The sequence below is a fragment of the Citrobacter sp. UYEF32 genome, assembly GCF_040546205.1.
Classification (GTDB): Bacteria; Pseudomonadota; Gammaproteobacteria; order Enterobacterales; family Enterobacteriaceae; genus Phytobacter; species Phytobacter diazotrophicus.
Genome location: NZ_JBEPNI010000009.1, coordinates 57,672 through 115,342, shown reverse-complemented (window position 1 = coordinate 115,342; position 57,671 = coordinate 57,672). Strand labels below are relative to the sequence as shown.

Genomic DNA, 57,671 nt, shown 5'->3' with positions numbered 1-57,671 from the left:
ACATGTTACGCGCAGGCAAAGAAAAGATTCGCTTACTCGGCCGCGTAGCCCTGTTCTGGCAGGCAAACGCCATCAAGCCAGGCTTTGTTTTCTTGCATAGCCAAACGGCCATCAACAAACCAACTCACGACCAGCGGGTAAATCGCATGCTCCTGAGTCTGGACGCGGGCGGTCACGTCTTCTTCGGTATCGCCCTCAAACACCGGCACCTGTGCCTGTAAAATGACCGGGCCGCCGTCCAGTTCGTCGGTAACAAAATGCACGGTGGTGCCGTGAACGTCATCACCGTTCTCCAGTACCTGGCGGTGGGTGTGTAAACCGGGATATTTAGGCAGCAGGGAAGGGTGAATATTGATAAGGCGACCGGCGTAATGTGCCACGAAGTCCGGGCTGAGGATACGCATGTAGCCAGCCAGCACAACGATATCCGGGGCGTAAGCGTCAATCTCCTGCATCAGTTCGCGGTCAAACGCTTCGCGACTGGCAAACTGAGAGGCAAGAAGCGCATGGGCGGGAATGTTGGCTTCCCGCGCACGCTCAAGGCCGAATGCATCGGCCTTGTTACTGAATACTGCCCGGATGGTGCCATTGATTTTCTTCTGCTTGCAGGCATCAATTATTGCCTGCAAGTTGCTTCCGTTGCCGGAAATGAGCACCACAATGTTTTTCATTCGATGACCACGCGTTCACTGGAATCGGATGCTTTGATAATACCGATTTTCCACGCGTTTTCACCTTTGGCATTCAGGAATGCGATGGCCTTATCTGCTTCATCAGCAGGCAGGGCGATAACCATACCGACACCACAGTTAAAGGTGCGATACATCTCGTGACGGCTGACATTGCCCGCCGTTTGCAGCCAGTTAAAGACGGCCGGCCATTGCCAGGAGGACTCGTCGATCACCGCCTGGGTATTGTCTGGCAGCACGCGCGGGATGTTTTCCCAGAAGCCGCCGCCGGTCAGGTGGGCGATGGCGTGCACGTCTACGTTTTCAATCAGCTCAAGAATCGATTTCACGTAGATGCGGGTCGGAGTCAGCAGGTGATCCGCGAGGGATTTTCCTTCAAGCTGTGTCGTTTCAGGATCGCAACCGCTCACTTCGATGACTTTACGCACCAGGGAGTAGCCGTTAGAGTGCGGACCGCTTGACGCCAGCGCAATCAGCACATCGCCGTCGGCCACTTTGGAACCGTCAATAATCTCGGATTTTTCAACAACGCCAACGCAGAAACCAGCAACATCGTAGTCTTCGCCGTGGTACATGCCCGGCATTTCGGCGGTTTCGCCGCCAACCAGCGCACAGCCAGACTGCAGGCAGCCTTCCGCGATACCGTTAATCACGCTGGCTGCGGTGTCGACATCCAGTTTGCCTGTTGCGTAATAATCGAGGAAAAACAGCGGCTCTGCGCCCTGAACGACCAGGTCATTCACACACATGGCGACCAGGTCGATGCCGATGCTGTCGTGGCGTTTCAGATCCATCGCCAGACGCAGTTTGGTACCTACGCCGTCAGTGCCGGAAACCAGTACTGGTTCACGATATTTTTGCGGCAATGCGCACAGCGCGCCGAAGCCACCCAGACCGCCCATCACTTCCGGACGACGAGTTTTCTTCACCACACCTTTGATTCGGTCAACCAGAGCATTACCTGCGTCAATATCAACACCGGCATCTTTGTAGCTAAGAGAGGTTTTATCGGTCACTGCTTGAGTCCCCACGCGTTTGCTTGCGGTTCACCCGTCATATTTCAGGCTGTTACCCGAACTAATCAGGTTTTGGAAATAAAATTCGGCGCAATTCTAACAGTGAAGGCAAACGTTTGCGAGTCCATTATTTCAGGCCGCCGGGGATTCTTACGGTATACTCTTTTCCAGTCTGTTTGATCCGGATCAACGCCGCACCTGTAGCGTGGCGGAGAAAAAGCGGTATAATCCGGCGATTTTTTTTGTGGCTGCCACCGTTTTGGGGAAGGAGAAGAGTATGAAGGTCGTGGAAGTAAAACACCCACTCGTCAAACACAAGCTGGGCCTGATGCGTGAAAATGACATCAGCACCAAACGCTTTCGTGAACTCGCCTCGGAAGTCGGTAGTCTGCTGACCTATGAAGCGACTGCCGATCTGGAAACGGAACGTGTGACTATCGAAGGCTGGAACGGCCCGGTAGAAGTCGAACAAATCAAAGGCAAAAAAATCACCGTAGTCCCTATTCTGCGTGCCGGTCTGGGCATGATGGAAGGGGTGCTGGAACACGTTCCGAGCGCGCGCATCAGCGTGGTGGGTATCTATCGTAATGAAGAGACCCTGGAGCCGGTGCCGTATTTCCAGAAACTGGTTTCTAACATCGACGAGCGTATGGCGCTGGTCGTTGACCCGATGCTGGCAACGGGCGGTTCTATGATTGCCACCATCGACCTGCTGAAAAACGCAGGCTGCCACAGCATCAAAGTGCTGGTGCTGGTTGCTGCCCCGGAAGGCCTCGCCGCGCTGGAGAAAGCGCACCCGGACGTTGAGCTGTATACCGCGTCCATCGACAAGGGCCTCAATGAGCACGGATACATTATTCCGGGCCTCGGCGATGCCGGCGACAAAATCTTTGGTACGAAATAAATGCTTTAAAAATCAAAAGCCGACTTTGAAAGTCGGCTTTTTTTTGGCGTAAACCAGAACAGAATCCGCCTGATTTCATCCCGCAGTCCACAACACTACGGGATGGGTGATGAGCGGAACATATACCCTAACCACGTCGAGTTGCCGGCAAGGACAAGCGAGCGAATCCTGATGATCTTACGTAATAAGTGATTCGGGTGGACGAGTACGGCCAACGCACCAGCGTCTTGACGTGTGAAGGGGATAAACAACAACACTCAGAGGAAAACACTATGACGCGCCGTGCTATCGGGGTGAGTGAAAGACCGCCGCTTTTACAGACAATCCCGCTTAGTTTGCAGCACTTGTTCGCTATGTTTGGCGCAACCGTGCTGGTGCCAATCCTGTTTCATATTAACCCGGCCACCGTACTGTTATTTAACGGTATCGGAACGCTGCTTTATCTCTTTATCTGTAAGGGCAAAATCCCGGCTTATCTGGGATCGAGCTTTGCGTTTATTTCGCCGGTACTGCTGCTTCTGCCGCTGGGCTATGAAGTGGCGCTGGGTGGTTTTATTATGTGCGGCGTGCTGTTCTGCATTGTTTCCTTCATCGTGAAGAAAGCAGGCACCGGCTGGCTGGACGTGATGTTCCCGCCTGCGGCAATGGGCGCAATCGTTGCCGTCATCGGTCTGGAGCTGGCCGGTGTTGCGGCCAATATGGCCGGTCTGCTGCCTGCGGATGGGCAGTCTGCGGATTCCAGAACCGTGCTCATCTCGCTGGTCACGCTGGGTGTGACCGTGTTTGGTTCCGTATTGTTCCGTGGTTTTATGGCGATAATCCCGATTCTGATCGGCGTGCTGGCCGGTTATGCGCTGTCGTTTGCAATGGGTGTTGTTGATACCACGCCGATTGCCAATGCGCACTGGTTCGCGCTGCCAACCTTCTACACGCCGCGTTTCGAATGGTTTGCTATCTTCACCATTCTGCCTGCGGCGCTGGTGGTTATTGCTGAGCATGTGGGCCATCTGGTCGTTACCGCCAATATCGTGAAACGCGATCTGATCCGTGACCCGGGCCTGCACCGTTCCATGTTTGCCAATGGCTTCTCAACCATTATTTCCGGTTTCTTCGGCTCAACGCCGAACACCACCTATGGTGAGAACATTGGCGTTATGGCGATCACCCGCGTCTACAGTACCTGGGTTATCGGTGGCGCGGCTATCATCGCGATTCTGCTCTCCTGCGTAGGGAAACTGGCGGCGGCAATTCAGATTATCCCGGTACCGGTGATGGGCGGTGTCTCTCTGCTGCTGTACGGGGTGATCGGCGCATCCGGTATTCGCGTGCTGATCGAATCCAAAGTGGATTACAGCAAAGCGCAAAACTTGATCCTGACCTCCGTCATTCTGATCATCGGCGTCAGCGGCGCGAAAGTGCACATTGGCGCCGCTGAACTGAAAGGGATGGCGCTGGCGACTATCGTGGGTGTTGCGCTGAGCCTGATCTTCAAATTGATCAGTGTTCTGCGTCCGGAAGAAGTGGTACTGGACGCCGAAGACAGCGAAGCAAATCAGCATTAATTGTCGCTCTGCAAACCGGGTGTCATGCCCGGTTCAAACGCGGTAAAGTTTTATGATAAACTTACCGCGTTTTTTAAAGCCCTGTTGAGGTACGTCTGAACACACCGGCGCAGCTTTCCCTGCCACTCTATCTTCCTGACGATGAAACTTTTGCGAGTTTCTGGCCGGGCGATAACCCTTCTTTGCTGGCGGCGTTGCAAAATGTCCTACGCCAGGATCATAGCGGATACATCTATTTCTGGTCGCGTGAAGGGGCAGGACGTAGTCATCTGCTTCATGCTGCCTGTGCTGAACTCTCTCAGCGTGGTGATGCGGTCGGCTATGTGCCGCTTGATAAGCGCACCTGGTTTGTACCGGAAGTGCTTGAAGGAATGGAACATCTCTCGCTGGTCTGTATCGATAATATCGAGTGTGTCGCAGGCGATGAACCCTGGGAGATGGCCATCTTCAATCTCTATAACCGTATTCTGGAATCAGGCAAAACGCGGTTACTGATCACCGGCGATCGTCCGCCACGGCAGTTGAATCTGGGGTTGCCCGACCTGGCGTCGCGCCTGGACTGGGGGCAAATCTACAAGCTGCAACCGCTCTCTGATGAAGACAAACTGCAGGCGCTCCAACTGCGTGCGCGGCTGCGCGGGTTTGAGTTGCCGGAAGATGTGGGACGTTTTCTGCTCAAGCGGCTGGATCGCGAAATGCGCACGCTCTTTGACACGCTCGATCAGCTCGATCGCGCGTCTATTACCGCCCAGCGTAAGCTGACCATTCCCTTCGTAAAAGACATTCTGAAACTGTAGGCCCGGCAAGTATCGCACCTGCGGGCCCGTGGTATTAATAGACGATCTCAAGGACCTGCTCTGGCGGGCGACCAATGCGCGCCTTACCGTTCGCCACAACGATCGGACGCTCCATCAGTTTGGGGTTATCAAGCAGCGCCTGCAACAGCGCCTCTTCTGAGAGATGGCTATCCCCCAATCCCAGTGATTTATAGAGATCCTCTTTCTGGCGCATCAGCTCCCGCGCGCTGGTCATCCCCAGCATTTTCAACAGCGCTTTAAGCGTGTCGGCATCCGGCGGCGTTTCCAGATACAGAACAACCTGCGGATCAATGCCATTGGCTTTCAGCAGGCTGAGGGTATCGCGGCTCTTGGAGCAGCGAGGGTTGTGGTAAATCTTCACCGCGTCTGTCATCGGTTCTCCTTGTTACATCTTCTGATACGGGCGGAACGTTTTCTGCAACTGACGAAGCTGATCAATACGCGCATCGTAACGGGCCTGCTGCAGACTGCCCAATTTGACCTGCGAACTGGCGCTCCCCAGCAGCGTAATGGCCTGATCCAGCTTACCCGTCAGCGCCAGCCCTTCGGCACGCGCCGCCAGCTCTTCATCGCGATGGCCTAATGTGGCTTCCGCTTGCGCCAGCAGCTCCCAGCCGTTTACATCGTCCTTCCAGTTAAAGGTATAACGATTGAGTATCGCCTCTGCCGCGGCAGCCTGACCGCTGCTCAGATAGGCGTTTGCCAGGTTGAGCTGTAATACCGGGTTGGTTTTAATTTCCGCCGCATTTTTCAGACGGTTAATCGCTTCGTTGTTTTTGTTCTGCCCTAAATCAATGTCGGTCGCCAGGTCGATATACCAGGCATTTGTCGGATTGGCGCTCAGCAGGGGTTGCAGTGTTTTAGCGGCGTCGGCGAAGTTCTTCGCCTCCATTGCCTGCAGGGCGCGACCATATTGTGCGGCATGCTGCTCGCGCACATTGCCTTTTGCCCAGGCATCTAACATATCGCTGGTGAGCTGATTACGCCCGGAGTTATACATCCCCAGGGCTCTGGCTTTGGCCAGGTAAAATTCTTCGGAGGATTGCACGACCACCGGGCGCATCTGGTTGGCGCGGTTACGCGCATCGGCAAGACGGCTTTCCGGTAAGGGGTGGGTCAGCAAAATTTCCGGTGGACGAGAGGCGTAACGTGATTGATCAAGCAGCTTTTCCAGGAAAGTTGGCATTGCCTGTGGATCGAAACCGGAGCGTTGCAAAACCTGAATCCCGATGCGGTCCGCTTCCTGTTCGTTCTGCTGCGTAAAGGTGATCATGCCTTGCTGCGTACCGGCCAGTGTACCGGTGAGCGCCGCCATCCCGGCCTGCGGGCTTGCCATGGCTAACAGAATGGAGCCGAGTGCGCCAGCCCAGGTCAGGGGGGCGCTACGCTTCTGATCTTCCATGGCACGCGCCAGATGGCGCTGGGTCACGTGGGAAATTTCGTGCGCCATCACCGACGCCAGTTGGCTTTCGTTATCCGCATAGCGAAACAGCGCTGAATGCAGCACCACGTTGCCGCCAAAGAAAGCAAAGGCGTTGATTTCGTCATTATTGACTAAGTAGAAATGAAACGGGGTCTTTACCGAGTTCGCATGCGAGACCAGGCGCATGCCCAGTCCGTTGATGTACTGAACCAGTAAAGGGTCGTTGATCAGCGGCGCACTGCCGCGCAGCTGGCGAACATAATAGTCGCCCATTTGCATTTCCTGACCAATGGACAGGGTGCTTCCTGCGGAGGTTCCCATATCGGGCAGACTGTCTGCAGAATCCGCAAACGCGGGCATCATCTGGCCGAGCGTCAGCGTGGCGATAAGGGTTGCGACCAGCGTTTTTTTCAACTGCCTGAACATAACCTCAATCCTGTAATTTTTGGGGTAATCATTTGACCTGACGAGCCGGGGTTCGTTCCGGCGAAATAAAACAGAGAGTTTATCCCCCCTGATGGGGGAATAACACCTTTTTGCCCGCTCATCATGTTTCCTGTAAAGGCGACGAAAAGCGAAGTCTTTTTTGTGACATTTCGATACAATTCCTGAACTCACACCGGTCAATCCGGCTCCTGGAAGGAACATATGCTTGAATTGTTGATGCAGTGGTATCGCCGTCGCTTTAGCGACCCGGAAGCGATCGCGCTGCTGGTCATTTTGCTGGCAGGTTTTGTCATTCTCTTCTTTTTTAGCGGTCTTCTTGCGCCGCTTCTGGTTGCCATCGTGCTGGCCTATCTTCTCGAATGGCCAACCGTCCGTCTGGAAAGAGTCGGTTTCTCCCGCCGCTGGGCCGCCACGATGGTGCTGCTGCTGTTTGTCGGCATTCTGATGATTATGGCATTTGTTGTGATGCCGGTTGCCTGGCAGCAGGGGATGAATCTGATTCGCGACATGCCGGGTATGCTCAATAAACTTTCCGATTATGCCGCCACGCTGCCACGACGTTATCCGATGTTAATGGATGCGGGCATCATCGATGCAATGGCGGAAAACATGCGTGCCCGGATGCTGGGCATGGGCGATTCGGTGGTGAAATACTCCCTTGCATCGCTGGTCGGGCTGCTGACGCTGGCGGTCTATCTGGTCCTTGTGCCTCTGATGGTCTTCTTCCTGGTGAAGGATAAAGAACAGATGCTCAATGCGGTGCGCCGCGTCTTACCGCGTAACCGTGGGCTGGCAGGGCAGGTCTGGAAAGAGATGAACCAGCAGATAACCAACTACATTCGCGGCAAAGTGCTGGAGATGGTTGTCGTCGGTGTTGCCACCTGGTTAGGTTTTCAGCTCTTTGGCCTTAACTATTCATTGCTGCTGGCGGTGCTGGTAGGGTTCTCGGTGCTGATTCCTTACATCGGCGCGTTTGTGGTCACCATTCCGGTGATTGGCGTGGCGCTGTTTCAGTTTGGTGCGGGCACCGAGTTCTGGAGCTGTTTTGCCGTCTACCTGATAATCCAGGGGCTGGATGGCAACCTGCTTGTGCCGTTACTGTTTTCCGAAGCGGTTAACCTGCACCCGTTGGTCATTATCCTGTCGGTAATTATCTTTGGCGGTCTGTGGGGGTTCTGGGGGGTGTTCTTCGCCATCCCGCTGGCGACGCTGGTGCAGGCAGTGATTCACGCATGGCCAGATACCGTGGTGGTTGACGACCATCACCTCTGACGTGATGTCTTCCCCGCTGGCGCGGTGCTTAGCGGGGCTACCAATCGTAGCCCTGATAAGCGCAGCGCCATCAGGGACGCGGTTAGTGGCCGTTATTTTGGTTACGCAAATAGATAATCCAGTAAGTAATCCCCACCAGCAACCCGCCGCCGATAATATTACCTATCGTCACCGGGATCAGATTGGCCGTGATAAAATTGCTGACCGTTAATGCCGGAAAATTTTCCGGGCTGGCGTGAATGCTGGTCCAGAATCCTTCGGGTGCAAAATAACGAATAACAATAGAAAGCGGGATCAAAAACATATTCGCGATGCTGTGTTCGAAGCCGCTGGCGACAAACATACCGATAGGCAACAGCATCGCCATAATTTTATCGGTTAGCGTATGCCCGGAATAACTCATCCACACAGCCAGACATACCATTAAATTACATAGCGTCCCCAGGCAAACGGCTTCAATGAAGGTGTGATGCATTTTATGGTCGGCGGTCTGTAATACATTTAATCCCCAAAGACCATTGCCACTCATATATTGCCCGGCAAACCAAATCAGCGCGACAAAAAACAGGGCGCCGACAAGGTTACCGAAATAGACAATTATCCAGTTGATAATTAACTGTCGCCAGCTTATTAGCCCGCTGGCTTTTGCCATCACCGTCAATACTGTCGAGGTGAACAAATCTGCGCCACAGACCACCACCAGGATGAGGCCCAGCGAGAAGCACACGCCGCCGGCCAGTTTTGCCAGGGCGGTTGCAGGGGCAGGCCCGGTCGTGACGGTAATATAGAAAACGAATGCAATGGAAATAAATACACCAGCCGTGACCGCGAGAAAGAATGACAGTTCTTTCTTCTTGCTGACTTTATATAACCCTGCCTGTTCGGCGACCTTTGCCATTTCTGCGGGAAGTCGCAGATCAAAAGCATTGCTGGTATCCATGAGAATCTCCTGAGTCTATGCATTAATGAGGGAGCAATATCGACACCCGCATTTATATGCATAGGACGTACCAGCCATATAGCCGGTATCGCCTCTAAAGCGTTAATTCGCTCACACTTAAACTCAGAAGCTCAATTACAATACTTCCCGAACGGTAATACCCAACCGCTGCATACGTGATAACAGCGTGGTACGTTTCATCCCTAATTTTGACGCCGCACCGCGCGGCCCGGCGACAATACCGTTTGTTTCCCGCAGCACCTGAATAATACGCTGACGTTCCTCTTCATCATTTTCCGGCGGTTCGGTGTGCATCATTTCCGCCACGCGGGGCAGGGGAAAAGGAAAAGGATCATGGGCCACAGGCTGCACCATGCTACTGGGTTGCGCATTCAAATGCAGGCTCAGCGTATTATCGCGTGAGAGCAGGACCGCTCGTTCGAGAATATTTTCCAGTTCGCGCACGTTGCCTGGCCATTCGTAGCGCATCAACTGGCGCATTGCATCGGCAGGAATGGTGTCGATTTGGCGGTTTAAACGGCGCGCCAGTTTTTGTGTGAAGTACCTGACCAGCAACGGGATATCGTCCGGGCGATCGCGCAGCGGCGGCAACACCAGCGGGAACACATTCAGGCGATAGAACAGGTCGTTACGAAACTCCCGGTCAATGACCATCTGTTTCAGGTCGCGGTTAGTCGCGGCGATGACCCGAACGTTAACGGGAATGGTGCGGGTGCCGCCAATGCGCTCAATCTCCCTTTCCTGTAGCACACGCAATAATTTAGGTTGCAGTTCAATTGGCATATCGCCGATTTCATCGAGGAACAGCGTCCCCCCATCCGCCATTTCAAAGCGTCCACGGTGGGTGTTGATAGCGCCGGTAAATGCCCCTTTATCGTGACCAAACAGTTCGCTTTCCAGCAGGGTCGACGGAATGGCGGCACAGTTGATTTTCACCAGCGGTTTATCTTTGCGCAGACTCATCTGGTGAATGGCACGGGCAATAATCTCTTTCCCTGTACCGGTTTCGCCAAGAATCAGCACTGTACTGTCACTCAGGGCAACAATATTGACCTGCTGGAGCACATCGCGCATGGCGTCGCTCTGATAAATAATGTCGCCAAAGCTCTGGCTGGAAAGAATTTGCTCGTTAAGTTTGTTGTTCTCGTTTTTGAGGTTTTCTTTCAGATGCGTCACTTTGCGATAGGCATCGGCATTATCGACAGCAATGCCAATTCTGTCGGCAATCTGTCGAAGTAATCGACAGTTTTGTGCGTTAAAAATCGACAAATCCCGGTGTGCCAGTACCAGTACGCCGGTGGACTGATGGCTAAAAGCCAGCGGCAGAATAAAGACCGTCTCCAGACCTTGCGCCTCCAACTGTTGCAGCAAGGGATCATTTAGCCACATTTGCGGCTCGTCCCTTTTTTGCAACAGGGTCGCATGATTTTCATTGAGCGCCGTCTGCAGCAACTGGCTATCGCTGCGTAGCGGGTATTGCTGGCTTGTTGGCGGCTGAACCGTGAAATCCGTCGAGTTCCACATAAGCTGGCGCGAGCGCAGGGCATCGCGGAGCACCATTGCGACCGTATCCACGCCAAAGAAGCGGTGGATTTCACGCGAGACATCCGCCACCAGTTCATCAATATCAAGGTGAGACAGTACCGAGTTGGTGATATCGACCAGAACCCGGTCATGGTCAAGCTCCTGGCGCAACAGCGAAACGGATTGCTCCAGCTTGTCGCGCTCAATATCACCCTCTAAACCTTGCGCCGCGAGGCGTGCCAGCCAGGCAAACATGGTGCTGTCTTTTTCGCAAAATTTACCGCCATCGGTGCGCGCAAAGCGCAGCTCAGCCATGGTTTCTCCGGCAAGTAAAATCACCTGTTTTGAGCTGTCGCTGATTGAACCGGCATATTCACTGGTGCAGAACTCAACGCTTCCGTCATCAAAACAGCGGTAGAATCGCGAATTACTGAGGCGAAGTTCGACAAACTGAATGGGGCTGAACGGAGGTGGTAGGGGAATGAACGCCCGCAGGACGGACGCCTTATCTTTCTGTTCCAGCAAATGCTGTAAAATCATGGATACTGCATCCTTCCAGAATCAATTGTACAGAAAAGCAGAAAAAAACAGTCATAAATCAACATAATGTGACTTCCTTATCCGTTTTTTCATATCAAGTGATTGTTCTTCGGTAAGAGAGCGGGCCACCCGGTATACTACTATACCCCCTTATTTTGTAGTGTTACCCGCTTCACGTATAGCTAATTGTCATACGAATTGACGTGTTATTGATATCACTAATGGTTAATCCAGCCGCCGCACCATCAGATAAATCGCCGGCTCACCGGCAATGTCTTTCAATTGCTGCAAGATGAGCTGGCTCCAGCTACGCCAGGGATCATCCGCTTCTTCTGCCAGTTTAGCAAAGGCGGGGGCCAGTTTATTGACGTGACTGGCATCAATGATGATTTCGCCAAACGTGATCAGCCCCTGCATTTTCTTACGTGCGTCCTCATCCAGTAGCGCAAGCCAGCGCTCGTAGTCGGCAAGTGGACATTCCAGCACCACGTTGAGGCAGTCGATTACCCCCACGTGGTGACCAATGGCCAGCGAGTAGTACATCACCTGGCGGCTTTTTTCCTCGACATTGGCGCTGTCATCGACAAATTTCTGGCGCAGCGTCCAGAACATCACTTTGCTGCCCTTCTCAGACATGCTTTCCCTCCATCTCGGCGCGCAGTTGCTGCACGATGGTGTCCAGACGCGGATCGGCCGCCTGCTGCAACCAGGCATTAATGCGCGCGGAACTTTCGCGTGGATCGCCTTCGGTCAACAGCGCGAAGAAGTGATCGGCAATTTCACGTCCCTGGCGATAGCCTGCCAGACGACGCGCCAGACGCTCGATATTAACGCGCATGGCCAGTGGTACGGCAGGCCAACGGACGGTCGCCGTTTCATTTTCAGCCTGGTGATGATCTTCGGCGTGCAGTTTCTGCTCCAGCAGGCCGAGCGCGACGGCGAAACCGTGCACCGTTGCCGCCGGGGTCGGTGGGCAGCCGGGGATCCATACATCAATGGGGACGATGGTATCGCTGCCGCCCCAGACGCTGTAGAGATCGTGAAAAATACCGCCGCCGACGCCGCATGCGCCATAGGAGATCGCGATTTTGTGGTCAGGCGCGGAATGCCAGGCACGCAGCGCGGGCATACGCATGGCGCGGGTGACCGCGCCGGTAAACAGTAAAATGTCGGCGTGACGCGGTGACGCAACGACTTTAATGCCGAAGCGTTCGGCATCGAACAGCGGGGTGATCGCGGCGAAGATCTCAATTTCACAGCCGTTACATCCCCCGCAGTCCACGCGGTAAACATAGGCGGAACGTTGAATATCGCGAAGCAGCACTTGCTTGAGCTTTTGCGCTTGTTCATCCAGCGTTATGGGCTGGCTGACATGCTGCTTTAACGTCAGGGAATCGGCGCTCATGCTTGCTCCTCAATATAATAATGAACGTTGGTGCTGCCGCGATGCTCCAGTGCCGCCCGACGTTTACATGCCGGGCAGACATTCGCCTGGGCGCGCAGGGTTTCTACCAGCGCCGGGTTCGATTGATGAAGCGCCAGTAATTCAGCCGCCAGGGCGACGGATTTTTCCGGCGCAAAGGGGGCGTGGCACTCGCTGCAATGCTGCAGCCGAAAGGTCGCGCGCACATAGAGGTCTTCTTTGCGAGTCACTGCCAGCTCAAACTCCTCTGACAGGCGAATGGCGTGCGTTGGGCACACCTCTTCGCAGCGGCCACAGTAGATGCAGCGGCCGATAAACAGTTGCCAGATGCGGGCGTTGTCATCCGGATGGGTTTCCATCGTCAGCGCGTTGGCAGGGCAGGCGGTGGTGCAGGCGCCGCAGGCGATACACTGCTCAGGATTAAGCTCGGGTTTACCGCGAAATCCAGGGCAGACCTCCAGCGGCGCAAACGGGTATTTCACCGTGACTTCGCCCGCTCTGATAATGGTTTTCCACAATTTAAGCATCGTATCTTCCTTATCTCAGCGGCGAATTGCGACGTTCAATACTGTAACGCTCGATCTCTTTGTACGGCACGGTGGTGGACTTGCGCTTACGTACATCCACCAGCGTGACGCGGTCCGTACAGGAATAGCAGGGATCGAGACTCCCGATAATCAACGGCGCATCGGAAACGGTATTGCCGCGCAGCATATAGCGCAGCACCGGCCAGTTGGCATAGGTCGCCGCACGGCAGCGCCAGCGGAACAGCTTCTGGTTGTCGCCGAGCATGCTCCAGTGCACATCCTCACCGCGCGGTGCTTCCACATAACCCAGTGCGAATTTATGCGGCTTGTAGTTGAACCCTTCGGTTAACAGCGCGGTGTCTGGCATATTGTCGAGGGCAAACTCAATCATCGAGAGGGAATCAAGCGTCTCTTTGATACGCACCATCACGCGCGAGAAAACATCCCCAGCGGGCCAGCTAAACAAGGTTTTTGGCAGATTGCCGTAGTCGGCATACGGATGGTCAAAGCGCAGATCACGGTTAAAGCCACTGCCGCGAATCAGCGGGCCGACCGGGCTATAGTCGCGCGCAATCTGACGGTCCAGCACCCCAACCCCTTGGGTACGCTGTGCCATATTCGGCGTTGAGAGCAGCATATCCACCAGTTGGACGACTTCCGCGCGCATCTCCTTCACCAGTTGGATAGTTTTAATGCGCTGCTCTTTCAGGATGTCGCGCCGCACGCCGCCAATCAGATTCAGGCCATACGTTTTACGCGAGCCGGTCAGCAGTTCTGCCATGGTCATCGATTTTTCGCGGATGCGGAAAAATTGCATAAAACCGGTATCGAAGCCGACGAAGTGGCTGGAAAGCCCAATGTTTAACAGATGGCTGTGCAGACGTTCCACTTCCAGCAGCACCGAGCGGATAGTGTGAGCGCGTTGCGGCACAACAATACCCAGGGCGTTTTCTACCGAGGTGGTGTAGGCCACGCTGTGGGCGAAGCCGCATATCCCGCAGACGCGGTCTGACAGAAACGTCACTTCGTTATAACCCATGCGGGTTTCCGCCAGTTTTTCCATACCGCGGTGAACGTAGAACAGGCGGTAATCGGCATCGACAATGCGCTCGCCATCAACAAACAGACGGAAGTGGCCCGGTTCGTCCGACGTGATGTGCAGCGGGCCGATGGGCACGATACGCGCCGAGCTATCGCCATCGTTGATAAACGGGTAGTTTTCCGTATCGGTGGTCGGCTCCGGGCGCAGACGGTAATCCATGGTGTCTTTACGCAGCGGATGCAAATCGTCCGGCCAGTCGTCCGGTAGCACCAGACGGCGCTGATCCGGCAGGCCCACCGGGATCAGACCGTACATGTCGCGGATTTCACGCTCGCCCCAGACGGCGGCGGGCACCTTAGGAGTGACGGAGGGGAATTCACGCGTGTTGGCATCCACCAGCGCTTTTACCACAATCCAGCATTTTTCCGCCCCTTCCATAGAAAGGGCGTAGTAGACCGCATAATGACCATTCAGAGTACGTTCATCGTTACCGAATAACACCGGTAACCAGCCGTCATGCTGGTAATAGAGATAATGCACAATATCCGGCAGCAGATTGAGTTTTACCGTAATGGTGGTCTGCTCAAAAGTTTGCCGCTCTTCTTCAAGAATGGCACCGGGGAATTGCGCGTTTAACGCCGCAAGACAGGCACCGCCACGAGGGGCATCGAGACTGATACTCTCTAAATAACTCACTTTAACTCTCCCTGAACCCGCGCGGGTGTTGCGGTTGCGGCGGTGGTATCAAACGACGCCCACAGCCAACTAAATTGTGTTGATTGTTCATCATTACCGGACATCACGATGGCAGAAGCGTTTGCCAGCATTTTGCTTACCGGTTGCGGAATATGGGTCCCCATCACCAGCATCATCACCAGCAAAATGACCATTGGCACTGTGGTGAGCCAGCCGAGCTCACCGCTGGCGACTTCCTGAGGCGGTGCGGCAAACAGCGCTTTGGCGACCATGCGCACCAGTCCGCCAAGCACAATCGTCAGCAACAGCAGCAGTACGATAGTCACCAGCAGGTGATCGGCCGCCAGCCCGGCGGTGACGGTCATAAACTCGCTGAGGAAAATATTGAACGGGGGCATGCCGCCCAGTGCCAGCGCGCCGCCACCGAGCAGAACTGCGGTAAACGGCATGACTTTCAGCATGCCGCACACCACGTCCAGATTGCGGGTGCCGTATTTCAGCAGCACGTTGCCGGAACCGCAGAACAACAGCGTTTTGGCCAGGCTATGGTTCAGCGTGTGCAGCAGCGCGGCGAGAATACCCAGCGGGCCGCCGATACCGAGCGCCACCGCCACCAGCCCCATGTTTTCCACGCTCGAGTAGGCGAGCAGGCGTTTCATATCCTGTTGAACGAGGATAAAGAACGCCGCCACCGCCACTGAGAGCAGGCCGAAAATCATCAACAAGGTATTGGGGAACGTGCTGCCGATGGCATGGCAGATAATGATGTAGTAGCGAATCAGCACCAACAGCGCGCAGTTCAGCAGCACCGCTGAGAGCAGGGCGCTGACCGGGCTTGGCGCTTCACTGTGGGCATCCGGCAGCCAGGCGTGCATTGGGAACAAGCCGGTTTTGGTCCCAAAACCGATCAGCACGAAGACAAATGCCAGCACCATCAGCGTGGGGTCGAGGTTGCTGCTCTCTTTAAGGACTTCGGTCCAGAAAATCGCGTGGTCAGGCTCCACCATAAAGCTGGCGGCATTGGCATACACCAGGACCGTACCGAACAGGCCAAACGCGACGCCCACGGTACAGATAATGATGTATTTCCACGCGGCTTCCAGCGAAGAACGCTGACCGTAAATCCCCACCAGAAACGCTGAGCTTAGTGTGGTGGCCTCAATGGCTGCCCACATGACAATCAGGTTGTTACTGGTGACCACCAACAGCATGGTGAAGAGAAACAGATGGAAGAAACCGTAATAGTTGCACAGGGTGCCGACGGTAATTTCCCCATGATCCACTTCATGGCGCATATAGCCAATGGAGTACAACCCGGTGATAAAACCGATAATCCCAAGAAGCGACAAGAACAACCCGCTTAAGCTGTCGATATGTAGCCAGCGATGGGCGGCGAATATCTCGCCCTCAGTTACAGCTTCCGCAACCGTCCACAGTGCCACGACCATCAGCACGACGATACCGACGAAATGCACGGTGGTGACCAGAGCGCGCGCGGCATTCCCTCGCAGACGGCACAGGAAGCAGAGTGCGGAGATGACCAGCGGCGTGAGCAACAGCAAGGTAAACATCAATGCGTGACTCATGTTGTTATCCTTTCAGCGCCGTAAGGTTATTAACGTCCAGCGTGCCGTGGGTACGCCAGATTTTTCGCGCCAGTATTGTCATGACGATCACCGCGAAAATGGCGTCGGTGGCGATGCCGATTTCAACCAACTCCGGCGCACGCCATGCCAGCAGCGCCAGCACCAGATGCGAACCGTTCTCCATCAGGCAGTAGCCAAACACCTGGCGCAGGATATTACGTTGGCTGACGATGCACAGTAGCCCCAGCAGGAAGTGGCCGAGCGCCACCGCCAGCGCGGGTTTAAGTTGCGCGACCAGCGGCAACTGCACCGGACGCACCACAAACCAGCACAGCAGCACGATGCCTGCGGCCATCAGCACCAGTGCGGCAGGGCCAAACAGGCGTTCTCCCTGACCCTCTGGCGCCATTTTGCGAAATGCATAGCCCATAATCAGCGGCACCATCAGAACCTTGGTAAAGAAGGCGCTGATGGACCACATCCGCAGTTGTTCTGCATCCAGCAGTTGTGAGAGGGTAAAAAATATCGACACCAGCACCAGTGATTGCAGGGCGTACAACCAGCAGGAGACGGTGTAGCGTCTGGCGCAAGTGACCAATAACGAGGTGAACATCATCAGCCCCGCCAGATTGTTAACTACCAATGTTCCCGTCATCTTCGACTCCCTTTATCCAATCCACGCTGCGGCAATGAGACTTGAGCACAGCGACATCACCACCAGAATCCCCAGCACCAGTTTCATGGCATACGGTAGCGGTGCCGCCTGTGCCACCTCTTCGCTGGGTTCACCCGGCACCACGCGCCCGAACCAGTAGATAAACCAGCCGAAGCTGGCGACCGATTCCACCAGCGCCAGGATCATCACCGCGAGCAGAATGGGGTGCTGATCGGAGAGGGCGAACCCGGCGGCGAACAGGGGGAACTTGCTGAAAAAACCGTTGAACGGCGGCACACCGGTAATGGCGAGCGCCGCAACGCAAAAGCCGATCCCGGCGATAGGGAGCGTGCGCATCACGCCACGAAGACGCGGCAGCATACGCGTACCGCAGCTATAGCTGAGTGCCCCGGCAACCAGGAAGAACAGGCTCTTGGCGAAGGCGTGGTTAAAGATGTAAACAATCCCCGCGTTGAAGGCCATTTTCGAACCGAAAATCGACATCGACAGAGCGAGGAAAATCCACGCCAGTTGGGAAATGGTCGACCAGGCAAGCAGGCGCTTCATGTCTTTTTGCGGCAGGTACATCAGGAAACCGTACACCAGGGTGATGGTCGCCATGGTGACGCCGACCCAGCCAATGACTTCCGGGATCTGCCCACCTTCGGAAATAGCGCGGGCAAAAATGTAAACGCCCACTTTCACCATCGACGCGGCGTGCAGGTATGCACTGACTGGCGTCGGCGCTTCCATCGCATCCGGTAGCCAGGCCTGCAACGGCAGTTGCGCCGATTTCCCCCAGGCGGCAAACAAAATCCCACCGTAGACGATTAAGGCGCCGCTGCCGTTTAACTGGCTTAAGGCGCTCAGCGCGAAGGTGCCGGTTTGCAGAAACAGCGTGGCCGCCGCCAGATACAAGCCCAGCGAACCGACGTGGGTGATCAGCAGCGCTTTCATCGCCGAGCGTTGGGATTTCTCGGACTGGTAATAGCTGATGAGCGCCCAGGAGCAGCCGCCGGTGATTTCAAAAAACAGCAACTGGCCCAGCAGCGTGGAGGAGAGCACCAGGCCGGACATCGCACCGATAAAAATCAGCAAGAATGCGTAGTAGCGATTGCTGCCATCGTGCGGGTGTTCCTTATTGCCACGGGTCAGATATCCCGTGGAGTAGAGCGCCACCAGCAGACCGAGGAAGACCACCACAAACAGAATCAGAGTGCTGATTTTGTCTACCGTCATCCCGAACAACGCTATCTGTCCGGCGCTAAGCAGCGGGATATCTACAACCTCGCTGCCTGCGGCATGAAAGCCCGCCGCCAGTGCGACCGTGGCAATAGTTGCCAGCAATGCGAACACGGTGGACAGCATGGGGGCGGTCTGTCTGGGGGCCAAAGAGACGACCAGCGCGCCGATAAACGGCAGGAGCAGGGTCGTCAGGGCAATTGTTTCCATAGTAATTCAGCGCTCCTTACAGACCGGTTAACCAAAGAACATATGACAGCGCGGCGAGACTAAAACCGAGCCAGGTAAGGTGGTGCGTCAGTAAAAATCGCCCGCGAGCGAGCGAGTTTTCCACCACTGACGCAATGACAAACACCACCAGTAATTTGACCAGCGTGATGACCAGCGAAAGCAACATGGCCCCGACAGTCAGCGAGCCGGCATTGCCGAACGGGAAGAAGAGCGCCAGGAACAGCGAGGCCATCACCACCTGTTTCAGGCCGATCCCCCATTTCACCAGCGCCAGTCCTGCCCCGGAGTATTCGGTCAGCGGCCCTTCCTGTAACTCTTGTTCCGCCTCTGCAACGTCGAAGGGGATTTTGCCCATCTCAATAAAACAGGCGAATCCGCAGGCGAGCATCGCCAGCAGCGTGGCAACAGGGGAGACCCAACCGGCCGCCAGCGTGGTGCTGATCGCGCCGATATTGGTCGACCCGGCCAGCAGCGCCAGCTCCAGCAGCGAGAGAATCAGCATCGGTTCCACCAGGATGCCGAGCGTCAGTTCGCGGCTGGCGCCAATCCCGGAAAACGGACTACCGGTATCAAGACCGGAGAGCGCAAAGAAGAAGCGGAACAGGGCGAACAGGTAAATCAGGGTGATTAAGTCGCCCGCGCCGGCGAAAGGCGAGGTGCGCACAAACAGCGGCAATGTCATCGCCACCACCAGCATGCTGCTCAGCAGCACCCAGGGCATGACGCGGAACATCATGCCGGACGAGGCCGGAGCCACCTCCTGGCGCTTAAGCAGTTTTTGCAGATCGCGATAGTCCTGTAAGACGCCAGGACCCTGGCGAGAGTGCATCCGTGCGCGAATCTGCCGGGAGATGCCGGTAAATAATGGCGTTAATGCCAGCAGAAACGCCGCCTGGCAGAGGGCAAACAGACCCAGTGACCAGTCAGGGGTTGGTTGTATCATCTTCTCTCCCTCCTTAGACGGCGATAGTCAGCAGCAGGATCACCAGCGCGGCGATCACATACAGGCAATAGAGTCGGAAATCGCCGCTTTGCAGATACTGCACCGCACGGGCAATGCGTTTGGTTATCCTGACCAGCGGTAGGATGATTTTGTCGTCCCAGAACGGCTCTGTGCGGGTGGCAGCAATAGTTACGCCCCCCAGGCTGCGCTGTAACGGCTGGGCAGGATCGAGCTGTTTACGCATGCGATAAAGCGGGCCAAATACCACGCGCAGGGGCTGCGTAAAGCTGCCGGCAGACGGGGCCATCCCTTTTTCCCAGGCATAGCCGCATGCCCATGCATCACCGGTGCGCCGGAAATTGCCACGGGTGTGACGGTTGATGTACCAGAACAGGCCCGGCAGTATGGGCATCGCGATAAGCAGCAGGAAGACCACCGAGGGCGTCAGCACTGCCTGCTGTGCGTCGCCTGGCATCAGCGTTGCGCCTTGCGCCACGGCCAGCGTTTGCTGGGAGGAAAGCGACTGGGCAATGTGCAGCAGGTGTGGCGCAACAAGATTTGCCCCGACGCCTGCCAGTACGCAGAACAGTGCCAGCAGACACATGGCAATCACCATCGGCCAGGGGACTTCCCGGGCATGGTCGGCTTTTTCGCTGCGGGCGTTACCGCAGAAACTCACACCGTAAACTTTGACGAAGCACATCGCGGCCAGTGCGCCGGTGATAGCCAGCATGACGATGGCGATGGGGCCTGCCAGCCGGGGAATAATGGCGTCCACGCGGGTGAGGGAGAACAGCGACTGGTAGGTATACCATTCACTGATAAAGCCATTGAGCGGCGGCATGGCAGAAATGGCCAGACAGCCAATCAGGAACGCGCCTGCGGTCCACGGCATCCGTTTGGCCAGCGCGCCCATTTTTTCCATATCCCGTGTGTGCAGACGGAAGATAATCGCCCCGGCGCCGAGGAACAGCAGCCCTTTAAACAGCGCGTGGTTGAGCAGATGGAAGAGTGCGCCGAGCAGACCGACGGCGGCGATCACCGGATGGTGGAGCGCGATGCCAGCCATGCCGACGCCGACGCCCATCAAAATGATGCCGATGTTTTCAACCGTGTGCCAGGCAAGCAGGCGTTTGATGTCATGCTCTGCCAGCGCGTAGAGCACGCCAAGCACCGACGACACCGCGCCGAAGGCCAGCACCACCACGCCCCACCACAGCGGAATACCGCTATGTCCAAGCAGGTCGATACCGACTTTGATGATCCCGAAGATACCAATTTTGACCATCACCCCCGACATTAATGCCGACGCGTGTGACGGCGCGGCCGGGTGCGCGCGCGGTAGCCAACTGTGCAGTGGCAGCATCCCCGCTTTGGCGCCAAAACCGAAGAACGCCAGCAGGAAGACGGCGGAGGCGACGCCCGGTGATAGCGACAACTCACGGAAGCTGGCGAAATCCAGGCTGCCGCTCTGGCGCCACATCAGGAAGAAGGCAACCATGATCAGTACCGACCCGGCGTGGGCGATAAAGAAGTAGAGCAGACCGGCGTGAATGGATTCGTCGTCCTGATCGGTGATGACCAAAAACCAGGAGGCCAGCGACATCATTTCAAACAGCACGATGAACCAGAACGCGTTGTCCATCACTACCAGACCGACCATCGATGCGATGAACAGGTTCATAAAGAAGCCCATCGCGCCGACACCTTTGCCGACATATTCGCGCACGTAGGAGAGCGAATAGAGGCCGCAGACGGTCACCAGCAGGGAAATCACCAGCACCATAAAGGCCGCCAGACTGTTCATCCGCACGATAAAATGGGCAAACGCGAAGGGGCCGACGGCCTGCAATTGCAGCGTCTGCGCACCCGTTAACGCGGTGACGGCGCTCGCCAGACCGAGTAAGCCGCCCGCCATCGCCGACAGACCGGCGACCTTAATCGCCAGATCCTCCTGGCGGGCCAGTAACAGTGACGCGACGCCGCCAGCGACATATAACAAGATTGACCACATCAATAATTGCAGGGCATCCATTAGCGTTGCTCCGGCGTGGGTGAAGAAGAGTCGAAGGTCATGTCCGTCGTGTTGAGCGCGGCCAGCAGCCGGCGCGCTTTCAACTGTTTATTGAGCGCGTCTTCCTGTACCAGATGCAGCGCATGTGTCGGACAGGATCTGATGCAGGCGGGACCTTCCGGCAGGAAGTGACAGAGGTCGCATTTGACGGCGATAGTCTGTACACCCGCATTCCAGCGTAAAAACGGCTGCATGGTCGGCGGGCTGGCGGGAACATCCCGGAGTTGTTCTTCCGGAACGAAGTTTTCGTAGCGTGCAGGAATGTTGAGTGGACGGCTGCCTGACGGGGTAATCGCACCGAACGGACAGACCAGACCGCAGAGTTTGCAGCCGATACAGAGCGTTTCGTTGAGATAGACCGCGTCATCCTTGAAGGAAATCGCGTTCACCGGGCAAACCTGTTTACAGGGCGCATCGTCACAGTGTCGGCACATGACCGGCGCGGTTTTGGTGTCCGTTTTAACCAGCGTTAATCGTGGGTGGTACTGCAACCCTTCAGTCTTATGAACATCCGAACACGCGGCAAGGCAGGTATTGCATCCTATACACCACTCGGGATCTGCAATCACAAAGCGGTTCATGTCGGCTCCTTGAGAAGAAAGCGAGAAAATCGTTGAGCCTTCTTAAGCACAAGTCATGCCAAATGTTAAAATCAATATTTATCAGTGAGTTGCGTGGTTTTGTGGTGGTGAGCAAACAAAAGTGATGGTCAGGGGCGGGCGATAAGTCGCCATTGTCGGCACTAGTGTCGAAATGAGTGATAAAGTGTGATCAACTTCAAATAATTGGCGGGAGAGGCAAAGACAGAAAACAAGGGCGGCCTTAGACGGGACGCCCGGAATAGGGGTGATGCAATTTGAGCCCGCTTAGGCGTTCTCTTTCAGCCAGTTGAGCACGATGTCGTGATGATTGCTGGTTTTGAAATCATCAAAAACATGCTCGACTTTGCCATCGGCGTCGACAAGGAAACTAATGCGGTGAATGCCGTCGTAGGTTTTGCCCATAAAGGTCTTTTCACCCCAGACGCCAAACTGCTCGCAAATTTGGTGATCTTCATCGGACAGCAGCGTGAAGTTCAGCAGCTCTTTTTCGGCAAAACGGGAAAGTTTTTCCGGTTTGTCAGTGCTGATACCCAACACTTCAACGCCCGCTTTCTTCAAATCATCCATGTTATCGCGCAGGCCGCATGCCTGGACGGTACAGCCTGGCGTCATCGCTTTCGGGTAGAAATACACCAGAACACGCTGTCCCTGGAAGTCGGCCAAATTTACTTGTTCTCCGTCTTGATCCGGCAAGCTAAATTTCGGTGCGATATCACCGGCTTTCAGTGGATTCATTACTTAACTCCATCCTGTTCATCATGCTGTGAATAGTTGACCACGTTTATACTGCCTTGTGCATTCAATTCTGTACATAGGGCTTTGAATGCCTGGTCAATATTTGATGCGTCCTGCGAGGCAGGACTGTGAGCGGTTATCTGAATAAAAAGCTGCGCGGCCCTGGTGGCGTCGCCCGGTTGTGTGCGGGAGACCAGCTCAGCGATATTCATCTGAAAGGTGTCGAACAAGGCAGTAAAACGCTCAATCAGATGCGGCGAGTCAGGGACTTCAACCTGAACCCAGACGGTGGCAGGCATGGCAGGGCGAGGGCGTGCGGCGGTACGCTTCATCACGATCAATAAATCCAGCTCTGCGCCCTTAAGCGGCAACGTTGATTCAATCAGCGTAATAGCGTTCCATGAGCCGGAGAGCAGCATAATAAACGTGAACTCTTCTCCCAGCATAGCCAGACGACTGTCTTCAATGTTGCAACCGCAACTGCTGACGTGGCGCGTGATGGTATTAACGATACCCGGCCTGTCGGCACCCAGCGCAGTAATAACCAGAAAATGTTGTGATGAGGCAGTCAAACCTGTGCTTCCTGTCAAACCTGAGATAATCATAAGGAAAGCATAAAAAAAACCGGCATACAACCGCCGGAACGCCTCACGTCACTTGCTTTTATTACAGCACCACACGTACCATTGAGATTCTTGTTTGCACAGAGGATGGCCCATGTTCACGGGAAGTATAGTCGCGCTTGTTACGCCAATGGATGATAACGGTAAAGTCTGTCGGCCAAGCCTGAAAAAACTGATTGATTACCATGTCGCCAGTGGAACATCGGCGATTGTTTCTGTAGGAACGACCGGCGAATCCGCCACGCTCAGCCATGAAGAACATGGGGATGTGGTGATGATGACGCTGGAACTGGCAGACGGGCGTATCCCTGTTATCGCAGGGACTGGCGCAAACGCCACCGCGGAGGCCATCAGCCTGACGCAACGTTTCAATGACAGTGGCATCGTGGGCTGTCTGACAGTAACCCCTTATTACAACCGTCCGACACAGGAAGGCCTGTTCCAGCATTTCAAAGCCATCGCTGGACACACCGATCTGCCCCAGATTCTGTATAATGTGCCATCGCGCACCGGCTGCGATTTGCTGCCGGAAACCGTGGGTCGTCTGGCGGAAATTAAAAATATTATTGGTATTAAAGAAGCGACCGGGAACTTAAGTCGCGTTCATCAGATCAAAGAGCTGGTTTCAGATGACTTTCTGCTGCTCAGCGGCGACGATGCAACCGCGATGGACTTTATGCAACTCGGTGGTCACGGCGTTATTTCCGTTACCTCGAACGTGGCGGCACGTGATATGGCCGACATGTGCAAACTGGCAGCGGAAGGGCAGTTCGCCGAAGCGCGTGTGATCAACAAGCGCCTGATGCCGTTACACAACAAACTATTTGTCGAACCCAATCCTATCCCGGTGAAATGGGCATGTAAGGAGTTGGGGCTTGTGGCAACCGATACGCTGCGCCTGCCGATGACACCGATCACCGATCACGGTCGTGAAGTGGTTCGCTCCGCGCTTAAGCATGCCGGATTGCTGTAAAGTTTAGGGAGATTTGATGGCTTACTCAGTACAGAAGTCGCGCCTGGCGAAGGTGGCGGGAGTTTCATTTGTAATGTTACTCGCTGCCTGCAGTTCGGATTCACGCTACAAACGTCAGGTCAGTGGTGACGAGTCCTATCTGGATGCCGCGCCGCTTGCGGAACTTCATGCGCCAGCCGGCATGATCCTGCCGGTGCAGAATGGCGAATATAACATTCCTGCCACTAACGGCAGTGGTGCTGTGGGTAAAGAGCTGGATATCCGTCCGCCGGCGCAGCCGCTGGCACTGGTAACGGGTGCGCGCACTCAGTTTACTGGCGATACGGCAACCCTGTTGGTTGAAAATGGCCGCAACACAAACCTGTGGCCGCAGGTTGTCAGCATTATCCAGGCAAAAAACTACGCCATCGCGAAGCGTGACGACGCCAGTCAGACGTTAACGACCGACTGGGTTGACTGGAACCGCCTCGATGAAGATCAGCAGTATCGTGGCCGTTATCAAATCTCGGTGAAACCGCAGGGTTATCAGCAGGCGGTGACCGTTAAACTCGTAAATCTGGAGCAGGCGGGTAAGCCGGTTGCAGATAGCGCATCGTTACAGCGCTACAGCACGGAAATGCTGAACGTTATCTCCCAGAGCCTGGATAAAACATCCACTGACGCTCAGGCTGCCGCCGAAAACCGCAGCGTGAAGTCGCTTGATGTTCAGTCCGGCGCGGATGATACCGGTCTGCCGATGCTGGTGGTGCGTGGTCCGTTCAACGTAGTGTGGCAGCGCCTGCCGACAGTGCTGGAAAAAGTGGGCATGAAAGTGACCGACAGCACCCGTTCTACCGGTAGCATGGCCGTCACTTACAAACCGTTGTCCGATAGCGCATGGCGCGATCTGGGCGCGCGTGACCCGGGCCTGGCGTCTGGTGACTATAAACTGCAGGTCGGTGATTTAGATAACCGCAGTAGCCTCCAGTTTATTGACCCGAAAGGTCATACGTTAACGCAGTCGCAAAACGACGCCCTGGTGGCAGCGTTTGAGGCCGCGTTTAACAAGTAAGAATAAGGGCCGGATACCTCCGGCCTTTTTTTATTTGGCTGACGCAAACGTGTGCGTCGGTGTAAAATAGCTTTTTTAGTTAAATCATCACACCTGGAGTGACAAAGATGCAAAAGCAAGCTGAGTTGTATCGTGGCAAAGCGAAGACCGTATACAGCACGGAAAACCCGGACCTGTTGGTGCTCGAATTCCGCAATGATACGTCAGCAGGGGACGGCGCGCGTATTGAGCAGTTCGAGCGTAAAGGCATGGTTAACAACAAATTCAACCATTTCATTATGAGCAAACTGGCAGAAGCGGGTATCCCAACTCAGATGGAAGCGTTGTTGTCCGATACCGAATGCCTGGTGAAAAAGCTGGACATGGTACCGGTAGAGTGTGTGGTGCGTAACCGTGCTGCGGGTTCACTGGTAAAACGTTTAGGAATTGAAGAAGGTATCGAGCTGAATCCGCCGCTGTTCGATCTGTTCCTGAAAAACGATGCCATGCATGACCCGATGGTGAACGACTCCTACTGTGAAACGTTTGGCTGGGTGAGCAAAGAGAACCTGGCGCGCATGAAAGAGCTGACTTACAAAGCGAACGATGTACTGAAAAAACTGTTTGATGACGCAGGCCTGATCCTGGTCGACTTCAAACTGGAGTTCGGTCTGTTCAAAGGTGAAGTGGTTCTGGGCGATGAATTCTCACCGGACGGTAGCCGTCTGTGGGATAAAGAAACGCTGGCAAAAATGGACAAAGACCGTTTCCGCCAGAGCCTGGGCGGCGTGATTGAAGCGTACGAAGCCGTTGCCCATCGCCTGGGTGTTAAGCTCGACTAAGCGATAATCCGCAGCAAACCGGGGGATGCGCGCATCCTCTGGTTCCTTGCCTCTTTTTTCTTATGGTAATCCTCCCCGCAACCGCCTACGATCATTATTAATACGTTAGATAATGAGGTGGTTATGCGCTGGCAAGGGCGTCGTGAAAGCAACAATATTGAAGACCGGCGCGATGAATCGGGCGGACCCGTTATTCGGGGGCCAGGATTTCGTCTGCCGGGCGGTAAGGGCGGCATCATACTGCTGGTGGTGGTGATTTTCGCCAGTTACTACGGTGTGGATTTAACGGGCCTTATCACCGGGGAACCGGTCGACAACAGTTCTCAGCAGCGCTCCATCAGCCCGCAGGAAGATGAAGCGGCGAAATTCACCAGTGTTATCTTCGCCACGACCGAAGACACCTGGGGGCAACTTTTCGAAAAAATGGGGCGCCATTACCAGCAGCCCAAACTGGTGATGTACCGTAACCGGGTGACAACGGGCTGCGGTACCGGGCAATCCGTTATGGGGCCGTTTTATTGCCCGGCGGACAGTAAAGTCTATATTGATCTCTCCTTTTATGACGACATGAAGCACAAGCTTGGGGCGAACGGTGATTTCGCTCAGGGGTATGTCATTGCTCATGAAGTCGGCCATCACGTGCAAAAATTACTCGGTACCGAGGCTAAAGTACGCCAGCTCCAGCAAAATGCGTCACAAACCGAAGCCAATGCGCTGTCGGTACGTCTGGAATTGCAGGCCGACTGCTATGCCGGGGTCTGGGGACACAGCATGCAACAACAAGGCGTGTTGGATGCAGGCGATCTGGAAGAGGCGCTGAACGCCGCGACCGCAATGGGCGACGATCGATTGCAGAAACGTAGCCAGGGGCTGGTTATCCCCGACACGTTTACCCATGGCACCTCCGAACAGCGTTATAACTGGTTCAAACGCGGAATGGACAGCGGCGACCCAGCCCAGTGCAATACATTTAGCGGTACGCTTTAGTGTTCGGTGCCGGGACATCTGAATGTCATTAACTGCATTAAGTGCCCAAATGGCGGATCAGGGGATCCGCCGTTTGCTGGTTATCGCGGGTGAAGGTGAGGTGTGCCTGCAACAGGCCAATCACCTTCGCATCTCATTACCCGGCGACTGGCTGTGGGTAGGTGAATCAACAGACTGGCCGCTACACTGCGCGCCGCGTGCGCTCACCACCTTGCTTGGCCGCGAATTCACCCATGCCGTGCTGGATGCCCGTTACGGTTTTGATGTCGCCGCGCTCGCGGCGCTCAGCGGCACGCTGAAACCGGGCAGTTTTTTGGTCCTCCTTACGCCGCCGCTTGATGCATGGGCGCAACGGCCTGATAACGACAGTTGTCGCTGGAGTGACACCGCCGAGCCGATTGCCACGCCGCGCTTTGTTGAACACTTTTGCCGGGCGCTGCGGCAAGACGAAAACGTGATGCTCTGGTCGCACGCACATCCATTCCGTCCCCCTGATTTTTCTGCGCGCCCCGCCTGGCATGCCGCGACAGGTGCGCCCGAAGAGGAACAGCGAGCGATTCTGGCTGAACTTGCCGCGATGCCGCCGGGTGTCATGGTGGTAACGGCACCGCGCGGGCGAGGGAAGTCAGCCCTGGCGGGTATGCACATTGCGCGTCTGGCGACGTCGGCCATTGTTACCGCACCGGGACGTTCTGCAACGGATGTACTGGCACACTATGCCGGAGAGATGACTTTTATTGCCCCGGATGCGTTACTCGCACGCATTGCCCAAGGGGAGCCGCTGTCAGAGTGGTTAGTCGTCGATGAAGCGGCAGCCATTCCGGGGCCGCTGTTGACGACGCTCGTCTCGGCGTTCCGTTATGTATTGTTGACCACCACGGTACAAGGTTACGAAGGGACCGGTCAGGGCTTCTTATTAAAATTCTGTGCCGGTTTTCCCCATCTCATACACCGCCAGTTGCACACTCCCCTGCGCTGGGCGGAAGGCTGTCCGCTGGAAGCGTTTATCAACAGGGTATTGTTGTTTGACGATGCGTCGGCACTGACGAAACCGACGGGCGAGGCGACAATCCTTTCGCTCGACCAATCCGCATGGTCCACGGACCCCTCACTTCCGTCTGCACTCTATCGGCTGCTTGCCAGCGCCCATTACCGCACCTCTCCTCTGGATTTGCGCCGAATGATGGATGCGCCGGGGCAACATTTCTGGCTCACGAAAACGCCGGATGCATTACTGGCAGCGCTCTGGCTGGTGGAGGAGGGGGGATTGTCAGCCGGACTCAGCCAGGCTGTCTGGGCGGGATTTCGTCGTCCTCGTGGGAATCTGGTGGCGCAGTCGCTGGCGGCCCACGGTGGCAGCCCGCTTGCTGCGACGTTGCGCGGTTTACGCGCGAGCCGCATTGCCGTCCATCCGTCACGTCAGCGGGAAGGGCTTGGACAGGCGTTAATTACGCATGCCCGCCAGCATGTCACGGGCTGCGATTACCTCTCGGTGAGTTTCGGCTATACGGCTTCGCTGTGGCATTTCTGGCAGCGATGCGGGTTCCAGTTGGTCAGGCTTGGCAGCCACCGGGAGGCGAGCAGTGGTTGCTATACCGCCATGGCAGTATTGCCGCTGACGGTGGCAGGACAGGCGCTTGCCGCCAATGAGCAGCGCAGACTGGCGCGAGATTTACCCTGGCTTGATGCCTGGAAAGGGGAAAAGTTACCCCTTACCGTCAGTCCAGAGACTACCCTTAATAATGATGACTGGCAGGAACTGGCCGGGTTTGCCTTTGCCCATCGCCCGCTCTCTTCGGCAACGGGTGCGTTGCAAAGGTTGTTGATGCAGGTCGATTTACCCCTGAATGCATTACGGATGCAGCTCACAGAGAAGCGCAGTGAGGCGGATATTTGCCACGTACGGGCGCTTTCGGGCCGTAAAGCGCTGTTGGTCGCACAGCGCCAGGAGGCTGCATCGGCACTGTCCTTACTCGATTCTGAACGCACTATTTTGCTGAAAGCGCAGGTGCGGCAACTGCAATTTTTTTAACTAACTCATTCAGTTAAATGGCATGGTGATTATTCCTCCCCGGCGTAAACTGCAGGCAACGAATTAAGGAGACCGCCATGAAACATGACCATTTTGTTGTTCAACAACCGGCAGGCGCCGCGAAACAGTTACTGCTTTTCTTTCATGGCGTTGGCGATAACCCGGCGAATATGGGGCAGATCGGCAGCTACTTCGCACCGCTGTTTCCTGAGGCGATGATTGTCAGCATTGGGGGCGTGGAACCCTGCGGTCCAACGGGGCGTCAGTGGTTCTCCGTGCAGGGTGTTACCGAAGAAAACCGCCAGGCACGCATTGATGCCATTATGCCGGTATTTATTGAAACGGTGCGCTACTGGCAGCAGCAAAGCGGCGTAAACGCACTGGCCACCGCCCTGATTGGTTTTTCGCAAGGCTCCATCATGGCGCTGGAGGGCGTTAAAGCGCAGCCCGATTTGGCATCCCGCGTGATCGCCTTTAATGGACGTTACGCCAGTCTGCCGCAGACGGCCTCGACGGCATCAACCATTCACCTGATTCACGGTGGTGAAGATCGCGTCATTGATTTGGCCCATGCGGTTGCGGCGCAGGACGCGTTGCTGCGTGCAGGTGGCGATGTGACGCTCGATATTGTGGAGGATTTAGGGCATGCGATCGATGATCGCAGTTTGCAGTTCGCCCTCGATCACCTGCGTTATACCGTACCGAAGCACTATTTCGATGAAGCGCTGAGTGGCGGTAAACCGGACGACGATGACATTATTGAATTGATCTAACAAAAACGTGCCCGGCTCATGACGCAGCCGGGCAGATCGGGCGGGATTACTTCTTCTGGTCTTTCTTCGGCCAGTCGTCCTCATCATCCCACTTATCGTTAAAATCACGATGCGGTGGCAGGTCCGGTTTGTTAGCCAGAAATTTTTTGTGATCGACGCGTTTAAGGTCTTTGATCACATTCAGCAGTACGCCGAGTAAAAAAACCAGCACCAGAATCCACCAGTATTTCGCGAACCATTCCATGCGTTCCTCCCCGTCAGGCGATGAGTTGTTCCATAATGCGTTGATACATGCGGGCGAGTAGCTGCAAATCCGCCGCATTCACACATTCATTGATTTTATGAATGGTGGCGTTAACCGGCCCCAGTTCCACGACCTGCGCGCCCATACGCGCAATAAAGCGACCATCTGATGTGCCGCCAGTGGTTAACAACTGCGGTTTAATCTCATTATAGTGCTCAACGGCATTAACCACCGCATCAACCAGCTTACCCCGACCGGTCAGGAACGGCTGACCAGAGAGCCACCAGTCAATGGTGTAGCGCAACTGATGTTTCTCCAGCAGTGCGGCAACGCGTTCTTTGATCATCCCATCGGTAAGTTCGGTGCTAAAGCGGAAATTGAACTGTAGATAGAGATCGCCTGGGATCACGTTGTTACTGCCGGTGCCTGCCTGAATGTTCGCCACCTGCATGCTGGTCGGTGGGAAATATTCATTACCCTGATCCCATTCGATCGCCACCAGCTCATTGAGCATGGGCGCCGCGCGGTGTACCGGGTTATCGGCCAGATGCGGATAAGCAACATGCCCCTGCACGCCGTGAATGGTTAAATTGCAGGTCAGCGAACCGCGACGACCATTTTTGACCACATCGCCCACCACTTCGGTACTGGAGGGTTCACCCACCAGGCAGTAGTCCAGGCGTTCGTTGCGCGCCATTAAGGCTTCAACGACTTTCACTGTACCGTTGGCGGCGCTGGCCTCTTCGTCAGAGGTGATCAGAAACGCCAGACGGCCTTTGTGCCTGGGGTGAGTCGCAACAAAACGTTCAGCGGCGACAACCATGGCCGCCAGCGAGCCTTTCATGTCGGCCGCGCCGCGACCAAACAGCATGCCATCGCGGATAGTGGGTTCAAACGGCGGGTTGATCCAGCGGTCAGCATCCCCGGAAGGCACAACGTCAGTGTGTCCGGCGAAGGCCAATGTTTCACCCTGTCCACGCCATGCCCAGAAATTCTGTGTGTCGCCAAAATTCATCGGCTCAATGGTAAAACCGATGGCGCGAAGACGTTCGATCATTAACGCCTGACACCCTGCATCATCGGGGCTCAGAGAAGGGCGACGAATAAGCTGTTGCGTCAGCTCAATAACCGGGCACGACATAAACTACACCTCGTTGATAAACGTCTCATAACTGGATTCATTGAAACCCAGCAGCATAGGCTTACCGGGCGCACAGAGCAATGGGCGTTTGATAATTGCAGGCATTTCTAACATCAGCGCGGCTGCGGAATCCGCGTTTGTGATGGTTGCGCGCAGCGATTCATCCAGTTTGCGCCAGGTGGTACCCCGGGTATTGAGCAGCGCTTCCCACCCCAGTTCCGCAATAAATTGCTGCAACAGATCGGCATCAAGACCGTCTACGCGGTAATCGTGAAAACGATAATCAACCTGATGGGCTTCAAGCCAGCGGCGGGCTTTTTTGATGGTGTCGCAGTTTTTGATGCCAAACAGAGTAAGCATGGTGAATCCTTTTGTCTTATCTTTGGTTAATTGCCCAAAAAATTAGAATAATAATGGGCGAATAAACATATAATATCATTTCATTCGCAGGGTAATCATACTTCCTGTTATTAAATTTACCTGCCAGGGATTGCCATCAGCAATATGTACGAGTTTAAAGAAATACTAAGGGTGATAATTAATAATGTGAAAATGATGTCATTTACGAGCCTGCCCAGCTTGTTAAATAAACAAAAATTTCACCTGATGGCAAAAAATCATCTTATTAGCTACTTCAAAGATACGTTCTGACTACACCTTGATGACGCTACAGGCCGGGGTACATCAGGGTTTGAACTAAATGTTTCCGAATATTGCTATCGCTCACATTAAATAGCCAAATTCTGGAGCATAGTTATTTCGTCAATGCAAATACTATGAGAGACCAATCAAAGCAATTGGTTGAAATATCTTCACAGCGATGTCGGATTCTCGTAGAATAAGCACAATAATAAGAGAGGTAGTTATGATTGAACATGAACTGGGGAACTGGAAAGACTTTATCGAAGGCATGCTTCGTAAATAATTCCAGAAGAATCATAAAAGCAGTGATTGCTTAAAACGAAAAAAGTGTGAAATTAATCACGCAATAAAAGGCGACCTTAACAGGCCGCCTTTTTGTTTGCTCATTATTCCTGACGTTCTTTCAGCGGGAAGCGCCGTCTGACCAGCACAAAGAACAGAGGAACAAAAAAGATTGCCAGCACGGTTGCTGAAATCATCCCGCCCATTACCCCGGTACCCACCGCATGTTGGCTACCGGAGCCTGCGCCGGTACTGGTTGCCATCGGCAAAACGCCAAAGACAAAGGCAAGAGAGGTCATCAGAATCGGGCGCAGACGCTGACGGCAGGCGTGCAGTGTGGCCGACAGCAGATCCTGACCCTTCTGGTTCATTTCGTTGGCGAACTCGACAATCAGGATGGCGTTCTTCGCCGATAGCCCGATAACCGTCAGCAGACCTACCTGGAAGTAGACGTCATTTTCCAGCCCGCGCATCCAGGTGGCGAGCAGCGCGCCAATCACCCCGAGCGGTACGACCAGCATCACCGAGAACGGCACTGACCAGCTTTCATATAGCGCGGCCAGGCAGAGGAACACCACCAGCAGAGAAATCGCATAGAGCGCCGGTGCCTGTGAGCCTGATAAGCGCTCCTGATAGGACATGGCCGTCCACTCCAGACCGAAACCGCCGGGAATCTGGCTAACCAGTTTTTCCATGGTATCCATGGCGGTACCGGTACTGATACCCGGTGCCGCTTCACCGACAATCTCTACTGCTGCATAGCCGTTATAACGCTCCAGGCGCGGGGAGCCGGTTTCCCAGTGCGAGGTGGCAAAGGCGGAGAAGGGCACCATACCGCCGCTGCTGTTACGCACATACCAAAGATTAATGTCGCTCGGCAGCATACGGTATTTTGCCGCTGACTGAACGTAGACTTTCTTCACGCGGCCGCGATCCATAAAGTCATTCACATAACTCGAACCCCAGGCGGTTTGCAGCGTATCGTTGATATCATCAATTGAGACCCCCAGCGCCTGAGCTTTACGCTGATCGATATCGACCTGTAATTGCGGGCTGTCATCGAGGCCGTTGTGACGCACGCGCGTCAGCATTTTATTGTTGTCGGTCATTTGAATCAGTTTGTCGCGCGCCGCCATCAGCGCATCGTGCCCGGCCCCCGCGTGATCCTGTAATTCCATATCGAAACCGGCGGAGCTGCCCAGGCCACTGATTGCCGGCGGACTGCTGGCAATAACGCGGGCTTCATTGATTTGGCGAAACGCTTTGGTGGCACGCTCAATGATGGCAAAGGAACTGCCGGTTTTCGGATCGCGTTCGCCCCAGTCTTTCAGACGCACAAACATACGTGCGACGTTCTGGCCGTTCCCGCCGGGGCCGGAACCAACGGTGGCGAAGACGGACGCGACATTGTTTTTCTCGTTTTTGAAGAAGTAATCTTCAACCTTTTGCACCACTTTCAGCGTCTGCTGCTGCGTCGCGCCGCTCGGCAGTTGTACCGATGCCAGAAACATCCCGCGATCTTCAAGCGGTAAAAAAGACGTTGGCAGGCGCAGGAATAAAAACACCATGCCGCCCAGCAACAAAACGTAGAGCAGGATCCAGCGCAGGCTGCGGTGCAGAATTTTCGCCACGCCATTTTCGTAACGGTCGGCGTTGCGGTTAAACATGCGGTTAAACGCGCCGAAGAAACCTCTTTCCCCGTGGTGCTCGCCTTTATGCAGAGGTTTAAGCAGCGTGGCGCACAGGGCTGGTGTGAGGATCATCGCCACCAGCACGGATAACACCATAGCGGAAACGATAGTGATGGAGAACTGACGATAAATCGCCCCGGTGGTACCACCAAAAAACGCCATCGGGACAAATACCGCCGAAAGCACCATCGCGATACCCACCAGCGCACCCTGGATTTGCGCCATCGATTTTCGCGTCGCTTCTCTGGGCGAAAGGCCTTCCTCGCTCATGATACGTTCGACGTTTTCCACCACGACAATCGCGTCGTCCACCAGAAGGCCGATGGCGAGGACCATCGCAAACATGGTGAGGGTGTTGATGCTATAGCCAAAGGCGTAGAGAACGGCGAAGGTCCCCATTAACACCACCGGCACGGCAATCGTCGGGATGAGCGTTGCGCGGAAATTCTGCAAAAAGAGATACATCACGAGGAAGACCAGCGCGATAGCTTCCAGCAGCGTTTTCACCACATCGATAATGGATTCTTTAACGAAAGAGGTTGTCTCGTAGGCGACCCGATATTCCAGGCCATGCGGAAAATATTGCGACAGCTCATCCAGGCGTTTTAGCACTAATTCTGAGGTCGCCATCTCATTCGCACCGGAGGCAAGCTTAATCCCAAGCCCGGAGGCGGCAAGACCGTTAAAGCGGCTCAGGAAGTCATATTTCTCAGCACCCAGTTCAACCTCGGCGACATCGCCAAGGCGCACTTCGGAACCATCCTGGTTAACGCGCAACGTGATATTACGAAACTGCTGCGGTGTCTGGAGTAGCGATTGTGAGTTAATCGAGGCGTTCAGCGCCTGACGGTCTACCGAAGGTGAGCCGCCGAGCTGACCAACGGCGACCTGGGCGTTCTGGGATTTAATCGCGCTGGTCACATCGTCAGTGGTCATCTGGTAGCTGTTAAGCTTCGCCGGGTCGAGCCAGATACGCATAGCATACTGTGAACCGTAGGCATCGATATCGCCAACACCATTCACGCGGCTTATGGGATCCTGAATATTACTGGCGACATAGTCGGCGATATCTTGTTTATCCATCGAGCCGTCGGTAGAGACAAACGCCAGCGTCAGGATGTTGGTGTCACCGGTTTTTCTTACCGTTACCCCCTGGTTCTGAACGGCCTGGGGGAGTTTACGCAGAGCAGACTGTAACTGGTTTTGTACCTGCTGCACGGCCTCGTCGGGGTCCGTACCGGCGGTGAAACTGAGTGTAATTGTGGCCTGCCCGGCACTGCTGCTTTGTGATGACATGTACATCAGATTATCGAGGCCGGTCATGTTCTGCTCAATAACCTGCGTCACGGTATTTTCCAGCGTCTGGGCAGATGCGCCTGGGTAGTTGGCGGTAATACGGACATTGGGTGGAGCCAGATTAGGGTATTGCTCCACTGGCAGAGAAATAATGGCAAGGGTTCCGGTTAAACAGATCAGGATCGCCAGTACCCACGCAAAAATGGGGCGATCAATAAAAAAATTCGCCATCAGAAACAAGACCTCGTTGTTTTGCTGCGCATTGTTATTTTGACATTGCTGAAATCAATGAATGTGTGCTCAATGTAGCGGGAACAGATAAAGCAAACGTGGAGAAAAAAAGGAGATAATGTAAATTATCATGCTTTTTCAAGGCACAATTATGCTGTGTCTCCTTTATCCCCGTTTTGCTGCATCCGTTTCAGAAATTCTTTTCTTTTCCTTACGTTTGCTGGCTTTTAAGCGTACGCGGCGCCGGGAAACGCAGTTCGACTAATGTCCCACCGCCAGGCGGGCGCGCAAAGTTGAGCGTGCCGCCAAGACGGCTTGCTCGTTCGCGCATAATATTCAATCCGTAATGTCCCTGAGGTTCATCGGTCGTGCCGATGCCTTTTCCGTTATCGCGAATATAAACCGAATACTGATCGTCCGGGTCCGTAACGCAACTGACGGTGATGGTACTGGCGTCGGCATGTTTAATCGCGTTGATCACCGCCTCGCGCACTATCTGCAAGATGTTTACCTGCTGCTGTGCATCCAGCATAAGCGTTGGCAGGCGGCAATCCAGTTCGAGCTTCGCGGTCGTCTGGCTCTGGAGAAGCGCCATTGCTTCATTCAGAACGGCGGGCAGATCGCTTTGGGAAACCGTCAGGCGGAAGGTCGCCAGTAATTCCCGCAACTGACGCCAGGCATCGTTCAGGGCACGGGAAAAATCGGTGATGATGGTCTGGGCGGGTGCGTTGTCCTCGGGCACTGCTCGTTTGAGCAATGCCAGTTGAATACGCAGATAAGAAAGCACCTGGGCCAGCGAATCATGAAGTTCCATGGCGATGGTGGCGCGTTCTTCCATCAGAATCAGTTGCTGGTGCTGTTTTTGCGCCTGATTAAAATAGAACCCGCGCCCCATAATCGTGGCCACGCTTTGCAGTAATGGCGTGGAAGCCTGGGCATTGACGCTTTGCCAGCGTAATTCGCCAAAAACGCTCTCTTGCATGCTGACGGGTAACACGTTAACCGGAAGGTCTTCCTGCGCCTCACCGTGATGAATGGACCAGTGATCGCCCATTGTTAACTCCAGATAGCTTGCCGCTTCGTGCTCATAGACTATCTGCAGAATGTGACGAAAACACATAACGTCGATCTGGCTGGTGTTGAGCGCCTGCGAACATTGATACAACACTTCGAGGCGACGGTGGGCTTCCTGCAGGTCATACGTCTTCTCTGCGACCTGGGCTTCGAGTGTGCGGTAGAGTTTGTGCAATTCACCAGACATTCGGTCAAACGTGGACGCCAGCAGCCCCAATTCGTTATCCAGATGGGTATTGAGTGACGGATAGGTAAAATGTCCTTGCTGAATCTCCTGGCTGGCCACCATCAGTTGCGCAAGGGGGTTAACGACCTGCTGGCGAATGCGCCGTAGCGTAAAAAAGACCAGCAGGAAAATCCCCATCGCGCCGATGAGCGAGATACCCAATACCAGCCACATTTTCCGTTCCGAATAGTGTTGTAGCGCCAGAACAAACTGGTCGATGTTATCGACATATTGCTGAATATTATGCTGATACCAGACCGTGTCGGCTGTGCCTAATCGGGCATTCATCTCCTGCCAGCTTTCCTGTAATTGCGCATAGCGCTGCCCAACAATTTCAGGTACATACCAGCGGTTTAACGTGCGTAAAACCGGTGAGTTAAGCGATTGCTGATAGATTTGGCGATGTGCATTTAATTCCGCGGAGCCGCGTTCCAGGTCATACCCCAGACGATAGCTTTGCATACGCAGAGAACCGGCGATATTAACGGCTTCCGCATCGCGCAAGCTGCTGGCAAGCGTCATTAGCGCCGCGCCCGTGGAGAGCAGCGAAAGCAAGACGATATAAAAAAAGGCTCTGGCAAGGCTGGATGAAACAGGTTGTTTTACAGTCACAACAGCAATTCCCGCTATCCAAGGGTGGCGGACGAAATGGCATCGCCGGACGGCTCATCAAATGAGACTAATTTTTATTTATGCCACGATAAATTGATCTGCAACATGCGCGTGACAATTAAGTAACGCTTCTGGGCAAATGTACATTGCCTGCGCTGAACAGCCCAGGTAAATACATTGTTCATATAAAAAATAAGGTTTATTAAACCAGAAAAGAAGACTGCCATGAATCGTTTTATTATGGCTAACAGCCAACAATGTATAGGGTGTCGCGCCTGTGAAGTGGCCTGCGTAATGGCACATAACCAGGAACAACACGTTTTAAGCCACGAACATTTTCATCCCCGAATTACGGTCGTAAAGAATAAACGCCAGCGCAGCGCGGTAACATGTCACCATTGTGAAGCCGCTCCTTGTGCCCGCAGTTGTCCGAACGGCGCAATTAGTCGTGTAAATGATTCGGTGCAAGTTAACCAGGATAAATGCATCGGTTGTAAATCCTGTGCGGTGGCGTGCCCCTTCGGCACCATGCAGATCCTTGTCACGCCGGTCGGCAATGGCATGGTAAAAGCCACGGCACACAAATGTGATCTCTGTGTCGATCGCGCTGAAGGCCCCGCCTGTGCGCAAAACTGCCCGGCAGACGCTATTCAGGTCGTGAGCCGTGATGATCTGGCAGACCTGGCGAAGGCGCGCCGTTTACGTGCGGCCAGCCAGGAAGCTCAACCGTGGCACAGTATGGCGGCGTTGGTCCCGGCATTTAACGATCGCAAGGTCAAACAGATGCTCAAAACGTCGCCGCGTGGAGAGCCCGATAAGCTGGCACTGGCGGCGCGCAAAACCGGCTTTGCTGAAATCTATCTGCCGTTCCGCGCCGATCAGGCTCAGCGGGAAGCGGAGCGTTGCCTGAAATGCGGTGAGCACAGCGTCTGTGAATGGACCTGCCCGCTGCACAACCATATTCCCCAGTGGATTGAACGTGTAAAAGCCGGGGATATCACCGCAGCCGTTGAGTTATCGCATCAGACGAACTGCTTACCGGAAATCACCGGGCGCGTCTGTCCGCAGGATCGTCTGTGCGAGGGGGCGTGTACCGTTCGCGACGACTACGGCTCGGTCACTATCGGCAATATTGAGCGTTACATTTCCGACCAGGCGCTGGCAAAAGGGTGGCGGCCTGACCTTAAGCATGTGACAGCGGTAGATAAACGCATTGCGATCATTGGCGCGGGGCCTGCCGGTCTGGCATGCGCCGACGTGCTGGCGCGCAACGGCGTGAGTACCACTGTGTTTGATCGTCACCCGGAAATCGGCGGCCTGCTGACTTTCGGTATTCCGGCCTTCAAACTGGATAAATCACTGCTTGCGCGCCGCCGGGAAATTTTCAGCGCGATGGGTATTCGCTTCGAACTGAATTGCGAAATTGGCCGGGATATTACCCTGGACACCTTGCTTGAAGAGTACGATGCCGTGTTTGTCGGCGTCGGTACGTACCGGTCGATGAAAGCGAATTTACCGAATGAAGATGCGCCTGGCGTCTATGACGCGCTGCCGTTCCTCATCGCCAACACCAAACAACTGATGGGGCTACCGGATTCGCCGGAAGAACCCTTTATCAACACCGCCGGGTTGAATGTAGTGGTGCTGGGTGGCGGTGATACGGCGATGGACTGTGTACGGACATCGCTGCGTCACGGGGCGAGCAAAGTGACCTGCGCCTATCGTCGCGATGAGGCCAATATGCCGGGCTCGAAAAAAGAGGTAAAAAACGCGAAGGAAGAGGGGGCTGAATTCGAGTTTAACGTCCAGCCGGTCAACCTGGAGCTGGATGAATCGGGCTGTGTCACGGGGGTTCGCCTGCTACGCACGCAGTTGGGTGAAGCGGATGCGAAAGGGCGTCGCCGTCCGGTACCAATAGAGGGCAGCGAGTTTGTGATGCCAGCAGATGCCGTCATCATGGCTTTTGGTTTCAATCCGCACTCCATGCCGTGGCTGGAAACGCACGGCGTGGAGGTTGATGACTGGGGCCGTATCGCGGCGAACGTCAACAGCGCATACCGTTATCAGACCAGCAACCCGAAAATCTTCGCCGGTGGCGATGCGGTTCGCGGTGCAGATTTGGTGGTGACAGCCATGGCGGAAGGTCGTCATGCTGCACAGGGGATGATGGACTGGCTGGGCGTTACAGCGCCGAAAGGCCACTGATTACCCGTCGCGACAAAACAGACTTCGCAGCGTAATATGAGAGTGACCGTATTACGTTGTGGAGTCGGTATGTCGTTCAACATAGAAGTCATTAAAGATAAAGTCCTTTCAGATAACTATTTCATTCTTCGCAATATTACCTACGATTTGACCCGCAAAAATGGTGACGTGATTCGCCATAAACGCGAGGTTTATGACAGGGGAAATGGCGCCACTATTCTGTTGTATAACCCGGATAAAAAGAGCGTGGTCCTGATTCGCCAGTTCCGCGTCGCGACCTGGGTTAACGGTAACGAAGACGGTCGCCTGATTGAAACCTGCGCCGGTCTGCTGGACGACGATGAACCGGAAGTGTGCATTCGCAAAGAGGCCGTTGAAGAGACGGGATATGCAGTGAGTGAGGTTCGTAAGGTATTCGAGCTTTATATGTCCCCCGGTGGCGTCACCGAAATCGTCCATTTCTTTATCGCCCGCTATGACGACAGCATCCGGGCAAATAATGGCGGCGGTGTCGAAGATGAAGACATTGAAGTGCTGGAACTCCCCTTTGCGCAGGCCCTTGAGATGATGAAAAGCGGCGAGATACGCGACGGCAAGGCGGTGATTTTACTGCAATATTTGCAATCATCAGGTCTAATGGATTGATTTTACTAGGGTTAAAAAATAAATTTTAGATAAAGCTATCCGACAAATCCGATTGAGCGGCAGGCGCGGGAACACGAAGATACGCGGGTTGTGTGTTGCGATTCTCTTCCGGGGCTGTTTTATTCATGCGTTACCGCGTTTTGCTTGCTTTCATTCTGGGTGTGTGCCCGACGTCCTTCCTGTGGGCTGCACCCGCGCAGCAGGCTTTTTCCGACTGGCAAGTAACCTGTAATAATCAAAATTTCTGCGTGGCACGAAATACGGGTGAGCACCATGGCCTCGTCATGACTCTGGGACGCAGTGCCGGGGCGCAGACCAGTGCTGCTTTGCGCATCGATCTGGGCGGCAAAGAACTTCCCCCCTTAAAAGAGGCGCCCATTGCGCCACGCCTGCGCCTGGACGACAAACCGCTCGGGCTGGTCGGTCAACGCTGGCAAATCACTCCCTGGCATTTAATGACCGATAACGCACAGACCATTACGGATTTTTTGCAAACTATTCAGGAAGCCCAGGCGATCACTTTGCAAGACGGGAAGGGGACGATTTCCCTGGTTGGCCTAAAAGCGGCATTGCTGTTTATTGATGCCCAGCAAAAACGCGTCGGTAGCGAAACGGCGTGGATCAAAAAAGGGGACGATCCACCGCTGAGTGTACCGCCGGCCCCGGCCCTTAAAGAAGTCGCGCTGACTGACGCCAGCCCCTCACCGTTAACGCAGCAAGAACTCAATGACTTACTGGATTATGGCAACTGGCGGATGAATAACAGCCAGTGCTCGCTTGACCCCATGCGCCGGGAGGTCCGGGTCACGGCGTTAACGGATGATAAAGCCCTGTTGATTATTGACTGCGAAGCAGGCGCGTACAACACGGTGGATTTAGCCTGGATGGTCTCGCGGGAAAAACCGTTCTCTTCACGCCCGCTACGCTTACACCTGCCATTTACCCCTTCGCGCGGCACCAACGAACTGGAATTGATGAACGCCAGGTTTGATGAGAAAACCCGCGAGTTGACGACGCTTGCCAAAGGTCGTGGGTTAGCGGATTGCGGCGTAATGACACGTTGGCGTTTTGATGGTCAGCGCTTTCGCCTGACGCGTTACGCCGAAGAGCCTGAATGTGATAACTGGCATGGACCAGATGCCTGGCCCACCCTGTGGATCACGCGTTAAAAAAGCAAAACGCCAACAAACGTTGGCGTTTTTAGTGTTTGCACCCTCTCCCCGTGGGCTGAGTAATGAATGACGCTCAGAGCCGCATTTTCCCCCTCACCCAGGCCCTCTCCCTCAAGGGAGAGGGGACCATTCGTGCTCGCATTTTTGGTGGGGATCCCTCACCTCCGCGGGTGAGGCATCAGGCGTTTACAGCAGGCGCTTTGCCTTTTCGACAATATTCTCGACGGTGAAGCCGAAGTACGGGAAGAGCTTATCCGCAGGCGCGGATTCGCCGTAGCCAGTCATGCCGACAATCGCGCCTTTCAGCCCGACATATTTGTACCAGTAGTCGGCAATACCGGCTTCAACGGCAACGCGGGCGCTGACATCCGAAGGCAAGACCGACTCGCGGTATTGCTCATCCTGAGCATCAAAAATATCGGTTGAAGGCAGCGATACCACGCGGACTTTATGCCCCTCCTGAGTCAGTTTTTCCGCCGCTTTTACCGTGATTTCAACCTCAGAGCCGGTGGCGATCAGGATGATATCCGGCTTACCATCGGCATCTTTCAGGATATAACCGCCTTTGGCGATTGCTTTAACCTGCTCCGGTGTCCTGTCCATTTGCGCCAGGTTTTGTCGGGACAGAATTAAGGCCGTCGGGCCGGTGTGGCGTTCCACCGCCAGTTTCCAGCCAACCGCAGCTTCGACCTGATCGCAGGGGCGCCAGGTACTGAAATTCGGTGTCAGGCGCAGGCTGGCCAGTTGCTCCACCGCCTGGTGAGTTGGACCATCCTCCCCCAGACCGATAGAGTCATGGGTATAGACCATGATTTGTCGGGCTTTCATCAGCGCCGCCATACGTGCCGCGTTGCGCGCATACTCCACAAACATCAGGAAGGTGGCGGTGTACGGCACAAAGCCGCCGTGATGGGCGATGCCATTGGCGATGGCGGTCATCCCGAATTCACGCACGCCGTAGTGGATGTAATTCCCGGCTGGATCTTCTTTTAATGAGTGGGAGCCCGACCAGATCGTCAGGTTACTGGGGGCAAGGTCGGCGGAACCACCGAGCAGTTCCGGCAGGACCGGACCAATCGTATTCAGGGCATTTTGTGACGCTTTGCGGGTGGCAATTTTTGCCGGTTCCGCCTGCAGTTTCTCAATATACGCCTGGGTGGTTTGTTCCCAGTTTTCGGGCAGACCACCGCTCAGGCGACGTTTAAATTCCGCAGCCAGGTCCGGGTATGCCTTTTCATAGGCCGCAAATTTCTCCTTCCATGCCTGCTGCGCTTTCTCGCCGCTTTCGCGCGCGTCCCATGCTTTATAGATCTCTTTTGGGATCTCAAAAGCCGGGTATTTCCAGCCCAGTTTCTGACGGGTTAAGGCGACTTCTTCTTCCCCAAGTGCAGCGCCATGGGACTCTTCTTTCCCGGCCTTATTGGGGGAGCCGAAACCAATGACCGTGCGACAGATAATCAGTGACGGTTTATCTTTAACGCTTTGCGCTTCCAGAATGGCCTTTTTCACCGCCTCGGGATCGTGGCCGTCGATTTCATGTACCACATGCCAGTGGTAGGCCTCGAAACGTTTGGCCGTATCGTCGGTAAACCAGCCTTCAGTTTCGCCATCAATTGAGATGCCGTTGTGATCGTAAAAGCCGATCAGTTTGCCGAGCCCCAGGGTGCCCGCCAGCGAACTGACTTCATGCGAGATCCCCTCCATCAGACAGCCATCGCCCATAAACACATAGGTGTAGTGGTCGACAATCTCATGATCAGGGCGGTTGAACTGTGCGGCGAGCGTCCGTTCAGCAATCGCCAGCCCGACAGCGTTCGCCAGCCCCTGTCCAAGCGGACCGGTAGTGGTTTCGACGCCTGGTGTATAGCCAATCTCCGGGTGACCCGGGGTTTTCGAATGTAGCTGGCGGAAGTTTTTTAACTCATCCAGCGACAGGTCATAACCGCTTAAGTGCAGCAAGCTATAGAGCAGCATGGAGGCGTGTCCGTTAGACAGAATAAAGCGGTCACGGTCGTACCAGGTCGGGTCTGTCGGATTATGTTTTAAGAAGTCGTTCCACAGGACTTCGGCAATATCCGCCATCCCCATCGGGGCGCCAGGGTGGCCGGAATTCGCTTTTTGTACCGCATCCATACTCAGGGCGCGAATCGCATTGGCGAGCTCTTTACGAGACATAACTCTCTCCTTGCTAAGGGTTAAAATTTGGCGGCGATCAGATCTTCGAGTTTGCGCTGGTCAACGGCGAACTGGCGGATACCGTCCGACAGTTTCTCCACCGCCATTGCGTCCTGATTGTGCTCCCAGCGGAACTGCGCTTCGGTCAGAGGTTCAGGGCGCGGGAAGGTTTGCGACGGCGGAACCAATTTGCGTTCAACAACGCCTTCCTCGCCGTGCAGGGCTTTGAGCAGGTCGGGCGAAATAGTCAGTCTGTCGCAGCCTGCCAGCGCCAGGACCTGTTCCGTACGACGGAAGCTTGCGCCCATGACGATGGTCTCATAGCGATGCTGTTTAAAATAATCGTAGATATTCCGCACGGATTTCACGCCGGGGTCTTCATCCACCACGTACGGGTCCATGGGTTTACGTTGCTGATACCAGTCGTAGATACGTCCAACAAATGGAGAGATTAAAAATACCCCGGCTTCGGCACAGGCACGCGCCTGGGCGAAGGAGAACAACAGCGTCAGGTTGCACTTGATCCCCTCTTTTTCGAGGATTTCCGCCGCGCGGATCCCTTCCCAGGTTGAAGCCAGTTTGATCAGGATGCGTGATTTATCGATGCCTAACTCCTCATAGAGCTGCACCAGCTTGCGGGCTTTGGCGACGCTTTTTTCTTTATCGTAGGAGAGGCGGGCATCCACTTCGGTTGAAACACGTCCGGGGATACTTTTCAGAATTTCTTGACCGAAATTTACCGCCAGCTTGTCGCAGGCTTCTGCTACCTGCTGCTCCTGGGTTTTGCCGTGGCTTTTGCCATAGACAATTGCGTCTTCAATCAAGTGTTTAAAGTGGTCCAGCGCGGCTGCTTTCAGTAGTAGCGAGGGGTTGGTGGTTGCGTCTTCGGGTTGATAATGTCGAATGGACTCAATATCGCCGCTATCGGCTACCACGGTAGTGAACTGTTTGATGCCGTCTAAATAATTCATAGAAAAATACTCCTTAAAAAGCAAGGTGTTATAAGAATGATTTCGAGAGTGTTGTTATCGGAATCGTGTTGTGCATAACAAAAAAGCATAGCAGACGGGGAGTGTCTTGCTTTCAACGGGTTGTAACATTGGTGTTATGAATTGATGGCAATTTTTGTTATGGGTTGGTCAGAGTTTGGTTGTGTTCAAAGTTTGCGGGCGTGGCTGGGGGCATACTATGCGGCGCATCAGGACGGTTATCACGCTTCAATTATCTGAAAGATACGCGTTAAGGAACAGCAAATGGACGACCAACTCAAACAAAGTGCCCTCGATTTCCACGAGTTCCCGCATCCTGGGAAAATTCAGGTGTCTCCAACGAAGCCCCTGGCCACACAGCGCGATCTGGCGCTGGCTTACTCGCCGGGTGTTGCGGCTCCGTGTCTTGAAATCGAGAAAGATCCGCTGGCAGCTTACAAGTATACGGCGCGTGGCAACCTGGTTGCCGTCGTCTCAAACGGTACCGCCGTGCTTGGACTGGGTAACATTGGCGCCCTCGCCGGGAAGCCGGTGATGGAAGGCAAGGGCGTTCTGTTTAAGAAATTCGCCGGCATTGATGTATTTGATATCGAAGTCGACGAGCATGATCCGGACAAGCTGATCGATGTGGTGGCGGCGCTGGAGCCGACCTTCGGTGGCATCAACCTGGAAGATATCAAAGCGCCAGAGTGCTTCTATATTGAGGCAAAACTGCGCGAACGCATGAACATTCCCGTTTTTCACGATGACCAGCACGGGACGGCCATCATCAGTACCGCAGCCATTCTGAACGGCCTGCGCGTGGTAGAGAAAAATCTGTCTGACGTGCGTATGGTGGTCTCCGGAGCAGGGGCGGCGGCAATCGCCTGTATGAACCTGCTGGTGGCGCTGGGCATGCAGAAACACAACATTGTGGTATGCGACTCCAAAGGGGTTATCTACAAAGGCCGTGAAGCCAACATGGCGGAAACCAAAGCGGCTTATGCCGTGGAGGATGACGGCAAACGCACGCTGGCAGATGTGGTTGACGGCGCGGATATTTTCCTCGGCTGTTCCGGTCCGAAAGTGCTGACGCCGGAGATGGTCAAAAAAATGGCGCGTCAGCCGCTGATTCTGGCGCTGGCAAACCCGGAACCGGAAATTCTGCCGCCGCTGGCGAAAGAGGTTCGCCCGGATGCGATCATCTGTACTGGCCGTTCCGATTACCCTAACCAGGTCAACAACGTACTCTGCTTCCCGTTTATCTTCCGTGGTGCGCTGGATGTGGGTGCGACGGCGATTAACGAAGAGATGAAGCTGGCGGCGGTACATGCGATTGCCGAGCTGGCGCATGCCGAGCAGAGTGAGGTGGTGGCCTCTGCCTATGGCGACCAGGATCTGAGCTTTGGCCCGGATTATCTGATCCCGAAACCGTTCGATCCGCGTTTGATTGTGAAGATTGCCCCCGCGGTGGCAAAAGCGGCGATGGATTCCGGCGTCGCAACCCGTCCGATCGCTGATTTTGACGCCTATGTCGATAAGCTCACCGAGTTTGTCTACAAAACAAACCTGTTTATGAAGCCTATCTTCTCGCAGGCACGTAAAGAGCCAAAACGCGTTGTGTTGACCGAAGGGGAAGAGCCGCGCGTGCTGCATGCGACGCAGGAGCTGATCACTCTGGGGCTGGCGAAGCCGATTCTGGTGGGCCGTCCGGGCGTGATCGAAATGCGTATCCAAAAACTGGGGCTGCAAATTCGACCCAACGTTGACTTTGAGATCGTCAACAATGAATCGGATCCTCGCTTCAAAGAGTACTGGACCGAGTATTACAGCATCATGAAACGGCGCGGTATCTCTCAAGAACAGGCGCAGCGTGCGGTGATTAGCGATACCACGGTGATTGGCGCGATCATGGTTCACCGCGGTGAAGCGGATGCAATGATCTGCGGCACCATCGGTGATTATCATGAACACTTTAGCGTTGTGCAGGAGATCTTCGGCTATCGCGAAGGCGTGCATGCGGCCGGGGCGATGAACGCGTTGTTGCTGCCCAGCGGGAACACCTTTATCGCCGATACCTATGTGAATGAGAACCCCAGCGCTGAACAACTGGCGGAGATTACCTTGCTGGCGGCAGAAACTGTGCGCCGTTTTGGTATCGAGCCGAGAGTGGCGCTGTTATCCCATTCGCAGTTTGGTTCCTCGAAATCGCTGGCTGCGCTGAAAATGCGTGAAACGCTGGAGCTGGTGCGCGAGCGTGCACCCGAGCTGATGATTGACGGGGAGATGCACGGGGACGCCGCGCTGGTGGAGAGTATCCGCCATGAACGTATGCCGGACAGTCCGCTGAAAGGCTCGGCGAATATCCTGATTATGCCAAACGTTGAGGCTGCCCGTATTAGTTACAACTTACTACGGGTGTCGAGCTCCGAGGGGGTGACGGTGGGGCCGGTGCTCATGGGCGTATCGAAACCGGTGCATGTCCTGACGCCTATCGCCTCCGTAAGGCGTATCGTTAACATGGTGGCGCTGGCGGTGGTAGAGGCGCAGACACAGCCGCTGTAAGCTGGTTGTCGGGATTTCCCGGATGCGGCGGCTGCTTTGTCCGGGCTACGACCGGTTTTCTCCCCCTCCCCCGGGGAGAGGGTTGGGGTGAGGGGAATATGCGGCTCTGGAGGAGGGTTCCGTTCACCTTATGTTCATGGCGAAATGTCACCTTCGGACACGTGAACGGGTAAAGGGGAACACCGCGTTCCCCTTTACAATCCCCGCGGCCCCGCAAAGAAATCGGTGCTTCGCACTGCGTTCGCCTCCCGCCCCGCTGCCTGCGGTCGGTTTGACTCGACGTCCTGTCTCGACAAACCTCAGTCCGCCATCCCTGGCGGCCTGACCTTGTCATCGGGTCTTCGTCTCACCAATTTCAGCGGGGACTCAACCCCCTCGCTGTACGCTCTGCGCCAGGGGGAACAAAGATGTCGCTATGGTTGCCATGCGGGAAAACGAATCAGCCGTGGCTAAAAAGGTTGAAGACGTTCACAGTATCTACGCGGTAATCCAGTCCCGAGGTTTTATAAACGCACTTAAGGCAGCTTCCGGGCTGCCTTCTTCTGGCTGGTAGTTGTATTCCCAACGCACCAGTGGCGGCATCGACATTAAAATCGACTCTGTACGCCCGCCGGTTTGCAGGCCAAACAGCGTGCCGCGATCCCACACCAGATTAAACTCCACGTAACGTCCGCGACGATAGAGCTGAAACTCACGCTCACGCTCGCCCCATGGCATCCCCTTACGCCGCTCGACAATTGGCAGAAAGGCATCGGTATAACCTTTGCCCACGGCCTGCATAAAAGCGAAGCAGGTGTCAAAATCCGGTGTGTTCAAATCGTCGAAAAACAGTCCGCCAATCCCGCGCTGCTCGTTACGGTGCTTAAGATAGAAATAGTCATCGCACCACTTTTTATAGCGCGGATAGACCTCTTCCCCGAACGGCTGGCACAGGTCATGTGCCGTCTGGTGCCAGTGAATGGCATCTTCCTCGAAACCGTAGAATGGCGTCATATCAAAGCCGCCGCCAAACCACCAGACCGGGTCGGCGCCGGGTTTTTCAGCAATAAAAAAGCGCACATTGGCATGGCTGGTTGGCACATACGGGTTGCGCGGATGCACCACCAGTGAAACCCCCATGGCTTCGAAACTGCGCCCGGCCAGCTCAGGGCGATGCGCTGTTGCCGAAGCGGGCATTGCACTACCGGTGATATGAGAAAAGTTAACCCCCGCCTGCTCGAAAATCGCGCCATCACGCAAGACCCGGCTGCGACCGCCGCCGCCGGCATCGCGCTGCCAGTTATCTTCAACGAAAGCGGTGCCATCGAGCGCGGAAAGCTGTTGGCGAATGTCGTCCTGCAGTGACAGCAGAAAGGATTTTACATCGTGGGTATCCGGTATGGTCATCAGCGTTTCTTCGAATGGGCCTTGTGATTATCGAACCAGTTAAAGTAACTGATAATACCGTCAGCAATCGCGTTGGCTATCTTTTGGCGAAATGCGGTGGTACCAAGCAGCTTCTCTTCCTGCGGGTTGGTGATAAACGACGTTTCCACCAGTACCGAAGGGATTGACGGCGATTTCAGCACCACGAACGCCGCTTGTTCCGTATTCCGGCTGTGCAGGCGGTGCACCGGTTTAATCTGGCGCAGAATATGTGAGCCGAGCGTCAGGCTATTTTTGATGGTATCGGTTTGAACGAGATCAAACAGCACCTGCTGTAGCAAATGATCTTTATCTTTCGCTTTCTTACCCGCGAGATCATCGGCGGCGTTCTCGCGATCGGAGAGGTACTTCGCCATGGCGCTACTGGCCCCACGGTTGGACAACGCAAAGACCGATGCCCCTGCCGCGCTGGGATTGGTAAAACCGTCAGCATGAATGGACATAAACAGATCGGCACCGTGCTGATGGGCAATCTCCACGCGGTCATAAAGCGGGATAAAGGTATCGCCGGTGCGCGTTAAGCGCGCATCAATGCCCCGGTTACGCAGAATGGTGCGGACAATTTTGGCAATCGCCAGCACAACATGTTTCTCTTTCGAACCGTTGCCGCCTATTGCGCCGGTATCAATGCCGCCGTGGCCTGGATCCAGCATCACGATACGCCGTGAACCGGCTTTCTTTGCTTTCGGCTGGCTATGCCCATTGCTGGTTTTAAGAGTTGAATCGTCTTTTGCGATGGCCCGCGACATGCCTGAGAGCGTTAAAGCGGCAAGGCCGGCTTTCAGAACCTGACGACGCGAGGTGAATATTTTTAAGGGTTTGAAAGTGCTCATACAGCCTGTTCTTTTTATCCGTAGTCCCTGGAGTTATATCGTATTGGGTTTGCCGTTACGACAGTCCTTACTAAGAAATGTTTTACTTTTCATTTCAATACGTGACAGAGTGACATTATGCCATTTTCCTGCTGCGATTTCGCCGCATATTGGCTACGGCGGCTGGTCGCGCGATAATCTCTCTTTGACCGTAAAAAAGGGCAGGTAACACCATGGAAATACGTGTTTTTCGCCAGGAAGACTTCGAAGAAGTGATCACCCTGTGGGAGCGCTGCGAACTGCTGCGCCCGTGGAACGATCCGGAAATGGACATCGAACGTAAGATTAATCACGACGTCAGCCTGTTCCTGGTCGCCGAGGTCAACGGTGAAGTCGTCGGCACCGTGATGGGGGGCTATGACGGACACCGTGGTTCAGCCTACTACCTGGGGGTTCATCCGGAATTTCGTGGTCGTGGTATTGCCAACGCGTTATTAAGCCGCCTGGAGAAAAAGCTGATTGCTCGCGGCTGTCCCAAAATCAACATCATGGTACGTGAAGACAATGACGTGGTTTTGGGAATGTATGAACGCCTGGGCTATGAGCATTCAGACTCGCTAAGTTTAGGTAAGCGCCTGATAGAAGATGAAGAATATTGAGTTAACGCCTGCTGATTTTGACAGCCATGGCCGTTTGCGGCTGCCGTTTTTATTCTGGTGTGTATTGTTATTACAGGCGCGAACCTGGGTTTTATTTGTGATTGCGGCAGCGTCGCGGGGGCAGGGCGATGCGCTGTTGACCTTGTTTTATCCCGATCATGATACTTTCTGGCTGGGCCTGTTGCCCGGTGTCCCGGCCGTTTTCACGTTTTTACTGAGTGGCCGCAGGCACCTCTTGCCGCGTCTCTGGCGTCTGATGCGTCTGTTGCTGATTCTCGCGCAGGCCACGTTATTACTCTGGCAGCCACTGCTGTGGTTGTACGGAGAGGCTATCACTGGCGTGGGGCTGGGGCTTGTCGTGGCTGATATCATAGCGCTGGTGTGGCTGCTGAGTAATCCGCGATGTCAGGCCTGTTTTCACCCGGATCATCATTAACGGGCACTTTTTACTGTTCCGGCACTCCAATAGCCGTCAAGTTAACAAGAAAGGATGTAAAGATGAAATCCCTGCGTATAAGCGTCTGCGCGCTGGCACTGGCACTGTCCGGTTGTTCAACGCTCTCTTCGGTCAACTGGTCTGCAGCCTTGCCCTGGAACTGGTTTGGCTCATCCATCGAGGTGAGTGAACAGGGCGTCGGGGGGATCGCAGCGACTACTGCGCTTGATGAAAAAGCGATCAATGATGCGCTGAACGGCAATTATCACCTGCGCAGCGGGATGAAAACCGAGAAAGGCAAAATCGTCCGTTACTTTGAGGCATTGAAAGATGACAAAGTGGCGTTGGTGGTGAACGGCGAGAACGGTACCGTAAGCCAGGTGGATGTCCTCGACAGCAGCATTGAAACGGCTAATGGGGTTAAAACCGGCACCGCGTTTAGTGGGCTTTACGATAAAGCATTTGGTAACTGTGTTGCTGCAACGGGTGACGATGCCAAAGGCGTTGAGTGTAAGGCACCGGGCAGTGCGCATATTAGCTATGTGTTCACCGGCAACTGGAATGGGCCAGAAGGGTTAATGCCGTCTGACGATGCGCTCAAGGCTTGGACATTGCACAAAATTATCTGGCGCCGCTAATTTGATCCTACGCGCCGCGTCCTGAACAAAAAACGGGTACAATACGCCCATCAATGCCACGGTTGCGTGGCATCTTTTTTTCAGGAGGAATGATGTCTCAGGTTCAGAGCGGCATATTGCCAGAACATTGCCGTGCGGCGATTTGGATTGAAGCGAATGTAGTGGGTGACAAAAACGCCCTGCGTGAAGGCTGCCGGGTGTTTATCGACAAACTGGCGACCCTGCAGGCGAAATTCCCCGATGCGGCCCTCGGCGCAGTTGTTGCCTTTGGGCATGATATCTGGCGTGAGCTGAGCGGCGGTGAAGGCGCGCAAGAGCTGAAGAATTTTACACCGCTGGGTAAAGGTCTGGCGCCTGCCACACAGTTCGACGTGCTTATCCATATCCTCTCTGTGCGTCACGACGTCAATTTCTCCGTCGCGCAGGCGGCGCTGGCCGCGTTTGGCGACACCCTTGACGTGAAAGAAGAGACACACGGTTTCCGCTGGGTTGAAGACCGCGATCTGAGTGGCTTCGTTGATGGGACTGAAAACCCGGCAGGCGATGAAATTCGTCGCGATGTCGCCGTCATCAAAGACGGTGTGGATGCAGGCGGCAGCTATGTGCTGGTACAGCGCTGGGAACACAACCTCAAACAGCTTAATCGCATGAGCGTGGGCGATCAGGAGATGATGATTGGCCGCACCAAAGAGGCGAACGAAGAGATTGATGGTGATGATCGTCCGGTTACTTCGCATCTGACCCGCGTCGATTTAAAAGAAGACGGCAAGGGTTTGAAAATTGTACGTCAGAGCCTGCCATACGGCACTGCCAGCGGAACGCATGGCCTCTATTTCTGTGCCTACTGCGCGCGCTTATATAACATTGAGCAGCAATTACTGAGTATGTTTGGCGACGCTGACGGTAAACGTGATGCGATGTTGCGCTTCACCAAACCGGTAACCGGCGGCTACTACTTCGCCCCTTCTGTAGAACGTTTGCTGTCGCTGTAATTTCTTCACCTTCCCTCTGTTGCTCACCGGAATGCGGGTAGCATGGGGGGAGGGCAATCTACCCCGCATTGCTTATTCCCTTTTCAACTTCCAAAGCACCAAACGGTATATAAAACCGTTACTGGTTTCATACGCGTTATAAATAAACTGATGCTTGTATCGTCATCATCTTATAAGGGTGCGCAATGGCCGTTAACTTACTGAAAAAAGGATATCTGACGCTGGCAGCGATGACCTTACTGGTCTCCCAGGCGCAGGCAACGGAGTTGTTAAACAGTTCCTATGATGTCTCTCGCGAGCTGTTTGCCGCCCTCAATACCCCGTTTGAGCAGCAATGGGCGAAGGATAACGCGGGCGACACGCTGACGATTAAACAGTCTCACGCGGGTTCCTCTAAGCAGGCGCTGGCCATTTTACAGGGCCTGAAAGCCGACGTCGTCACCTACAATCAGGTAACTGACGTGCAGATCCTGCATGACAAAGGCAACCTGATCCCGGCGGACTGGCAGAGCCGTTTGCCGAACAATAGCTCACCGTTTTACTCCACCATGGGTTTCCTGGTGCGCAAGGGCAACCCGAAAAACATCCACGACTGGAGCGATCTGGTGCGTCCGGATGTGAAGCTGATTTTCCCGAACCCGAAAACGTCCGGTAACGCCCGCTATACCTATTTAGGCGCCTGGGGCGCGGCGGACAAGGCGGACGGCGGCGATAAAGCCAAAACTGAACAGTTCATGACCCAGTTTCTGAAAAACGTCGAAGTGTTTGATACCGGCGGCCGTGGCGCGACCACCACCTTTGCCGAACGTGGCCTGGGTGATGTGCTGATAAGCTTTGAATCGGAAGTAAACAACATTCGTAAGCAATATGAAGATCAGGGCTTTGAGGTTGTGATTCCGAAGACCAACATTCTGGCGGAATTCCCGGTGGCGTGGGTCGACAAAAACGTCGAAGCGAATGGTACTGAGAAGGCCGCGAAAGCCTACCTTAACTATCTTTTCAGCCCGCAGGCACAGACTATTATCACGGACTTCTACTACCGCGTGAATAACCCGCAGGTGATGGACAAACTGAAAGATAAATTCCCGCAGACTGAGCTATTCCGCGTGGAAGACAAATTTGGCAGTTGGACTGATGTGATGAAAACACATTTCGCCAGCGGCGGTGAGTTAGACAAACTGTTGGCGGCGGGGCGTAAGTAATGTTTGCAGTCTCCTCCAGACGTGTGCTGCCCGGTTTTACCTTAAGTCTCGGGACCAGCCTGCTGTTCGTCTGTCTGATTTTGCTGTTGCCCTTAAGCGCGCTGGTGATGCAACTGGCGCAAATGAGCTGGTCGCAGTACTGGGAGGTCGTCACTAATCCGCAGGTGGTGGCCGCCTACAAAGTGACGCTCCTGTCGGCATTCGTGGCATCGCTTTTTAACGGCGTGTTTGGCCTGCTGATGGCATGGATCTTGACCCGTTACCGCTTTCCGGGACGCACGCTGCTGGATGCGCTGATGGACTTACCGTTCGCGTTGCCCACGGCCGTTGCGGGCCTGACGCTGGCTTCGCTGTTTTCAGTCAATGGCTTTTACGGCGAGTGGCTGGCGAAGTTCGATATCAAAGTGACCTATACCTGGCTCGGTATCGCGGTGGCGATGTCTTTCACCAGCATCCCTTTTGTGGTGCGTACCGTCCAGCCCGTTCTGGAAGAGCTGGGTCCGGAGTACGAAGAGGCGGCTGAAACGCTCGGGGCAACCCGTTGGCAGAGTTTTAGCAAGGTCGTGTTGCCGGAGCTTTCCCCTGCGCTGTTAGCGGGCGTGGCGCTCTCTTTTACCCGTAGCCTTGGTGAATTTGGCGCGGTGATTTTTATCGCCGGGAACATTGCGTGGAAAACCGAAGTGACCTCGCTGATGATTTTTGTGCGCCTGCAGGAGTTTGATTACCCGGCGGCCAGTGCGATTGCGTCTGTGATTCTGGCGGCCTCGCTGCTGTTGCTGTTTTCCATCAATACGCTGCAAAGTCGTTTTGGTCGACGTGTGGTAGGTCACTAATGGCGGAAGTTACTGAATTGAAACGCTATGACAGCCCCCGCATCAACTGGGGGAAATGGTTTCTGATTGGCACCGGGATGGTAGTCTCTGCCTTCATTCTCGTGGTGCCGATGGTCTACATTTTTGTGCATGCCTTTAGCAAAGGGCTGCTCCCGGTATTACAGAATCTCGCCGATCCAGACATGCTGCACGCCATCTGGCTCACGGTACTGGTTGCGTTAATTTCGGTTCCGGTGAACCTGGTGTTCGGTACATTACTGGCCTGGCTGGTGACGCGCTTTGATTTTCCCGGGCGCCAGTTGCTGCTTACGCTGCTCGATATTCCGTTCGCGGTTTCACCGGTGGTGGCAGGTCTTGTGTATCTGCTCTTTTATGGCTCCAATGGTCCGCTGGGGCCGTGGCTTGAAGCTCATAACCTGCAAATCATGTTTGCCTGGCCGGGCATGGTCCTGGTGACTATCTTCGTCACCTGTCCGTTTGTGGTGCGCGAACTGGTGCCTGTCATGCTGAGTCAGGGCAGCCAGGAAGATGAGGCCGCCGTCCTGTTAGGCGCATCAGGCTGGCAGATGTTTAAGCGTGTAACGTTGCCAAACATCCGCTGGGCGCTGCTCTATGGCGTGGTGCTGACCAATGCGCGCGCTATCGGTGAGTTTGGCGCGGTATCGGTGGTGTCAGGCTCGATCCGCGGCGAGACGCTCACGCTGCCGCTGCAAATTGAATTACTCGAGCAGGATTACAATGCGGTGGGGTCATTTACCGCAGCCGCCCTGCTGACATTGATGGCTATTTTGACGTTGTTTTTAAAGAGTGCGCTGCAATGGCGTTTGAACAATCAGGAAAAACGCGCGCAGCAGGAGGGAAATCATGAGCATTGAGATTGCCAATATTAAGAAGTCGTTTGGTCGCACCCAGGTGCTGAATGATATCTCGCTGGATATCCCTTCGGGTCAAATGGTCGCTCTGCTGGGGCCATCGGGTTCCGGGAAAACCACGCTGCTGCGCATTATTGCGGGTCTGGAACACCAGACCAGCGGGCGTATTCGTTTTCACGGTACCGATGTCAGCCGCATTCACGCGCGCGAGCGCAAAGTGGGGTTTGTGTTCCAGCATTACGCACTCTTCCGCCATATGACCGTGTTCGACAATATCGCGTTCGGTCTGACCGTACTGCCGAAGCGCGAGCGCCCGGATTCCGCAACCATTAAAGCGAAAGTTACCCGCCTGCTGGAAATGGTCCAGTTGGCCCATCTGGCGGATCGTTTTCCGGCCCAGCTTTCCGGCGGGCAGAAACAGCGCGTTGCGTTAGCGCGTGCACTGGCGGTAGAGCCACAGATTCTGCTGCTTGATGAGCCTTTCGGCGCGCTGGATGCGCAGGTGCGTAAAGAACTGCGTCGCTGGCTGCGTCAGCTCCACGAAGAGCTTAAATTTACCAGCGTCTTTGTGACTCACGATCAGGAAGAAGCGATGGAAGTCGCGGATCGCGTGGTGGTGATGAGCCAGGGCAATATCGAACAGGCCGATGCGCCTAATCAGGTGTGGCGCGAGCCCGCTACCCGCTTCGTGCTGGAATTTATGGGTGAAGTTAATCGTCTGAAAGGCACCATCAGCGGCGGGCAGTTCCATGTGGGGGCGCACCGCTGGCCGCTGGGTTATACACCAGCGCAGCAGGGTGAGGTCGATCTGTTCCTGCGTCCGTGGGAAGTCGACATCAGCCGTCGCACCAGCCTTGATTCACCACTGCCGGTACAGGTTCTCGAAGCTACCCCTAAAGGTCATTACACCCAACTGGTGGTACAGCCGCTGGGCTGGCATAACGAGCCCTTGAGCGTGGTACTGACCGGGAATGACGCGCCAGAGCGCGGCGATCGCCTGTTTGTTGGTTTACAGAAGGCACGCCTCTACGCAGGTAATGAGCGGATTGAAAACCGCGAGGAGCTTGCTCTCGCAGAATCTGCCTGATAGGTTATTGCATCAGAAATTGTTGCCGGGTGGCGCTGCGCTTACCCGGCCTACACGGTAAATGCAAAGCAACCCTCGGGCTGTTTATAGTATTTGCACCCTCTCCCACAGGAAGAGGGTTGAGGTGAGTGCATCAGAACGCACTTGCCCGTAGGCCCGGTAAGCGAATGCGCGACCGGGCTTTTTTATTGGACAGGGTGAGTGAACAATACATTAGAGCAAACCATCGGCAACACGCCGCTGGTCAGATTGCAACGTCTTGGACCCGATAACGGTAGTGAGATCTGGGTCAAACTGGAAGGGAACAACCCGGCGGGTTCGGTCAAAGACAGAGCCGCGTTATCGATGATTGTGCAGGCGGAAAAGCGCGGCGAAATCAAACCGGGCGATGTCCTGATCGAAGCGACCAGTGGCAACACCGGTATTGCTCTGGCAATGATTGCTGCGCTCAAAGGCTACCGCATGAAGCTGCTGATGCCGGATAACATGAGTCAGGAGCGTCGCGCCGCGATGCGCGCCTATGGCGCAGAGCTGATTCTGGTCACCAAAGAGCAGGGTATGGAAGGCGCGCGTGACCTGGCGCTATCCATGGCTCAGCGCGGCGAAGGCAAGCTGCTGGATCAATTTAATAATCCCGATAACCCCTACGCACACTACACGACCACCGGGCCAGAAATCTGGCAACAAACGGCGGGGCGAATCACCCATTTTGTCTCCAGCATGGGGACGACCGGGACTATCACTGGCGTATCACGTTTTCTTCGCGAGCAAGAAAAAGCGGTCTCCATTGTTGGCTTACAGCCTGAAGAGGGGAGCAGCATTCCGGGTATTCGTCGCTGGCCTGCGGAGTATATGCCGGGCATTTTCAATGCTTCGCTGGTGGATGAGGTGCTGGATATTCATCAGCGTGATGCGGAGAATACCATGCGCGCGTTGGCGGTACAGGAAGGTATTTTTTGTGGCGTGAGTTCGGGCGGCGCGGTTGCTGGCGCACTGCGCATTGCGAAAGCAAATCCGGGAGCGGTCGTTGTTGCTATCATTTGTGATCGTGGCGATCGATATCTCTCAACGGGCGTATTTGGCGAAGAAAGCTATTCACAGGGAGCAGGGATCTAAGTATGGAAATGATCTTATTCAGGGACAAAACCCGTGCGCAGCAGACCGATATCGTTGCGGTACAGTCGCAAGTTGTCTATGGCAGCGTAGGCAACAGTATCGCGGTACCGAACATCCGTCAGCATCGTCTGAGCGTGACGGCAGTGCCTACTGTGCTTTTCAGTAATACTCCCCATTACGATACTTTTTATGGCGGCATCATTCCTGACGAATGGTTCAGCGGCTATTTGCAGGCGTTGGAAGAGCGCGATATCTTGC

Annotated in this window: 51 protein-coding genes and 2 pseudogenes (1 of these 53 only partly in view); 25 read left to right on the top strand and 28 right to left on the bottom strand. The window is 54.8% G+C overall.

Translation table 11 applies throughout. The features are described from left to right. Window positions 1-32 precede the first annotated feature (32 nt). The gene (gene purN / locus ABIB59_RS22885) at window positions 33-671 is read right to left on the bottom strand and encodes a phosphoribosylglycinamide formyltransferase (RefSeq protein WP_071193410.1); all 639 of its coding nucleotides are present in this window, start codon (window positions 669-671) and stop codon (window positions 33-35) included. Next, window positions 668-1,705 carry a phosphoribosylformylglycinamidine cyclo-ligase gene (gene purM / locus ABIB59_RS22880; protein ID WP_039079687.1) on the bottom strand — a complete coding sequence of 346 codons (1,038 nt, stop codon included), beginning with the start codon at window positions 1,703-1,705 and terminating at the stop codon, window positions 668-670. The genes purN and purM overlap by 4 nt, the downstream gene beginning before the upstream one ends. Window positions 1,706-1,982: 277 nt before the next feature. On the opposite strand from purM, the gene upp reads away from it, so the two are divergent. The 3 genes from upp to ABIB59_RS22865 all read left to right on the top strand — a co-directional run bounded on the left by upp (window position 1,983) and on the right by ABIB59_RS22865 (window position 4,968). Then, a complete protein-coding gene (gene upp / locus ABIB59_RS22875; RefSeq protein WP_039079688.1) occupies window positions 1,983-2,609 on the top strand; it encodes a uracil phosphoribosyltransferase in 627 nt (208 codons plus the stop codon). Between the two features lie 272 nt (window positions 2,610-2,881). Continuing rightward, window positions 2,882-4,171 (top strand): uracil permease, encoded by a 1,290-nt coding sequence (uraA, locus tag ABIB59_RS22870; RefSeq protein WP_039079689.1) that lies wholly within the window; start codon window positions 2,882-2,884, stop codon window positions 4,169-4,171. Window positions 4,172-4,266: 95 nt separating this feature from the next. Further along, complete coding sequence (locus ABIB59_RS22865; protein WP_064572411.1) at window positions 4,267-4,968, top strand: DnaA inactivator Hda; 702 nt, start codon at window positions 4,267-4,269, stop codon at window positions 4,966-4,968. Between the two features lie 34 nt (window positions 4,969-5,002). Here the strand turns inward: ABIB59_RS22865 and arsC are convergent, their stop codons facing one another. Both arsC and bepA read right to left on the bottom strand, forming a co-directional pair. After that, the gene (arsC, locus tag ABIB59_RS22860) at window positions 5,003-5,362 is read right to left on the bottom strand and encodes an arsenate reductase (glutaredoxin) (protein WP_039079691.1); all 360 of its coding nucleotides are present in this window, start codon (window positions 5,360-5,362) and stop codon (window positions 5,003-5,005) included. Window positions 5,363-5,374: 12 nt separating this feature from the next. Further along, a complete protein-coding gene (bepA, locus tag ABIB59_RS22855; protein WP_039079692.1) occupies window positions 5,375-6,838 on the bottom strand; it encodes a beta-barrel assembly-enhancing protease in 1,464 nt (487 codons plus the stop codon). Between the two features lie 222 nt (window positions 6,839-7,060). On the opposite strand from bepA, the gene ABIB59_RS22850 reads away from it, so the two are divergent. After that, window positions 7,061-8,131 carry an AI-2E family transporter gene (locus ABIB59_RS22850; RefSeq protein ID WP_039079693.1) on the top strand — a complete coding sequence of 357 codons (1,071 nt, stop codon included), beginning with the start codon at window positions 7,061-7,063 and terminating at the stop codon, window positions 8,129-8,131. 82 nt (window positions 8,132-8,213) lie between these two features. Here the strand turns inward: ABIB59_RS22850 and focA are convergent, their stop codons facing one another. From focA to ABIB59_RS22780, 15 genes and pseudogenes are all read right to left on the bottom strand, one after another. After that, entirely contained in the window at window positions 8,214-9,071 is an 858-nt protein-coding gene (gene focA / locus ABIB59_RS22845) for a formate transporter FocA (protein ID WP_039079694.1), read from the bottom strand. A 135-nt stretch (window positions 9,072-9,206) separates the two neighbouring features. Beyond that, window positions 9,207-10,772 (bottom strand): annotated as a pseudogene (locus ABIB59_RS22840) (sigma 54-interacting transcriptional regulator); the annotation flags it as partial. 48 nt (window positions 10,773-10,820) lie between these two features. Continuing rightward, window positions 10,821-11,162, bottom strand: a pseudogene (locus ABIB59_RS26445) (hydrogenase); the annotation flags it as partial. 219 nt (window positions 11,163-11,381) lie between these two features. After that, entirely contained in the window at window positions 11,382-11,792 is a 411-nt protein-coding gene (locus ABIB59_RS22835; RefSeq protein WP_354037140.1) for a formate hydrogenlyase maturation HycH family protein, read from the bottom strand. After that, the gene (locus tag ABIB59_RS22830) at window positions 11,785-12,561 is read right to left on the bottom strand and encodes an NADH-quinone oxidoreductase subunit B family protein (RefSeq protein WP_071193407.1); all 777 of its coding nucleotides are present in this window, start codon (window positions 12,559-12,561) and stop codon (window positions 11,785-11,787) included. The genes ABIB59_RS22835 and ABIB59_RS22830 overlap by 8 nt, the downstream gene beginning before the upstream one ends. Continuing rightward, a complete protein-coding gene (hyfH, locus tag ABIB59_RS22825) occupies window positions 12,558-13,106 on the bottom strand; it encodes a hydrogenase 4 subunit H (protein WP_039079698.1) in 549 nt (182 codons plus the stop codon). Before hyfH ends, ABIB59_RS22830 begins: the two co-directional genes overlap by 4 nt. 10 nt (window positions 13,107-13,116) lie before the next feature. After that, the gene (locus ABIB59_RS22820; protein WP_502910527.1) at window positions 13,117-14,826 is read right to left on the bottom strand and encodes a hydrogenase large subunit; all 1,710 of its coding nucleotides are present in this window, start codon (window positions 14,824-14,826) and stop codon (window positions 13,117-13,119) included. Between the two features lie 14 nt (window positions 14,827-14,840). Beyond that, window positions 14,841-16,430, bottom strand: coding sequence for a hydrogenase 4 subunit F (locus ABIB59_RS22815; RefSeq protein ID WP_039079700.1), 1,590 nt, complete (start codon window positions 16,428-16,430; stop codon window positions 14,841-14,843). Between the two features lie 4 nt (window positions 16,431-16,434). After that, window positions 16,435-17,085 (bottom strand): hydrogenase 4 membrane subunit, encoded by a 651-nt coding sequence (gene hyfE, locus ABIB59_RS22810; RefSeq protein ID WP_039079701.1) that lies wholly within the window; start codon window positions 17,083-17,085, stop codon window positions 16,435-16,437. 12 nt (window positions 17,086-17,097) lie between these two features. Then, the gene (locus tag ABIB59_RS22805) at window positions 17,098-18,537 is read right to left on the bottom strand and encodes a hydrogenase 4 subunit D (protein WP_039079702.1); all 1,440 of its coding nucleotides are present in this window, start codon (window positions 18,535-18,537) and stop codon (window positions 17,098-17,100) included. A gap of 16 nt (window positions 18,538-18,553) precedes the next feature. Then, window positions 18,554-19,501 carry a respiratory chain complex I subunit 1 family protein gene (locus ABIB59_RS22800; protein WP_354037135.1) on the bottom strand — a complete coding sequence of 316 codons (948 nt, stop codon included), beginning with the start codon at window positions 19,499-19,501 and terminating at the stop codon, window positions 18,554-18,556. 13 nt (window positions 19,502-19,514) lie between these two features. After that, a complete protein-coding gene (gene hyfB, locus ABIB59_RS22795) occupies window positions 19,515-21,536 on the bottom strand; it encodes a hydrogenase 4 subunit B (protein ID WP_354037133.1) in 2,022 nt (673 codons plus the stop codon). Further along, complete coding sequence (locus ABIB59_RS22790; RefSeq protein WP_110294611.1) at window positions 21,536-22,156, bottom strand: 4Fe-4S dicluster domain-containing protein; 621 nt, start codon at window positions 22,154-22,156, stop codon at window positions 21,536-21,538. The genes hyfB and ABIB59_RS22790 overlap by 1 nt, the downstream gene beginning before the upstream one ends. A gap of 285 nt (window positions 22,157-22,441) precedes the next feature. Continuing rightward, entirely contained in the window at window positions 22,442-22,912 is a 471-nt protein-coding gene (gene bcp / locus ABIB59_RS22785; RefSeq protein WP_039079706.1) for a thioredoxin-dependent thiol peroxidase, read from the bottom strand. Further along, window positions 22,912-23,484, bottom strand: a complete 573-nt coding sequence (locus ABIB59_RS22780; RefSeq protein WP_197687997.1) for a glycine cleavage system transcriptional repressor — start codon at window positions 23,482-23,484, stop codon at window positions 22,912-22,914. Before ABIB59_RS22780 ends, bcp begins: the two co-directional genes overlap by 1 nt. Before the next feature lie 145 nt (window positions 23,485-23,629). Between ABIB59_RS22780 and dapA the strand changes: the two genes are divergently transcribed. From dapA to ypfH, 6 genes are all read left to right on the top strand, one after another. Continuing rightward, window positions 23,630-24,508, top strand: a complete 879-nt coding sequence (gene dapA, locus ABIB59_RS22775; RefSeq protein ID WP_071193403.1) for a 4-hydroxy-tetrahydrodipicolinate synthase — start codon at window positions 23,630-23,632, stop codon at window positions 24,506-24,508. 16 nt (window positions 24,509-24,524) lie between these two features. Continuing rightward, entirely contained in the window at window positions 24,525-25,559 is a 1,035-nt protein-coding gene (gene bamC / locus ABIB59_RS22770) for an outer membrane protein assembly factor BamC (RefSeq protein ID WP_039079708.1), read from the top strand. 107 nt (window positions 25,560-25,666) lie between these two features. Continuing rightward, window positions 25,667-26,380, top strand: a complete 714-nt coding sequence (purC, locus tag ABIB59_RS22765) for a phosphoribosylaminoimidazolesuccinocarboxamide synthase (protein ID WP_039079709.1) — start codon at window positions 25,667-25,669, stop codon at window positions 26,378-26,380. Between the two features lie 123 nt (window positions 26,381-26,503). Continuing rightward, window positions 26,504-27,367 (top strand): KPN_02809 family neutral zinc metallopeptidase, encoded by an 864-nt coding sequence (ypfJ, locus tag ABIB59_RS22760; protein WP_103245368.1) that lies wholly within the window; start codon window positions 26,504-26,506, stop codon window positions 27,365-27,367. Window positions 27,368-27,389: 22 nt separating this feature from the next. After that, complete coding sequence (locus tag ABIB59_RS22755; protein ID WP_354037130.1) at window positions 27,390-29,399, top strand: tRNA(Met) cytidine acetyltransferase TmcA; 2,010 nt, start codon at window positions 27,390-27,392, stop codon at window positions 29,397-29,399. Between the two features lie 77 nt (window positions 29,400-29,476). Further along, on the top strand, window positions 29,477-30,172 hold the full coding sequence (ypfH, locus tag ABIB59_RS22750) for an esterase (RefSeq protein ID WP_354037128.1): 696 nt from the start codon (window positions 29,477-29,479) through the stop codon (window positions 30,170-30,172). 46 nt (window positions 30,173-30,218) lie between these two features. Here ypfH and ABIB59_RS22745 read toward each other — a convergent pair whose 3' ends face one another. The 3 genes from ABIB59_RS22745 to ABIB59_RS22735 are packed head-to-tail and all read right to left on the bottom strand — an operon-like array spanning window position 30,219 to window position 31,917. Further along, window positions 30,219-30,416, bottom strand: a complete 198-nt coding sequence (locus ABIB59_RS22745; protein WP_039079713.1) for a YpfN family protein — start codon at window positions 30,414-30,416, stop codon at window positions 30,219-30,221. A gap of 13 nt (window positions 30,417-30,429) precedes the next feature. Continuing rightward, window positions 30,430-31,557: a succinyl-diaminopimelate desuccinylase gene (dapE, locus tag ABIB59_RS22740; protein ID WP_039079714.1), complete on the bottom strand. Its 1,128-nt coding sequence runs from the start codon at window positions 31,555-31,557 to the stop codon at window positions 30,430-30,432. Window positions 31,558-31,560: 3 nt separating this feature from the next. Further along, window positions 31,561-31,917: an ArsC family reductase gene (locus ABIB59_RS22735; RefSeq protein ID WP_039079715.1), complete on the bottom strand. Its 357-nt coding sequence runs from the start codon at window positions 31,915-31,917 to the stop codon at window positions 31,561-31,563. A 505-nt stretch (window positions 31,918-32,422) separates the two neighbouring features. On the opposite strand from ABIB59_RS22735, the gene ypfM reads away from it, so the two are divergent. Next, entirely contained in the window at window positions 32,423-32,482 is a 60-nt protein-coding gene (gene ypfM / locus ABIB59_RS22730; protein WP_100181659.1) for a protein YpfM, read from the top strand. Window positions 32,483-32,585: 103 nt separating this feature from the next. On the opposite strand, the gene acrD is transcribed toward ypfM, so the two are convergent. Beyond that, a complete protein-coding gene (acrD, locus tag ABIB59_RS22725; RefSeq protein WP_107223195.1) occupies window positions 32,586-35,699 on the bottom strand; it encodes a multidrug efflux RND transporter permease AcrD in 3,114 nt (1,037 codons plus the stop codon). A 211-nt stretch (window positions 35,700-35,910) separates the two neighbouring features. Continuing rightward, the gene (gene narQ / locus ABIB59_RS22720; protein ID WP_079496181.1) at window positions 35,911-37,611 is read right to left on the bottom strand and encodes a nitrate/nitrite two-component system sensor histidine kinase NarQ; all 1,701 of its coding nucleotides are present in this window, start codon (window positions 37,609-37,611) and stop codon (window positions 35,911-35,913) included. 225 nt (window positions 37,612-37,836) lie between these two features. On the opposite strand from narQ, the gene aegA reads away from it, so the two are divergent. The 3 genes from aegA to ABIB59_RS22705 all read left to right on the top strand — a co-directional run bounded on the left by aegA (window position 37,837) and on the right by ABIB59_RS22705 (window position 41,630). Next, window positions 37,837-39,816: a formate-dependent uric acid utilization protein AegA gene (gene aegA / locus ABIB59_RS22715; RefSeq protein WP_169038999.1), complete on the top strand. Its 1,980-nt coding sequence runs from the start codon at window positions 37,837-37,839 to the stop codon at window positions 39,814-39,816. 69 nt (window positions 39,817-39,885) lie between these two features. Continuing rightward, window positions 39,886-40,461 carry a GDP-mannose pyrophosphatase NudK gene (nudK, locus tag ABIB59_RS22710; RefSeq protein WP_039079719.1) on the top strand — a complete coding sequence of 192 codons (576 nt, stop codon included), beginning with the start codon at window positions 39,886-39,888 and terminating at the stop codon, window positions 40,459-40,461. 125 nt (window positions 40,462-40,586) lie between these two features. Further along, window positions 40,587-41,630, top strand: coding sequence for a DUF1176 domain-containing protein (locus ABIB59_RS22705; protein WP_071193724.1), 1,044 nt, complete (start codon window positions 40,587-40,589; stop codon window positions 41,628-41,630). A 189-nt stretch (window positions 41,631-41,819) separates the two neighbouring features. Here the strand turns inward: ABIB59_RS22705 and tkt are convergent, their stop codons facing one another. Both tkt and tal read right to left on the bottom strand, forming a co-directional pair. Further along, window positions 41,820-43,808, bottom strand: a complete 1,989-nt coding sequence (tkt, locus tag ABIB59_RS22700; protein WP_079496185.1) for a transketolase — start codon at window positions 43,806-43,808, stop codon at window positions 41,820-41,822. 20 nt (window positions 43,809-43,828) lie between these two features. Beyond that, on the bottom strand, window positions 43,829-44,779 hold the full coding sequence (gene tal / locus ABIB59_RS22695; protein WP_039079722.1) for a transaldolase: 951 nt from the start codon (window positions 44,777-44,779) through the stop codon (window positions 43,829-43,831). A gap of 282 nt (window positions 44,780-45,061) precedes the next feature. Here tal and maeB point away from each other — a divergent pair, with 282 nt between their 5' ends. Continuing rightward, window positions 45,062-47,341 carry an NADP-dependent oxaloacetate-decarboxylating malate dehydrogenase gene (maeB, locus tag ABIB59_RS22690; protein ID WP_071193722.1) on the top strand — a complete coding sequence of 760 codons (2,280 nt, stop codon included), beginning with the start codon at window positions 45,062-45,064 and terminating at the stop codon, window positions 47,339-47,341. Between the two features lie 477 nt (window positions 47,342-47,818). Here the strand turns inward: maeB and hemF are convergent, their stop codons facing one another. After that, on the bottom strand, window positions 47,819-48,727 hold the full coding sequence (gene hemF, locus ABIB59_RS22685) for an oxygen-dependent coproporphyrinogen oxidase (RefSeq protein WP_354037124.1): 909 nt from the start codon (window positions 48,725-48,727) through the stop codon (window positions 47,819-47,821). Next, window positions 48,727-49,599, bottom strand: a complete 873-nt coding sequence (gene amiA, locus ABIB59_RS22680; protein WP_071193720.1) for an N-acetylmuramoyl-L-alanine amidase AmiA — start codon at window positions 49,597-49,599, stop codon at window positions 48,727-48,729. The genes hemF and amiA overlap by 1 nt, the downstream gene beginning before the upstream one ends. Before the next feature lie 212 nt (window positions 49,600-49,811). Here amiA and ABIB59_RS22675 point away from each other — a divergent pair, with 212 nt between their 5' ends. From ABIB59_RS22675 to pdxK, 10 genes are all read left to right on the top strand, one after another. Next, complete coding sequence (locus ABIB59_RS22675) at window positions 49,812-50,237, top strand: GNAT family acetyltransferase (RefSeq protein ID WP_039079726.1); 426 nt, start codon at window positions 49,812-49,814, stop codon at window positions 50,235-50,237. Then, window positions 50,224-50,673 carry a DUF2919 domain-containing protein gene (locus ABIB59_RS22670; RefSeq protein WP_039079727.1) on the top strand — a complete coding sequence of 150 codons (450 nt, stop codon included), beginning with the start codon at window positions 50,224-50,226 and terminating at the stop codon, window positions 50,671-50,673. Before ABIB59_RS22675 ends, ABIB59_RS22670 begins: the two co-directional genes overlap by 14 nt. 62 nt (window positions 50,674-50,735) lie before the next feature. Beyond that, a complete protein-coding gene (locus ABIB59_RS22665) occupies window positions 50,736-51,311 on the top strand; it encodes an RpoE-regulated lipoprotein (RefSeq protein ID WP_039079728.1) in 576 nt (191 codons plus the stop codon). A 92-nt stretch (window positions 51,312-51,403) separates the two neighbouring features. Further along, the gene (locus ABIB59_RS22660; RefSeq protein ID WP_039079729.1) at window positions 51,404-52,303 is read left to right on the top strand and encodes a Dyp-type peroxidase; all 900 of its coding nucleotides are present in this window, start codon (window positions 51,404-51,406) and stop codon (window positions 52,301-52,303) included. A 185-nt stretch (window positions 52,304-52,488) separates the two neighbouring features. Beyond that, window positions 52,489-53,505 (top strand): sulfate ABC transporter substrate-binding protein, encoded by a 1,017-nt coding sequence (locus ABIB59_RS22655; protein WP_354037121.1) that lies wholly within the window; start codon window positions 52,489-52,491, stop codon window positions 53,503-53,505. Continuing rightward, window positions 53,505-54,338 carry a sulfate/thiosulfate ABC transporter permease CysT gene (gene cysT, locus ABIB59_RS22650; protein WP_079496187.1) on the top strand — a complete coding sequence of 278 codons (834 nt, stop codon included), beginning with the start codon at window positions 53,505-53,507 and terminating at the stop codon, window positions 54,336-54,338. The genes ABIB59_RS22655 and cysT overlap by 1 nt, the downstream gene beginning before the upstream one ends. Next, window positions 54,338-55,213, top strand: coding sequence for a sulfate/thiosulfate ABC transporter permease CysW (gene cysW, locus ABIB59_RS22645; RefSeq protein WP_039079732.1), 876 nt, complete (start codon window positions 54,338-54,340; stop codon window positions 55,211-55,213). Before cysT ends, cysW begins: the two co-directional genes overlap by 1 nt. Continuing rightward, window positions 55,203-56,297, top strand: coding sequence for a sulfate/thiosulfate ABC transporter ATP-binding protein CysA (gene cysA / locus ABIB59_RS22640; RefSeq protein ID WP_071193716.1), 1,095 nt, complete (start codon window positions 55,203-55,205; stop codon window positions 56,295-56,297). The genes cysW and cysA overlap by 11 nt, the downstream gene beginning before the upstream one ends. A 201-nt stretch (window positions 56,298-56,498) precedes the next feature. After that, window positions 56,499-57,413 (top strand): cysteine synthase CysM, encoded by a 915-nt coding sequence (gene cysM / locus ABIB59_RS22635; RefSeq protein ID WP_039079734.1) that lies wholly within the window; start codon window positions 56,499-56,501, stop codon window positions 57,411-57,413. A 2-nt stretch (window positions 57,414-57,415) separates the two neighbouring features. Next, window positions 57,416-57,671, top strand: the 5' end (the start) of a protein-coding gene (gene pdxK, locus ABIB59_RS22630) for a pyridoxine/pyridoxal/pyridoxamine kinase (RefSeq protein WP_039079735.1). The gene runs 581 nt beyond the window's last position; only the first 256 of its 837 coding nucleotides appear in the window; the start codon lies at window positions 57,416-57,418; its stop codon lies beyond the right edge, outside the window.

Bases quoted from the DNA above. Each gene is read 5' to 3' on its own strand.
- purN (WP_071193410.1), bottom strand. From the start codon at position 671: ATGAAAAACATTGTGGTGCTCATTTCCGGCAACGGAAGCAACTTGCAG.
- upp (WP_039079688.1), top strand. From the start codon at position 1,983: ATGAAGGTCGTGGAAGTAAAACACCCACTCGTCAAACACAAGCTGGGC.
- uraA (WP_039079689.1), top strand. From the start codon at position 2,882: ATGACGCGCCGTGCTATCGGGGTGAGTGAAAGACCGCCGCTTTTACAG.
- arsC (WP_039079691.1), bottom strand. From the start codon at position 5,362: ATGACAGACGCGGTGAAGATTTACCACAACCCTCGCTGCTCCAAGAGC.
- bepA (WP_039079692.1), bottom strand. From the start codon at position 6,838: ATGTTCAGGCAGTTGAAAAAAACGCTGGTCGCAACCCTTATCGCCACG.
- ABIB59_RS22850 (WP_039079693.1), top strand. From the start codon at position 7,061: ATGCTTGAATTGTTGATGCAGTGGTATCGCCGTCGCTTTAGCGACCCG.
- focA (WP_039079694.1), bottom strand. From the start codon at position 9,071: ATGGATACCAGCAATGCTTTTGATCTGCGACTTCCCGCAGAAATGGCA.
- ABIB59_RS22835 (WP_354037140.1), bottom strand. From the start codon at position 11,792: ATGTCTGAGAAGGGCAGCAAAGTGATGTTCTGGACGCTGCGCCAGAAA.
- ABIB59_RS22830 (WP_071193407.1), bottom strand. From the start codon at position 12,561: ATGAGCGCCGATTCCCTGACGTTAAAGCAGCATGTCAGCCAGCCCATA.
- hyfH (WP_039079698.1), bottom strand. From the start codon at position 13,106: ATGCTTAAATTGTGGAAAACCATTATCAGAGCGGGCGAAGTCACGGTG.
- ABIB59_RS22815 (WP_039079700.1), bottom strand. From the start codon at position 16,430: ATGAGTCACGCATTGATGTTTACCTTGCTGTTGCTCACGCCGCTGGTC.
- hyfE (WP_039079701.1), bottom strand. From the start codon at position 17,085: ATGACGGGAACATTGGTAGTTAACAATCTGGCGGGGCTGATGATGTTC.
- ABIB59_RS22805 (WP_039079702.1), bottom strand. From the start codon at position 18,537: ATGGAAACAATTGCCCTGACGACCCTGCTCCTGCCGTTTATCGGCGCG.
- ABIB59_RS22800 (WP_354037135.1), bottom strand. From the start codon at position 19,501: ATGATACAACCAACCCCTGACTGGTCACTGGGTCTGTTTGCCCTCTGC.
- hyfB (WP_354037133.1), bottom strand. From the start codon at position 21,536: ATGGATGCCCTGCAATTATTGATGTGGTCAATCTTGTTATATGTCGCT.
- ABIB59_RS22790 (WP_110294611.1), bottom strand. From the start codon at position 22,156: ATGAACCGCTTTGTGATTGCAGATCCCGAGTGGTGTATAGGATGCAAT.
- bcp (WP_039079706.1), bottom strand. From the start codon at position 22,912: ATGAATCCACTGAAAGCCGGTGATATCGCACCGAAATTTAGCTTGCCG.
- dapA (WP_071193403.1), top strand. From the start codon at position 23,630: ATGTTCACGGGAAGTATAGTCGCGCTTGTTACGCCAATGGATGATAAC.
- bamC (WP_039079708.1), top strand. From the start codon at position 24,525: ATGGCTTACTCAGTACAGAAGTCGCGCCTGGCGAAGGTGGCGGGAGTT.
- purC (WP_039079709.1), top strand. From the start codon at position 25,667: ATGCAAAAGCAAGCTGAGTTGTATCGTGGCAAAGCGAAGACCGTATAC.
- ypfJ (WP_103245368.1), top strand. From the start codon at position 26,504: ATGCGCTGGCAAGGGCGTCGTGAAAGCAACAATATTGAAGACCGGCGC.
- ABIB59_RS22755 (WP_354037130.1), top strand. From the start codon at position 27,390: ATGTCATTAACTGCATTAAGTGCCCAAATGGCGGATCAGGGGATCCGC.
- ypfH (WP_354037128.1), top strand. From the start codon at position 29,477: ATGAAACATGACCATTTTGTTGTTCAACAACCGGCAGGCGCCGCGAAA.
- ABIB59_RS22745 (WP_039079713.1), bottom strand. From the start codon at position 30,416: ATGGAATGGTTCGCGAAATACTGGTGGATTCTGGTGCTGGTTTTTTTA.
- dapE (WP_039079714.1), bottom strand. From the start codon at position 31,557: ATGTCGTGCCCGGTTATTGAGCTGACGCAACAGCTTATTCGTCGCCCT.
- ABIB59_RS22735 (WP_039079715.1), bottom strand. From the start codon at position 31,917: ATGCTTACTCTGTTTGGCATCAAAAACTGCGACACCATCAAAAAAGCC.
- acrD (WP_107223195.1), bottom strand. From the start codon at position 35,699: ATGGCGAATTTTTTTATTGATCGCCCCATTTTTGCGTGGGTACTGGCG.
- aegA (WP_169038999.1), top strand. From the start codon at position 37,837: ATGAATCGTTTTATTATGGCTAACAGCCAACAATGTATAGGGTGTCGC.
- nudK (WP_039079719.1), top strand. From the start codon at position 39,886: ATGTCGTTCAACATAGAAGTCATTAAAGATAAAGTCCTTTCAGATAAC.
- ABIB59_RS22705 (WP_071193724.1), top strand. From the start codon at position 40,587: ATGCGTTACCGCGTTTTGCTTGCTTTCATTCTGGGTGTGTGCCCGACG.
- tkt (WP_079496185.1), bottom strand. From the start codon at position 43,808: ATGTCTCGTAAAGAGCTCGCCAATGCGATTCGCGCCCTGAGTATGGAT.
- tal (WP_039079722.1), bottom strand. From the start codon at position 44,779: ATGAATTATTTAGACGGCATCAAACAGTTCACTACCGTGGTAGCCGAT.
- maeB (WP_071193722.1), top strand. From the start codon at position 45,062: ATGGACGACCAACTCAAACAAAGTGCCCTCGATTTCCACGAGTTCCCG.
- hemF (WP_354037124.1), bottom strand. From the start codon at position 48,727: ATGACCATACCGGATACCCACGATGTAAAATCCTTTCTGCTGTCACTG.
- amiA (WP_071193720.1), bottom strand. From the start codon at position 49,599: ATGAGCACTTTCAAACCCTTAAAAATATTCACCTCGCGTCGTCAGGTT.
- ABIB59_RS22675 (WP_039079726.1), top strand. From the start codon at position 49,812: ATGGAAATACGTGTTTTTCGCCAGGAAGACTTCGAAGAAGTGATCACC.
- ABIB59_RS22670 (WP_039079727.1), top strand. From the start codon at position 50,224: ATGAAGAATATTGAGTTAACGCCTGCTGATTTTGACAGCCATGGCCGT.
- ABIB59_RS22665 (WP_039079728.1), top strand. From the start codon at position 50,736: ATGAAATCCCTGCGTATAAGCGTCTGCGCGCTGGCACTGGCACTGTCC.
- ABIB59_RS22660 (WP_039079729.1), top strand. From the start codon at position 51,404: ATGTCTCAGGTTCAGAGCGGCATATTGCCAGAACATTGCCGTGCGGCG.
- ABIB59_RS22655 (WP_354037121.1), top strand. From the start codon at position 52,489: ATGGCCGTTAACTTACTGAAAAAAGGATATCTGACGCTGGCAGCGATG.
- cysT (WP_079496187.1), top strand. From the start codon at position 53,505: ATGTTTGCAGTCTCCTCCAGACGTGTGCTGCCCGGTTTTACCTTAAGT.
- cysW (WP_039079732.1), top strand. From the start codon at position 54,338: ATGGCGGAAGTTACTGAATTGAAACGCTATGACAGCCCCCGCATCAAC.
- cysA (WP_071193716.1), top strand. From the start codon at position 55,203: ATGAGCATTGAGATTGCCAATATTAAGAAGTCGTTTGGTCGCACCCAG.